The sequence below is a fragment of the Domibacillus robiginosus genome, from assembly GCF_000966195.1.
Classification (GTDB): Bacteria; Bacillota; Bacilli; order Bacillales; family Domibacillaceae; genus Domibacillus; species Domibacillus robiginosus.
In genome coordinates this window covers 1-57,671 of sequence record NZ_LAHL01000033.1, presented here as the reverse complement: position 1 = coordinate 57,671, position 57,671 = coordinate 1, and the positions used below count along the sequence as shown (strand labels likewise).

Below are 57,671 nucleotides of genomic sequence, written 5' to 3'. Positions count from 1 at the left end.
AACCCTCTTTTTGTGCGGTGACCTTCTGCATTGAGTTCTTTAGAAATAGCCTCCATGCCTTTTGTTTTCCCCATTTTAAAAATCTTTTTTACAAGCTCTGCTTCTTGCTCAACAATGCGAAAAGCAGTGCCGTCAAATGTATACCCGTAAGGAATGATACCACCCATCCATTCACCGAGGCTCGCTTTCTTCAACATGCCGAATTTAACCCGCTCGGCAAGGTTTTCCCGCTCCCATTGTGCCAGTGCAGCGACAAGGGTAATGAATAAGCGGCCAATAGCTGTTGTCGTGTCATACACCTCTGTTGCTGACTTGAACTTAACGTCATGCCGATCAAAAATTTTAAGGAGCTCGTATAGATCAAGCACCGACCGAGTCAGGCGATCAAGACGGTAAACGAGGACCACATCAAATAAACCGATTTTCAAATCTGCCAGCATCCGCTGTAGCTGGTCGCGCTTTAAGTCCTTCGCTGACCGTCCTTCATCCCGATAGACCTTTGCAATGTCCCAGTCCTGTGAAAGGGCATAGGCACGCAGCCTTTCCTCCTGGGCAGCAAGTGAGTACCCGTGTTGAGCCTGTTCTTCTGTAGAGACGCGTATATAAAGAGCAACTTTCATTCGCTTCACCTCATTATCAAGGAGTCCTTACCTCATAGTAGTATTCAATGGCTCGTGATATACAACTTCTTTGCAGGTACGTCCAGAATCTCCTGTGGATCATCAAGCTTACAAAATACGAAACGCCTATTCGGAATTCATGTTCTTTTGAGTGCCAAATAAAATCCCCTCTCATAAACGAGAAGGGAGATTTTCATGCATAACGTCCATCATTTGAACCTTCCACTGAGCAAGCTGTTCTTCGGCAAAAGAATATTCAACGTTAAAGATATAGGAAGTCAGCCGGGAGATGAAAAAATGAAACCCGTTCAAAAAGGGTTGTCCAGCCATACCTGTACGATGAGAGGCATAGTAATAAGCATTTCAACTATGAAAGGCGGTCGTGTAATGAAAAAGCCTAACCTTGAGCCGATTGACTTCACGCCGGAAAAAGCAGAGCGCGTCAAGACAGTGATTGAAGAAATTTTGTCACGATACACGGGTACAAAAATCATGATCACTAGCTACGAGCTTGCACCGCGTAAACGCAAAAACGAGTCTGCTTAACCTTTCTTTATACATTAAAGGGCAATCAAGTATTAAAAAAGCTACAACGAAATACAAAAGATAGAATTGATTTCATGAAAGATAAAGAAATCAATAAACACCGGAAGTAATCATTGAAAGATTGATCGAAAAGGAGGAAGTGACGGTCAATCAGCGCCCATTTGATATCGGAGTTTCTCCTCAAAATGAGCAGCGGCTTTACAACACCTGTACTAAGAGGCAAAGCGATTGTCCTTTGAACCTTTTTTACAGACTTTCCCGCTTGGAAAGTCTGTAAAGCGTTATATAGTGAATTTTTGACACGGCACAAACAATGATTTTAATAGTCATAAGAATCAATATATATGAAAGAGCCCAAATGTCATGACCTGTATGAGATTGATATAAAAAGAGCAAAAAAATAACGCCCGCTGATAAAAATCGGAGCGAACGTTAAGTGATGTATGTCTAGGTAGATTGTATCATATTATTAATCGATATGACTATAGCGTTTGTCGATAAATGTCGAAAAAAATTTCATTTCACATCAATTTGTACTTGATTGATGAAACATTATTTATCAGAAAGAAGTTAATTCGATTTCTAAAAAAAGAAAGTGGCTAAAAAAGTTTAAAAGAATCCCATCTATTGAATTGAATTCTCACGATAACACAAGTTTAGATAGTTTGCTCAACAGTACGTCCCAAAAATCAAACAAAAGGGGTAAAAGCTTTTTTGAGAATTGAAGAGTAGAAAAAGGTCAGTATCTCTTAGATTAGATATTTCTAACAGCAAATATGATGATACCCCAGTTAAGAATATAGCCAAATATTTATTTCTCGAAATGAATAAATTCAGAAAAAAAGAGAAATAAAGAAAATAAGAAAACCGGGGGTGAAAGCTTTGGTAAACATTGGAGATTGGAAAATAGTCAAGATTGGTAGTATGACAGTGGTTGGATATGTGAGCAACATTATTCATTACAGCTGGCACAGTGAGCGATTTGAGTTAACAAAAGTGGTTTGGATTAAGAACAATCAATACCTTTTAAAAAAACCATCGCCGGGCATTTTCACAGAAGAACAGCTGGAGCCGATCGGCGATTTTTGGGACAAGCATCAAGATAAATCAACATTAATTGACCTGGCTTTAAAAACAGGTGACAGAGAATGGTTTAAAGAACTGACAGAGGGAAAACGGCATACCGTGGAGCAGTAATTAGCCAGCAGTGGACGCCTGAGGAAGTACCTGGCTATTGTGTGGACTGAAGCTTTTCCTTTATCTCAGAAGCCATAAGAAGCGAGATCTGCCAAAACGGCGGTTAATTCAAATGGTGATCTCGGCAAAGCACAGTACATTAGATTTAAGGAAAAAGATGTGAAAAACAAGTACATTCTGGAGCATGGCCAGGATCTGATGGCAGAACGTCTGGAAATGAAAAAATGGCGGGAAATTCAATAAAACCCAGAAGCAATGCTCCCAGGCAATCAAGCTTAAACCACAGGGGGTGGGTAGCTTGATATCGCCTATTGTCCTTTAATGATGTGAAAAAAGCAGCAATGGATGTGTAATTTCTATAGAAAGCAATCAGATTTATACCTAGCTATAGCTGAAAATGTATGTATCTATAGATGGTTGTAGAACGAACAATAACAGTATGAGCAAATTTAAAAAATATACAGAAGTATATTAAAGCAAGCTTTTTAATTGAAATTGAATAATTAAATTGTCGAGTTCTTCGCTGTATTTAATCGTTTCGCTATTTCCCAGACCTTTATTCGTACCAGTGACAATCATTAAGTGACGAACATTTTTAATTCTAATAGCTAACTCATCCAGATTCAATTGATTGTTCATCGCGTCATTCCTCCTATATGATTCTATTTATTTAAAAATACAACAGAAAGAATCATATGGTGTTTGGGGAGAAATGACAATGTGTTCGACAAAACTTCTGAAAACATTACACTTTTTATTTGATAAAAAAGATAAAAGCTGAAATCAGTAAGCTATCGTGATTGCAGAAGAGTGCTTAGAAAATACGAGTTAAGTAAGTGAAAAATTCTTAGAGGAATTAATGTAAGTTTAATTAGAAAACTAATTGCTGTGGAGATTGCGACTTAGTGTATAAAAACTTCGGTCAGTGGATACCCTTTGGATAATAAAGAGCTTGTCCAAAAAGGAGATAAAACCTATGAACAAAAACATCTGTACTACATGTAGCCGACACATCGACCCATACGAAACCGTACACAACAAGGGAGTTTGCGACAGCTGCCACTACAAGAAGCGGAAAGGCTGAACAGATAGTTGAAAAGCAATTTTTCGAAAAGATTGGAAAATCGTTTCTTATAAAACGTCTACAACTAAACTGAATAAGCTTATGGGAAATCCATGGGGCATTGAATGAACGCACACGCGGCGTTTATTTGGTGCCCTTTCTTGCTGTTTCAGTAACATGTGTCGTTGCAGTCAATCTGCAATTTGATCCCTTTTTTTTGCACCGAGGAGTGAAGGGATAAAGAAGAAAGAAAAAAATTTAAAAGGGAATATGTAACGATTGCTCAGGTAGAGGAATTTTTACTTCAGGTCTTGAATCAGTTTATATCGAGGATTGTGACACTTGTTTGGGCCTAGGAAAGGCTACAAGGAATTCTTGGTTAGTAATTTTTAACTAAGAGGGGGATTCACATGAGAAAGCTTATTATGGATTTTCATTATTTAATCAATAACTATGAATCTAGAGCAGATATTTCATAAGAAAAAGCCAGTTAATAAATGACGAAGTTAAACAGCCTTCTTCAGCCACACCTGCAGCACTCATAAAGAAATATTAAAAATTTTTAATAGAGCTTTTAAATGGGGCGCTGTCACAGTTATCACAACGGCCGCTTTTGGTACCATAGATAGGTTTTTTTGTTTTATCATTCATGTTCTTCGCTTTTTGTTATACTGTATGACATATCAATTAATGAGAAAATTTGTTAAAAAAGAAGAGGAGAGAAGGAGTAATGAAGAGGGTACCTCGTATGATAGCGACGGCTGCACTTGCGGGAGTGGTATTTGCTTCAGCTGGTCCATCAGCACTGGCCGAAGAGTTGCTTTCATCTCAAAAAACAGAACAAGAGTCTACAAACATACCATTCACTGATGTAACACCAAGATATAAAGAGGCTGTGTCCTTTATGTACAGTAATGGTTTTGCTCAAGGGATAAGCAAAACGCAGTTTGGTGTCAATCAGCCAATTAAGCGAATAGATGCGGCAATGACGGTAGCAAAATACGTGAGTCTCAATCCCGGCTCCAATCAAATGCCCTTCAAAGACGTTCCTCAGCGTGCCGTACCAATGGTATCAGCTATTTATGACGCAGGGTTAATGATAGGTAAATCAGCAACACTTTTTGGATCCAATGACCCGATAAAAAGGGGAGAAGCGGCTGTTCTTCTTTATCAATTGCTGCCATCCATAACCCCATTTAAGACAGCAAATATTGCGTTTACCGATGTCTCAGAGCGATACGTCACAGCCATAGAAAAACTGGTTGCTCATGGCATTGTCCAGGGTAAAACAGCGACTCGATTCGGCACAGCGGATCATTTGACGAGAGGCGAATAGGCCATAATGCTTTATAGAATTTATAAAGCTGGTTCACCGGCTGCAAAGGAACTCCCTCCTAGTGACGAATTACCGTCTTCAAATGAGGGATTGGTGCTTAAAATGGAAAAGGAAAGCTATAGTATGTCAACCGACACAGGTGCAAGGCTTACTGTTACACAGACAGGATCTTCATCATACTACTCCCATCCTGTATTTATTTTAGAAAAGAAGCAAGGAGATGATTGGCAAACAATAAGATACAGTAATGGTGCTATCCCCCTTCCAGTCGTGTATGTAACACAGGCGAATGAAAGCATGACTTTAGGGTCTCTTAACTTTGGCAGCTCTGTAACACTCATCACGCCTGGAGAATATAGATGCGTGGTTGATTTTTTCCCACATGATGAGCCCGATAAGGACAATGTGCTATTAGCGGCATTTTTCACATTGATTGAATAACATTTTTAGTTTATAAGATTGGCTACGTATATTCCGAAAAGAAGAGAGCACTCACCAATGCTGGTGGGTGCTTTTTCTTTTGAATTTTTGTTATACAGTTGGTTTATATGACAGAATAAAAAATAACTCCGCCAATAATAGGGTTAAACAATCTTCTTTGTATCTTTTAAATATGATATTGCGCGAATTATAGCGAATAACGAAGGGGATTATCTCCTTTTGCAGAATTTTAAGAAAAGGGGGTAGTGCCAGTGGACAATATTATAAAAGAGTGTGAAGAGCTATAAAAAAATACAGGTATGCCGTTTAATAAAGCACAGCCTTTTTTTCAAGAAGGCTGGCAGGAAATTGGCAGGAAGTACAAAGTAACTGGCCCTCAGGTATTTCAATATTACCTGGACTGGAAAATAAAGAAAAATAACAAAAGACACTAGTTCTTTTTTTTATAGGCTCTGTTAAAAACTGTTATTGCTTTTTTAAAAAACATCTTTATAATTTGGTGTTATGAAATGTAACATATAATAATGGTTTATCTATTGTGAAGGAGCTCGTTTTATGTCAGAAAAAATCAAAATAAGAAATGCAACCATTGAAGATTTACCGATTATAGTGGATATTTATAATTCGACTGTACCAGGCAGGATGGTAACGGCGGATCTTGAACCTGTGTCTGTCGAGGATAAATTAGGTTGGTTTAAAGAACATAACCATCTCAACAGACCTATATGGGTTGTGGAATATGACGGAGAAATAAGCGGCTGGGTAAGCTTCTCATCATTTTATGGAAGGCCGGCCTATAATTCAACCGCCGAAATAAGTATTTATCTTGATGAAGCTTTTAGAGGTAAAGGCATTGGTAAATTTACTATACAAAAAGCTATAGAAGCGTGCCCTGAGCTGAATATTGATACTTTACTGGGATACATATTCGGGCATAACGAGCCGAGTCTTCGCCTGTTTTCTAGCTTTAATTTTGAAAAATGGGCTCATTTGCCCGAAGTGGCTGAATTAGATGGCATTAAAAGAGATCTAGTCATACTTGGGAAAAAGATTTCTTAATTGCTTAACTCACCGGTGCATCCGTTCATTGAACAGTTTTATTTAAGGGCCGGGACGTCCTTTTGAGGTGACAAACCAACACCCAGCTTCGGTGGAGCGTTAAAGCAAAGAAGTGAGAAGGTAGCTTTTCCTTTACAGATCGAGTATAGCTCGGTCTTTTTTTATTGCTTAAAAGAAGGTGAGAACATTATGAAATAAATATATACTTTATGGCAGTGAAATGTAGTAGTGCTAATAACTTGTTTTACTAAAAAGTGTATTTCCCTGCCGTTTTTAATTTTAAGAAAATAATGAATTAACCTTTTCTGTACATAAATTTCTTAAATACGGTTAAATTAGGCATGTATAAAATCAGAAAAAGCAGCTTGTAAAACAAGAAGGGCATTGCGGTGGAGGGAAAAATAAAATGTACTTTTCAATGATTATATTTATTGTTCCCTGGATTATTGGATTCGTACATCTTCACCCGAAAGATCGAAAGCTTATTCCATTGATTGCTCCTTTTACTTCAGCTATAGCATTTCTAATAAATGAGCTATGGGTTTACTTTGACTTTGGTGAAATTCATCCCTTTCATGAACAGGAAACGTTGCCGGGACTCCCTTTTAACATAGGGTTATACCCTATTGTAGGAGGTTATTTAATCTTATTTATAAGGAAAAGTACACATCCATATCTCCTTATTTTTTTATGGGCGCTGTGTATCACTTTCCTTGAAAGTATATTGGTTATGATAGAGCATGTGGTGTATCGGGAAGGCTGGAATATTTTATGGACTTTTTTGGCGTATCTGGCTGTTTTTGTGTTCATCTATTGGTTTTATCTTTATTTAAGAAAGTTGAAAGTTATAGATTAAATCATGATAATGAAGAATTTGCTGGCGGTTTTTTGAGGAAACAGAAGCAGCACGATCACTTATTGAAGCTGAACAGGGGCATCACCCGAGAGTCAGGTTGTATAGTATATACAAAAACGTCCCGGTTTCGGTCAATGTTACTTCTTTGATTCAGTAATTTCGGTTCATTCATCCGAGTAAATAATATCTTCTTGAATATCCCCTTTACACAAATGTAGTTCAATCAAAGGTTTTTCCTTTTCAAACCCTCTCACTCGGTCGCGCCACTTCCCCTCTTTTCACAATTCTTCTTACATTTTTTCGTTTATTTCGGCATAACCCAAGCACTCCTGTCCATATCATCATGTAACACCCATTAACTTCAGGGAAGAGCTGGCGGAAATGAATGAAGAAAAAAGCTGGACGTAAAAAATATCCCTGTGTATATCGTAAAAAGCAAGTAGTAATCTGTGCTGATAATCAGTGTATCACCATCAAAAGCGAAAAGGAGTGCTGCATAGTGATGAAGGATGTTGAAATTATCAAAATGTGCCGCCAGTTTGTCGCTGGTCTTGTATGGCAATATGGAGCGCGTGCCTTTCCACAGAATTGTTTGGCCAGGCTCGAAAGCATTACACGCGAGAAACTGGCTGAATTTACGGAGGATGAGAAAGAAAAGTTTAACTGGCCGCTGTTCTTTAATATAGGAATGCTGGAGATCGAAATGGAGTAGAAAGGACCCCGGTCTCGGCCGGGGTCATCCATCCTTTTTAAATGGTTTCTCGTACGAATCTTCGGCCATAATCCTCTTTCCTGGTCGCTTCCAGGCCTCACAATGCAAATGTACAATGCAGTGCATTTGTGCTACCCCCACATGATCCGTCACCTGTATTTCTTCCTGATATCATGGGTACATCATGACAACTAGTTCTTTTTTGTTTCATATAAAATCAGTTCTTTCAGCAGTCCTGCTTTTGAGTAAAGGAGCGATTTTTCATTTTCATTCCTATAAGGTGATAAAAAACAAAGGGATATCAAAAAAAAATACCTGCTTTTCATTATGTTAGCTCTTGCCATTATGACAGATGACGAGCAATGGTTTCGACAATTATCGAAACGAAAACCAGGATAAAAACATATGTTTACCGCTAGGCATAAAAATGATATATTTACAGTAAATGGCTAACGAAAAGAGGAAAAACATGATTGATCATATTGTGCTTGTTAAATTTGCAGAAACGACGACTGTCGAACAGCTTGAAGAAGTAGTAAAGCGATTCAAAGCCCTTGAGCAGCATCTTGAGGGTGTAATTGATATTCAAGCCGGCATTAATTTTTCCGAAAAAAACCAGGGCTATCAAGTGGTGCTTACAACACGGTTTGAAAACAAAGCGGCGCTTGAAGCATACGGTCCGCATCCGGAGCATCAAGCGGTCGCAGCGTTTATTCGCGAGGTCGGCCGGCTCGACAGTATCGTCGTTGATATTGAAATTTAACAACTGTCACTCCCTGAGCAATCGGGGAGTTTTTTTGTGAGCAGCCGGCAGAGATATGAGCTGAGACATGACCGCCGCTCGAAGCATTACGCAGGTGGTCATTATCCATTCTTGTTGTAATCGGGCTGATTTATAAAGAGATTTTGCCACCTCATCATGACTGATGCCAGGTGGGAGAGTTTGTTTTTTTGACAAGGGCGATGCAGCAGGGAAAATGGTAAAATAAGAACAAACCGACGTATGAAATGCGGAGAAACTGTACCGTAAAAAATGAAATTGATTTAAAGGAGAGGTGACCGTATGACGGGCTTTTATCCGAAAAAAGGACGGGTCATTTTTCATGTTGATGCAAATTCGTTTTTTGCCAGTGTAGAAATGGCAGAAAATCCGACGTTAAAAAACAAGCCGGTCATCATTGCCGGAAATCCGCAGGAGCGAAGGGGAATTGTAGTAGCGGCCAACTATTTATGTAAAAACAGGGGTGTTTATACAACGATGGCCCTTCGTGAAGCAGTAAAGCTTGTGCCAGAAGCTGTGGTGATCAAGCCAAATCACGCGTTGTATAAAACGTATTCAAAGCAAATATTTGCCTATCTTGCCGGGGTGTCGCCACTGATTGAATATGCTTCTATCGATGAAGCGTACCTTGATATTACCGCTTGTGCACATCTGGGTTCTCCATTGGAAATTGCACAAAGAATTCAGCAGGAAGTGATGGAGCAATTTTCAATACCACTTTCGATCGGGATCGCCCCTAATAAATTTTTAGCGAAAATGGCGAGCGATATGCAAAAGCCGCTGGGCATTACAGTTTTAAGAAAGCGGGACGTTGAGCATGTGCTCTGGGGCAGACCGGTTTTAGAAGCGCACGGAATTGGAGAGAAAACAGCTGAAAAACTGCTGGAGCATGGCATTAAAACAATGGGTGACCTGGCAGGATCAGATGAGAAAAAAATCCGATCTATTATGGGCATACGCGGAGTACGGATGCGGGAGCGGGTCAATGGTATAGACGACAGGCCGGTCGATCCAAAAGCCAACAGCTCCTATAAAAGTATTGGGAACTCCACTACTTTTCCCAAAAACCTTACTGAGCCGGCAGTTATTCACGCCAGGCTTCGCCAGCTTGCCCGTTCAGTGAGTGAGAGAATGAAAGCAAAAGCAGCTGTTTCAAGAACGATTCAAGTAACCATTCGATACAGCGATTTTAAAACGGTTACCCGCAGTCAGACGCTTTCCTTTGATATTCAGGAAGAAGGCGAGCTTCTATCGGCGGCGGAAACTATTTTTTTTAAGCACTGGAATGGAGAACCGGTTCGGCTTCTGGGGATTACGGCACAAAATGCGGCCGGTAAACGAATGCAGGAAACCCAGCTGGACTTGTTTTCTTTCCAGGAAGAAGCAGATAAGCTTGAACCGCTCCTGACAACAGTAGAAGCATTAAAAAAAAAGTTTGGAGATGGAATTATAAAAAAAGGGTGGACGCAATGAAAAATAAACTCAATCATTCGTACGGCGAATCTGCAGCAGCTTTGATCGAGCATTTACAAAAGCGAAAAAATGTTCTCTGGATGAATCCAAATCGGCACGACCAGGTTTCCTTATTATTCTCGCTTCAGGATGTACAAAAAGCAGAAAAGCGGCTGGAACGATTTGCGCCTTATCTTGAAAAGGCTTTTCCTGAGCTGGAAGAAAAAAAGGGGATTATTGAATCGCCGGTTACACAGATTCCGCGCATGAAAGAGTGGCTTCAAGAAGCGTCCGGCTGTCAGATCAAAGGTGAGCTGTGGCTAAAGGAAGATCACAAGCTTCCTGTATCCGGCTCCATTAAAGCGCGCGGCGGGATCTATGAAATCGTAACATATGCCGAGAAGCTGGCGCTGGAAAATGGCTTGATTACAGAAGCGGAGAATTACCTTGCTTTTAGCGGAGAGGCTTTTAAAACTCTTTTTTCTTCCTATCGGATCATTGTAGGTTCAACGGGAAATCTCGGGCTGAGCATTGGCATCGTGGGTGCTGAAATGGGGTTTCGCGTAACCGTACATATGTCATCAGATGCAAAGGAATGGAAAAAACAGCTCCTTCGTGAAAAAGGCGCTCTTGTGATAGAGCATAAAGCAGATTATGAAAAAGCGGTTGCTGAGGGAAGAGAAGAAGCTGCAAAGGACGCGCGTGCTTATTTTGTAGATGATGAACATTCGCACGAGCTGTTTTTAGGCTACGCCACAGCAGGGCTTCGGTTGAAACGGCAATTTGATAAACAAGGAATAACGGTGGATGAAAAGCAGCCTCTTTACGTTTATTTGCCATGCGGCATAGGCGGCGGGCCAGGCGGCGTAGCATTTGGCCTTCAGCTCGCTTTCGGGTCACATGTGCATTGTTTTTTTGTCGAGCCGGCTGAAAGTGCCTGTATGCTGCTTGGTCTTGCTACCGGACTGCATGATAGAATCTCCGTTCAGGACATTGGCTTAACAAATCAAACTGAAGCAGACGGTCTTGCCGTCGGCCGCCCATCCGGTTTTGTTGGAAAACTGGTGGAGCCCTTTTTAGCAGGCAGCTGTACAGTGCATGATGACCAGTTGTTTGCGATGCTAAATGGTCTTAATGAAACAGAAAACATACAGCTTGAGCCTTCTGCGCTTGCCGGTATGATAGGGCCTGTACTGCTGTCCGGACAGAAAGAGCTCGGCAAAAAGCCTATTCATCTTGTATGGGCGACTGGCGGGAGCATGGTTCCAGACGAAATCATGCACAAGTACATTCAAAAAGGCAGGGACCTATCAGCTGATTGTTTAAAAAGAAATCCATGAAAGCCTTCTGCCATTTCTTTTTAGGAAATGGCTTTTTGTTTGCCATGTCCGTAAGAAAAATTGTTTGTGTCTCTTGATGCTCTCCGGTAAACTATGGAGGGTGAAAACGAAGAGGAGACGTGTATCGTGGAAAATATGATTGAAGTAAAAGACTTGCGAAAAGAATTTAAATCGCATTCAAGTCGATCTGGCTTAAAAGGGGCGTTTCGTGATTTATTTACGCGCCAATACAAAGTAGTTCCCGCTGTAAACGACATTTCCTTTACCGTGAAACAAGGAGAAATGGTGGGCTATATTGGAGAAAACGGGGCTGGAAAATCAACGAGCATTAAAATGCTCACAGGTATTTTAACGCCAACATCCGGTATCGTCCGTGTCAATGGTATGGATCCTCATAAAGAGCGTGAGCAGTTTGTTCGTTCTATCGGTGTTGTTTTCGGACAGCGTTCACAGTTATGGTGGGATATTGCCGTTCAGGAGTCATTCCGCCTGCTGAAAAAGGTGTATAATGTGCCGGATGCTGAGTACAAGAGGCATATGAATCATGTGATCGAGTCGCTTGATATCGCTCCACTTTTAGATAAACCGGTCCGTAAGCTGTCACTCGGCCAGCGGATGCGGTGTGAGCTGGCAGCCGCTCTTTTGCATAATCCGCCGCTTTTGTTTCTGGACGAGCCAACCATTGGGCTTGATGTACTCGTAAAGCTGAAAATTCGGGAATTTTTAAAAGAAATGAATGAAAAGTATAACACGACAGTGCTGCTGACTACACATGATTTAAGTGATATTGAAGCGCTTTGTGAACGCGTTGTTATGCTCGATGAGGGAAAAATCATTTATGATGGGCAGCTGGACAGCCTTCGCTCCAACTGGGGAGAAGGCAAGCAAATTGAATTTCAGTTTGCGGATACAGAAGTGGATAAAAGGGCGCTTCAGCCGCTCCTTGCTGAATTCGATGGAGTCTGGACGCAGGGCGACCGTGAAAATGTTTGGATTGCCAATGTCTTAAATGAGGAACAGGTAATATCTGAAGTGATTGGCCGTGTTGTTGCGGCACATAAAATTACTGATTTAAAGGTACATGAGATTTCAATTGAAGACATTATCCGCAACATTTATGAAGAAGGCGTTACAAATGGGTAAATACATTGAAATGATTCGAATTCGTTTTTTAATGATGCTTGCTTATCGGACCAACTATTACAGCGGCATTCTTATTTACAGTATTAACATTGGTGCTTATTATTTTCTTTGGAATGCTATTTACGGAGAAAAGAGTTCGATCGAAGGGATGAGTGCCCTTCAGATGACATCATATGTCGCGATTGCCTGGATGGCAAGGGCGTTTTATTTTAATAACATTGACCGGGAAATCGCCCAGGAAATCAAGGAAGGAAAAGTAGCAGTCGAGCTTATTCGTCCTTATAACTATCTGCTCATGAAAACGATGCAGGGACTTGGCGAGGGAATTTTTCGCCTTTCATTTTTCTCGGTGCCGGGCATGGTGATTGTGGCGCTCATTTTCCCGATTGCGTTTTCTGCCCATCCCGCAACCTGGCTCATGTTTGCTGTTTCGCTCGTATTCAGCTTTTTGATTAACATGCAGATCAACCTGCTGACCGGTATTTTAACGTTTTTCTTCTATAACAATACCGGCCTGATCCGGGCAAAACGTGTTGTCATTGACTTGTTTTCCGGCCTGCTTTTGCCGATCAGCTTTTTTCCCGGCTGGGCTCAGCAAATCATGAATTATCTGCCGTTTCAGGGGATCAGTTATGTGCCGAGCATGATTTTTACAGAAGGCTTTACGAAGCCGGAAATCGTCCATGCTGTTCTGCTTCAAGTTGTATGGGTGCTCATCTTACTTCTCCCCATTCAAATTATTTGGCTCATTGCCAGAAAACAGCTTGTGGTACAGGGGGGATAAGAAATGAAATATGTAGCGCTCTTTTTTCAATATGCAGCTCAATACATGAAAACGCGGCTTACCTATCGGACCGATATGATTGTAGAAATTGGTTCGGACTTGATGTCTCAGGCGGTCAATTTTGTTTTTATTTTGCTTGTTTTCGGGCACACAACCATGATCAGCGGCTGGAGCCGTGATGAAATCATTTTTATTTACGGCTTTTTCCTTGTGCCCTTTGCCATATTCGGTGCTTTCTTTAATATTTGGGACTTTAATGAACGATATATTGTAAAAGGAGAAATGGACCGGATTTTAACCCGTCCCATTCATAGTCTTTTTCAAATTGTGCTTGAACGGATGGAGCTAGAATCATTATTTGGTGTTTTGACAGGAACAGCTGTCATGATATATGCGGGGAGCCGGCTTGATTTAACGTTTGCCTGGTACGACCCTTTTATGATGGTACTGCTGGTGCTTGGCGGAACACTCGTATATGCTTCGATCTTTGTCCTAATCGCCAGTATCAGCTTTTGGTCGGACAGCCCGACCAGTATTATGCCGATGATGTACAATATCGGCAATTATGGGCGTTATCCTGTAAATATTTATAACAGCATAATCCGGTTTGTTTTAACATGGATTTTGCCATTTGCTTTTGTAGGTGTGTACCCGGCCGCTTATTTTCTGGGCCGGGAAGAATGGTATACGTATGCATTTTTAACGCCGGTCATCGGTCTTGTGTTTTTTCTCCTTTCTATTTTTATGTGGAATGTAGGTGTTACAAAGTACCGGGGAGCCGGCAATTAAAAAGAAACGCCAGCCTGATGGCTGGCGTTTCTTTTTTACAACTGTGTGATAGATTTAGCCACTTTGGCGGTAGTGCTGCGTGGCAGAAGCTTGGCTGCAAAAGCACCGGCTTTGTTTTTGCTGCCTGTAATGACCACGCGTTTCTTTTTTAAAAGCCCTTCAATACCTTCCTGGGCCACCTGGGCTGCGGACATAGGCTGGCTGAACATCTTGGTTTCCTCCACGCTTGCGACCGCACCGAAATTCGTTTTTGTCGGGCCGGGACAAAGGGCGGTAACCGTAATATTTGTATCACTTAATTCTTCTGCAAGAGCTTCCGAAAAAGAAAGCACAAAGGCCTTTGTAGCAAAATAAACAGCCATGAGCGGCCCGGGCTGAAACGCGGCTGTACTTGCCACATTTAAAATTCGGCCGGAATTTTGCTCGCGCATGCCTGGCAGAAAGCAGTGGGTAAGTTCAGTTAGTGTAATCATATTCAGATGCATCATACCCGTTTGCTTTTCCAGGCTCAGCTCTTCAAAAGGACCAAACAAGCCAAACCCGGCATTGTTAATGAGTACATCAATGTGAATGCCGGACTGGTGTACTTCATCCGCTGTTTCCTTTGCAGCTCCCGGCTGGCTCAGATCCTTGACGATCAATTTCATTTCTGTATGGGGATAAATATCGGAAAAGGCCTCCAGCTTTTCCCGGCTGCGGGCAACAAGAACAAGATTATACTCTGCTTCCGCAAATATTTTAGCAAACTCCAGGCCGAGGCCACTTGATGCACCTGTGATCAAAGCGGTTTTATTCACCTCATTCAACTCCTTTTATTCAATATATTAAGAATAAGAAAAGTAAAAAGATTTTGCAAAAATAAGCCAGCCTTCTGTTTCATTTTGCTAAATAAATCAGAATTTTGTACAATAAGTAATATTGTTATAGGAAAAAAGAATGAAGAAGAGAAAAGGGAATGCTGATGAAATTACTACATCTTCCTGACGGCCTACCTGGAGAAGAGCAAAAAAAGCTGCAGCACAAATTATTTGAAGAAAATATCCAACGGACAAAGCTGTTTGCCAAAATTGTGCTGCTTTTCGAAGCCATTTTAATAATGATGAAGGTTTCTACTGCCCTGTCTGGTAGTAGAAATGCTGTTTCATTTGATTTTTATTTGATCATGTATGTATTGCTGTCGATATTAAGCATCGCTCTTTTAGTCATGATTCGTTATTATGAAAAGGAAGATCGTCATGCACGGCGGCGGATGTACTGGTACCGAAAAGGACTTATGACTGTGGTCGTTCTTTTTCTTGCCTGGGGAGGCATTGTGACACTTCAGGACCAGCGCGAGTACGGTCATGTAATGGCATTTGCCGTTAACTTTATGTGTGTATCGATTTTGTTTCATGCAACGAACCGGGTGATGCTGAAGCTTTACAGCCTGCCTGTTTTGATCGTATACGGCGGATTGCCTTTTTTTCAATCATCTGCCGACGTTTTAGTCGGACATTATATAAACTTGACCGTCTTTTTATTTTTTTGCTGGCTGACATCACGAATGCTGTATGCAAATTATTATAAGGACTTTTATCAAAATTGGCTGTTAAACAAGGTAAATCAAGATTTAGAAGAACAAATTCAAAAAAATATTGAGATTAATACACAGCTTGAGCAAACAAACGAACAGCTGCAGATGCTCATGCTGACAGATGAATTAACAGGTATAAGAAATCGGCGGGGATTCAGGAGTATGCTGGCTGCGGAACAAAACTGTTCAGACCTGGAGCGCCCGGTGGCATTTATGATGATCGATATCGACTGCTTCAAGCAATACAATGATTTTTATGGACATATGAGAGGAGACAGCGTCATACGAGCGGTGGCTCAAACGATCGATCAGCATGTTTCTCCGTATACCGGTTTTGCGGCGCGGTATGGCGGCGAAGAATTTGTTGTAGCTTTGTTTGACCAAACGGAAGAATCAGTAAAAGAGCTGGGCGAAACCATTTGTTGTAAAATTGGCGAACTGAAGATTGAACATGAAGCATCAACAGCTGTTAATTGGGTCACGATCAGTGTAGGCATTCAAACAGGATCCTTTAAAAATAATGTAGATACATTGATGGCTCTGGCAGATGATGCTTTATACGAAGCCAAAACAAACGGGCGAAACCAAGTCGCCATTCATCAAAAAAAGGTTGACATTCTGTCAGGAAACAGATAATATTAATTTTGCGATGAGCTCGTTTGCGTAAGACGATCAAGCATTCCTGTAAAGGAGCATGTTGTGGAGCATGGCTTGAACGCCGCAAATTTTCGAGAAACACCCTGTTTTCGAACAGGGTGTTTTTATATACCAAAAAATCCCCTAAAAAATTTTTAGGGGATTTTTTCATGCCGCGCTTTTTTGATACATAGGATAGACAAGCTTAATGAACTTGGCGATATACACCAATGACTTTACCTAAAACCGTCACGTTTGGCAGCAAAATAGGTTCCATCGAAGAATTTTCAGGCTGCAGGCGAATATGATCTGCTTCTTTATAAAAACGTTTAACGGTCGCTTCATCATCTTCGGTCATAGCCACAACAATGTCACCATTTTTAGCCGTTTGCTGCTGTCTGACGACTACGTAGTCGCCGTTTAAAATGCCGGCTTCACGCATGCTTTCTCCAACGATTTCCAGCATAAACACATGCTCGTCTGGCGGAGCCAGCCGTTCAGGAAGAGGGAAGTACTCCTCTACATTTTCAATAGCCGTAATCGGAACACCAGCTGTTACTTTTCCAACCACTGGAACGTTAACAGGGTGCTGCTTTGGCACCGAGCTGTCGGTATCTAAAATTTCAATAGCACGTGGTTTTGTCGGGTCCCGGCGAATATAGTTTTTTGCCTCCAGCCGGGCAAGATGACCGTGGACTGTTGAGCTTGATGCCAGCCCGACTGCTTCTCCAATTTCACGAACAGAAGGCGGATATCCTTTTTGACGCACCTCATCTTTGATGAAATCCAAAATATCCTGCTGGCGTTTTGATAACTTAGTCAATGTTTGCACCTCACTTAGGAAATATTTACGTACAGTATAACATGTGTTCTGAATTTTAACAAACGTAAGTTCGAATTATCACTTGACTGAAACAATCGTTCGCCTTACAATGAATTATATCACGAACGAGTATTCGAGGAAAGGGTGTTCTGAGTGGAAAAAGCAAAAAACTATTCATTCATGTTATTATTAGCGGTGATGATGGCATCAGCGGCATTATATTTTAGCTTTTCAGGGTCTGGTGAAACCGCTTATCAGGCAATAAAAGTGGCAAAAGGTGACTCACTTTGGAGTCTGGCAGAGGATTATGAGGACTTACATAAGATGGACCAAATCGAGTTTATAAAATGGGTGCAGGATGAAAATAATCTGATTACAACAAAAATAGTGCCAGGGGAAGAATTAACGATTCCAGTACCCCTTTCTGAAGATGAAAGCAAACTTCAACTGGCAGACGGGAAATGATAAAGATGAAAAAAGCGGTTATTTACTGCCGGGTCAGTACAGAAAAAGAAGCGCAGGAATCATCGCTTGAACGCCAGGAAGAAGAGCTTCTGGCGCTCGCGCATGTAAAAGGATTTGAGCCGGTTCGCGTCATTCGGGACCAGGCGAGCGGATATGAGTTGAACCGGCCAGGGGTGCTCGATTTGCTTGATCTTGTAAAGCAGGAACAAATAGACGCTGTACTTATTCAGGATGAAACACGAATTGGACGGGGCAATGCTAAAATCGCACTTATTCATTGTTTATGGAAAGAAGGCATATCTGTCCTCAGTATTGCTGATGATGGAGAAATGCAGCTGTCCGAATCCGATTCGATGGTGCTGCAAATCGTCAGCATGGTTGAAGAATACCAGCGCAAAATTCATAATTTAAAAATAAAACGCGGCATGAAAAGAGCGGTAGAAAAAGGATACCGCCCGGAGAAAAATTTAAAAAACAGAGGCAATGAAACCGGCCGGATTCGTAAAGAGGTGCCCATTACTGAAATTGTGCGCCTTCGTGAAAATGGTCTTACATATGAAGAAATAGCAGCAACACTCCGTGGATTTGGCTACAATATTTCCAGAGCAACCGTTCATCGCCGTTATATCGAGCATGAAGAGGGCAGGACAATTGATCAATAAGCTTTTTTCTTGTCATCACCCGTGCATTTCTGTACGATAACGGTATCTGAAGTATCAAAAAGGAGCGGGGATAAAGATGTTATCATCTGAAAAGATTGCACGTATAAATGAGTTGGCACAAAAAGCTAAAAAAACGGCGTTGACAGACGAAGAATTGCAGGAACAAACAGCGCTTCGCCAGGAATACTTGAGCGTATTTCGCACATCAATGCGGGATACTGTTGAGCATGTGCGGGTGTTTGACCCAAATGGCAATGAAGTAACACCCAAAAAAGTGCGTGACATTCAAAAACGCAGAAAAATGAATTAATAATGTAGAAAGAGACAGCTTTGGCTGTCTCTTTTTTCACATTGTTCTGTATTTTTGTTGTATATTGTGCCAAAGACATTTAATATAAAAAGGGTAAAATCCCTTTTGAAAGGATGAATCTAATGTTTGATAAAACAGACCAGCTTGCGGTTACAACGATCCGTACGCTGTCAATCGATGCAATTGAAAAAGCGAATTCCGGCCATCCGGGTTTGCCGATGGGTGCAGCGCCAATGGCGTATGCGCTTTGGACAAAAGTAATGAATCACAATCCGAAAAATCCACAATGGTTTAACCGGGACCGATTCGTACTTTCAGCAGGTCACGGTTCCATGCTGTTATATAGCTTGCTTCACCTTGCCGGCTACGACCTTTCACTTGATGAAATTAAAAATTTCCGTCAATGGGGAAGTAAAACACCAGGCCATCCAGAATACAAGCATACTGACGGCGTAGAAGCAACAACAGGTCCGCTTGGTCAGGGTATTGCAATGGCAGTAGGGATGGCAATGGCTGAACGTCACCTTGCCGCTGTATACAATAAAGATGGACATGAAGTGATTGGCCACCATACATACGCTTTGTGCGGTGACGGCGATTTAATGGAAGGGGTAGCTTCAGAAGCTGCATCACTTGCAGCACACTTGAAACTAAACCGTCTTGTTGTTCTTTACGATTCAAACGATATTTCACTTGATGGTGAATTGGACAAATCGTTCACAGAAAGTGTGGAACAACGCTTTAAAGGTTATGGCTGGAACTATCTGCGTGTAGAAGACGGCAACGACATGGATGCTGTTTTGAATGCACTCGAATCAGCAAAACAAAATGATAATGCGCCAACCATTATTGAAGTTAAAACTATTATCGGCTATGGTTCACCGAATAAATCTGGTAAATCTGCTTCTCACGGCGCCCCGCTTGGCGAAGATGAAATGAAGCTGACAAAAGAATACTACAAATGGACTTTTGACCAGGACTTCCATGTACCGGATGAAGTATACAGCCGTTTTGAAGAAGCTGCTGTAAATCGCGGTGCTAAAGCACAGGCGGAGTGGGACAATTTATTTGCCTCATACAAAGAAACTCATCCCGAGCTTGCTGAACAGCTTCAAAAGGCAATCAATGGTGAACTGCCGGATGGCTGGGAAGCATCTCTTCCAGTTTACGAAGAAGGCACATCTAACGCGACACGTAATACATCCGGTGAAGCGTTAAATGCCATTGCAAAGGCCGTTCCAACTTTTATCGGCGGTTCAGCGGATTTAGCTGGTTCGAACAAAACGATGATCAAAGATACGACAGACTTTATGCCAAACAGCTATGAGGGCCGTAACATCTGGTTTGGTGTCCGTGAATTTGCAATGGGTGCTGCCATGAACGGTATGGCACTGCATGGTGGTCTTCAAGTATTTGGCGGAACATTCTTTGTGTTCTCTGACTACCTGCGTCCGGCTATTCGTCTTGCGGCTTTGATGGGCCTTCCGGTCACATATGTCTTTACGCATGACAGCATTGCTGTTGGTGAAGATGGCCCAACGCATGAGCCGGTTGAACAGCTTTCTTCATTCCGTGGCATGCCAAACCTGTCTGTGATTCGTCCGGCGGATGGCAATGAAACAGCAGCGGCATGGAAACTGGCGCTTCAAAGCAAATCAACACCAACAGCTCTTGTGTTGACTCGCCAAAATCTTCCGGTTCTTCCGGGCTCAAAAGAGCAGGCGCATGAAGGGGTCCAAAAAGGCGCTTATACAGTTGTGAAAGCGGAAAAAACACCGGATGTTCTTCTTCTGGCAACAGGCTCTGAAGTAGGACTTGCAGTAGAAGCACAAAAAGTGCTTCAAGGTGAAGGTATTCATGCGAATGTTGTCAGCATGCCGTCATTTGACCGTTTCGAGCAGCAGGACGCAGCATACAAGGAATCCGTTATTCCAAAATCAGCGAAAAAACGTCTTGGCATTGAAGTTGGTTCTTCATTTGGCTGGCACAAATATACAGGTGATGAAGGTGACGTTTTGGCGATCGACCAATTTGGTGCTTCAGGCCCTGGAGACATTGTAATGAAAGAATACGGCTTTACGGTAGAAAACGTTGTAGCTCGTGTAAAAGCTCTTTTGGAAAAATAAATAAAAAGCCCGTCCGGAACCTCGGTTCCGGACTTTTTTTGTCACGGTTCTGCAAAAATTTACAGCCTCTAGTTGTATAATGAGCGCTGGTTTAGTACACTTTGAATAGATAACTTGAAGGAGGAACACGTTTATGTTTGGGTATGTGCTTACGGCTGTCCTGGCGCTTGCTGCCGGTGTAGCCCTCGGATTTTTCATCGCACGCCGTTACATGATGGATTACTTAAAGAAAAATCCACCGATTAACGAACAAATGCTGCGTATGATGATGATGCAAATGGGAATGAAACCATCACAAAAGAAAATCAACCAAATGATGGCACAAATGAACAAGATGGAGAAGAAGTAAAACGCTTCTTTATCAAGGGTTCGGACGGTTTTCAACCTGTCTTCAGCCATTGTTCATTTGGATGTTTTTGTTGAAAAGGTTAATCCTTCTTTGCAAAAACGAGCAAAACTCGGTTGATTTTTCATAAAAACTAAGATAACCGCCTTTTTCTGGTGAAAGATACACCAAAAGAGGCGGTTTTTTGTGTTCTTAGAAGATGCGATTAGAGAGTATGACTTTCATTGTATCGCCAAAGGCTATACGAAAAAAACAATGATAAACAAACGTCAGGAGTACAAGCAGCTGAAGGCATTTCTGGAGAAAAAGCGAGGGATACAACAACTGAACAGCATCCACACAGACGATTTGAGGGCATACATTCGTTTTAAGCAACAAGCCGGCTTACAACCGCAAAGTGTGGAAACGATGGCTAAGATGATTACAGCTTTTTTTAACTGGTGCATTAGTGAAGAGTATCTGAGTGAAAACCCTATGCGGAAAGTGGAGATACCAAAAGTACCAAAAAAGATGCTGGAAGGATTCACGGCAGAAGAGGTTTTCAGCATGATCCAGGCGTTCGATTATTCCTCTTATCAAGAAGCGAGAAATAAGGCTATTATTGCTATGCTGGCAGACTGCGGGCTTAGGGCAATTGAGATCAGAACGCTCCCTTTTAAAAATGTAGGCGAATCATCAATTTTGATTCATGGAAAGGGGAATAAAGACCGAACCGCTTTTATCAGTCCTGCTTTAAAAAAGATTTTAATCAAATACGAGCGAATGAGAAAGGATTATATAAAGAACAAGATACTCAAAGAAGACACCTATTTCCTGTCTTATCAATTACAAGGAATGGCTCACAGTTCACTCGATAAAGTTGTTAAGCTGGCTGGAAAGCGTGTAGGAATCGAAGGCAAAAGAGTTTCGCCTCATACGTATCGACATTATTTTGCCTTAAATACCTTGTTAAATGGCTGTGATATTTACTCTCTATCACGCTTACTAGGACATTCTTCACTCACGGTTACCCAAACATATCTTCAATCACTAACAGACGATAAATTAGGTGAACAGGCAAATGTGAGCAGCCCATTAATGAATATAGGAAGAACAAAGAGATAAGAGAAAATTACCGGCTGGCACATTGAATGGAAGGTGGACCTAAAAAGAAATTATAATGAAATAGCGGAATGCCGCATGATGAATTATGTTTTGTCTTCAGAGATAAATAATGACCGTTAATAGAAATCAGGAAACTACCTGGTAATATGACCATTTGTGATCACGGTAATCTGCGTAGAAAAGAGGTGTCTTAATTAAGCATCTCTTTTTTGTTTTATCAATTTGGATGCAAAAGCGACTGGTTTCTAAAATTTTTAAGAAACCAAAGTTCTTCTTAGTTTATTTGATATAATTGAAACCTAGGAAATTACATAAGAGGAGATCAAGACCAATGAAAAAGCCATTTAATGTTTTAGCGACAACACTTATTGCAGGAACAGTATTTGCATCGTCTATTTCACCAGTATTTGCAGAGGATGATGGTATTGCTGTCATTTCAGAGGAAAATATGCCGCAGCCATCACAACCAACAGAAACAAATGACTTGCGAGGAGTTACACAGTTTAAGGATGTGCCTGCTAAAACAGAACTGGCTTATGCTGTACAGTATCTTAATGATAGTGGAATCGCTAAAGGTTACGGTGAGACATTTGGAGTAAACGATCCAATTAAGCGTGTAGATTTTGCTGTAATGCTTGGGATGTATATGCCACTTTATACAAGCGATTCTCCGAAATCTGGTTTCAGAGATCTCCCGGTTCGTGCAGAATACATAGTATCGGCACTTAAATACATTGGGGTTACTAATGGCAAGACTGCTACGCTGTTTGGAGCTGAAGATAGTATCACTCGTGGGGAGGCGGCTATCATGTTATATAATGCCTTCAAGGATTATTTTGATCCGGCTGAGGATATTCCAGCCCCATTCACAGATCTATCGTCTCGTTATGAAGAGGCTGTTCGTGTATTAAATAAAGCAGGAATTATCAAAGGTATCAATAACACTAAGTTTGGTACAAACAACAGCATTACTCGTGGTCAAGTCGCCATGTTAATTCATAGAATCTATAAGCATGAGCAACGATTGAGAGCGGAAGCAAAGTCTGGATTTGTTGCGTTTGGAGACAGTAATACATCTGGCTCTTACTATGGCTTGCAGTACCCAGAATATCTTGATGAGCAGTGGGCAGATCAAGTAGCGGCTGTATATGGAGCTGGATTAAAAGAGGACGAATATAACGCAGGATTTAGCGGAAACACTACGAAGCAAGGGTTGGATCGCTTTAAGGCAGAAGTTCTTGATGTAAAACCCCATTCAGTCACAATCATGTTTGGGATGAATGATGCTTTGCTGAAGCCTAATGGTGAGCCTCAGGTAAGCAAAGAGGACTTTAGAAAGAACCTTACTTATATGATTAACCAGCTTAGAGAAAGAGATATTGAAGTAGTTTTAATGACTAATCCAGCAGTTATAGAAAAGACTTACTATGCTTCGGAGTTGAGCAAAGGAAGAGATGTTGCTTCTTCATATACGAAGCTGGGCGGCTTACGTGCCTGGATTAACAGCTATAACGATATTATCCGTAAATTAGCCAAGGAAAGATCTCTTCCACTTGTTGATACTTATAATGTCTTATTTAAAAGAGCTGGAGGCGGAACTGATCCAGTGCTAATTAAGAGTGGATTCCTTGATGATCTAACAGGTATCCACATGACTCCAAAAGCAAATGACATCATTGCAAAAGAGGTTAGAAAGATCTTAGCAGAAAGGGACGTTATATTATCAGAACGAGATGGCGTGTCTATAAAGGCGGAAAAGACATCTTATAAACTTAATGAGATTAAAGATGTCAAACTAACTATCGAGAATAAGAGTAATGTATCGTACAACTACGCTCCTGTATTTACAATTCAAAAGAAAGTAGAAACTGATTGGGTTACACTTGACCAAGATCCAGAAATCGCCCCTCCTGCCGTTATGAATAGCCTTGACGCAAATAAAACAGTAACAGAGTATGCACATTTCTCGACATTGAATCTGCCTGTTACAACAGGATCGTATCGCATCGTTCACACATTTGGGAATGAGAATGGCAAGAGCGTTAAACTTGCAGTACGTATCGATGTTACCGAATAATAGAGCAGCTTTATGCTGTTTTTTTGATTAAATTCAACTGTGGATAGGATTTCACCTCGACGCATTGAAGTGTTAGTGGAACAAGTGTCATATTGTGGAGCAGCGTTTGTTTCGGTCTCACACGGTGAAACAATCAATATTCACAAGAAGCAGGAAAGAGGTTGTAATATAATCACAGTAATCTACGGGAAAGAAGAGGGATCTTTCAAGAAGATTCCTCTTTTTTTGTATGCTCTTAGCATTATATTCACCTACGATCACAACACTCAATCATACTCTACCGCTTACTAGTCGACTTTTTTATAATGTGCTACGATCATTTTGCATTTTTAAATTGATTTTTCATGTGAACTAAGATAGTCACCTTTTTCTGTTGAAAACAAACAGGAGGAGGTGGCTTTTTGTGTTTTTAGAGGATGATTTAAAGAAGTACGACTTTCACTGTGTCGCTAAAGGATACACGAGTGAAACCACGATAAATAAGCGTCAGGAGTATAAACAACTGCTTTTATATCTTAAAACGAAACGTAGTGTTCAAAAGCTGAAAATATCCATACAGACGACTTGCGAGCATATATACGATATAAGCAACAGGGAGGTCTACAGCTACAGTCAGTTGAGTCAATGACGAAGGTGAGTATTCCCTTTTCAATTGGTTTATTGAAGAAAATTACCTAAAGACAAATAGAATGAAGAAAGTCGAATTACCTAAAGTACCGAAAAAGGTATATGAGGAGTTCAATGAGGAATAAATGTATAAATTTAGGTAAACTAGAAGGTGTTTCCTTGCGCGCGTCGAAAGTAAATAGACAGAAAAGGGGGCTTTAGTTTGAAAAAAATCGCATCAAGTTTCTTAGCTTTCATTTTAGTTTTATCAGTTCTGTCATTTGGTAATCAAGCAGAAGCAGCGGTGGTAAACAAACATTTCACTGTTAACGTCACAAAGCTGGATGTCCGTGAAAAGCCAAGTCCCAGGGCGAAGACAGTAGGTTCACTGAAAAAGGGAGCAGGTGTCTTTGTTTACAATACTGAACCGGGTGGCTGGTCGAAAATTAAATACAATGGTAAAGCCGGTTATGTAGCAACAAGCGGCTTAAGTGGACAAGGAAGTAGCGCTAAACCAGCTCCAACTAAAACGACTCCTGTGTTAATGAAAGACATTACATTTGGAATGACATATCAGCAAGTAAAAAATAGAGAAACGAGAGGGTTGTATTATGACTATTATGATCCGTTAATAACTTCTTATCTGACATACGATCCCAAAAAGTCCAAGTATAATATGACTTCTCATCTTGTTTATAAGTTTGATTACAAGAGTTTAGTGAATGTTTGGTATGATTTCAATCCAAAGAGAAATTATCACACCATCAGTCAATTACGCAGCTACTATATGAAGCTGCAAGCACAAGGAATAAAAGAATTCGGTGGAAATTATTATTATAATCACACGCAGAATGACGATTATGTGGACTTTTCAAGTAGATGGAGCTTAGATGGATACGATGTAACACTTGGTGTAACCAATAAACTTGGTTATAGTACAATCACCTTATACTATGATCCAGTAGGCTATCAATCATCTTCATCGCAAAATGATGAAGAGAAGTTTAAGCATTTAATTGAAGAAATTGAGAAATACAACAAACAATTAGATCGTCATTAAAATTCAAGGGGCCGTCCATCAGGGCGGTTTTTTTGTGCTGTGATGATATGTTTAATAAATATGATTTCCATTGCGCCGAAAAGGAATATTTAACCAGGACAATAGGAACAAAAGGCAGGAATATAAACAGGTGCTTTTATTTCTAAAAACTAAACGTGGTGTAGAGCGACTGGTAGGGGTACGCGTTTCTTTTTGTAGTATGTGAAAAATTCAAAAATATAAAAAATTACAAATCATCTAAAACAGAAACAGGTAAGAACAAACATCTTTCTTGCGAAAAGACAGAAAAATGCATTTTTCTCTGTTTCTTTTTTCGAATGGCTGTATAATGAGAAACAGACAATGAGAAAGGCAGGATACTGTGAATTACATCGTACTTGATATTGAATGGAACGCATCAAAATGGAATCCGCACCACCTGGAAGAAATTATCGAAATCTCGGCTTTGAAAGTGTCGTCCGCTACACTGGACGTGATCGATGTTTTTTCATCCCGGGTGAAGCCGGTAGAACGGTTAACATCATTTACAAAAAAATTAACAGGCATTACGCAGCAGGATGTGTCTTCCGCGCCGCGTTTTCCGCAGGTGTTACAGAAGTTTAAGACGTTTCTTGGCACGGAAGAATCATGTTTTGTGGCGTGGGGAAAAGAAGACTTTCGGTTTCTGAAAAAGGAATGTGAACGGTACAGCCTTTCTTCCCTGGACCTGTCCAGCTATATTGACATATTACCGATTCTTCAGTTTGGCCTGTACGATACCTTTAAAGGGAACACTCCCAGCCTGACCAAAACCATGGAGATATTCCAAATCGAAGCAGACGGGCAGGCACACAACAGCTTCGATGATTCGATGAATACCTTAAAGGTGTTTCGCTATCTTCATGGAAAGCTGGATGTTCATGCGACGTACAAATCAAACAAAACCCCTGAAGAACGGTTTCTGCACGAGGGCACACTGAAAGCCAGCGGAAAAAAGCAATTAATGAAATGTATTATTGCGTATATGAAGAAGCATGACGTAGACGATGTGTCATTCGATACTTTCTTTAACAGCCTCATCTGGCTGGAGCGGGCCGCTGCTCTTGATCTGAATGAACCTGTAACAGCTGTTTTTAAAGCCGAGTTTGACCTGCAAAAACAAGCGGCATCCGAGAAATATGCAGCTCAGAAAGCATTGCTGCTTGCCAAGGGCTGAAATCGCAAAGCGGTTGTCTATGTAAAAGAGATGTGCGAATAAGAAAACTGTCGCTTTGAAAAAAATCGATTAATATTAATTGAACTGACCCTTGAATAATGAACATTTGAAAAAAAGTGGACCTATTCGGGGATCAGTTCAACCTTGATCATTCGATTTTTTATTTCTGCCAAAAAGTTGAATAGGTTGCTTTATCCAAAATATTGCATTCAATTATGTTGACCTTCTTCGATTGCTTCAACAAGAATAAACAGAAAATGATAGATAAGGTTTAAAGCATCACCTAAAGACATATCTTCCTTAAATCCTTCTACACTATTCAAGGAAAATTAATATCCCACACTCCATCTCCCTGATTGAACATTAAACTGTATGTTCCAGTTCCTCCCTGGAGTTCATGGTTTAAGTAAGCCTTTAATGCATTTCCCATTTTCTTCTGGAATTTCAAACCGAACAGGGCATTATAGGCTCCAAACACATCATCGACTTCCAATGAAAGTGTTTCAACGCCGATTAATTCAAACCAGGTTGATTCGATATAAAGGAATTCGTTTCGATTGATTTTTAGGTATTCAAGGGGCTGTGATAAAAACGTAGCTGATTCTTCTGAAATCAACTCTTCGGTTTCTTTATTACTGCGCTCTATGTAAGCATCAGTAAATCGGGTGCTATTTTCTTTTTCTATAATAGTAAAATCATTTGTCAGATGATGTCTTTCTGCATATTCCTTTTCCTCTTTAAACAATTCAGCCCTATTCTCACTTAAAGCTTTTGATAGGTATGTTTCCATTTGTTCTTTTAACATCGCAATTGTCCTCCTGGTATTTTTTTGTACTTGATTCATTCAATCATAGCATACAAACGACGGATTAAATAATTGTAACCGGACAGGATTACTCCCTGCCTACTTCAAATTCTTCGTTACCTGGTCACAACATCGATTATGATGACAACAGCTACAATTTGATTGAACTCTATCGAATATTCTCCAAAAGGTATTTTTGTTCCGGAACATATTTCCTAAAATAGGTGAATATAATAAAGACAGCGGGATAAATAATCTAGAAAACCCGTAAAAATTTCTGTGAAAAGGCTTAAGTCAAAAGGGGATGGGGTATATAAAGGTATGAGAGAAAAGGAGGAGATGCGAAATGAAAAAAAGGTTATTGTCTTTATTTGTTCTTCCATTCCTACTGTTCGGTGCAAGCATCCCGGCTCTAGCCTCTGAGGACGAATTAACAGGCACTCCATACGAAATGCTCGAAAAAGAAGGTATTTCATTAAAACATTATATAGTAACGTTTAAATCCCCTAATATTGAAAAAGGTTATTACCGCGCAACTTCCAGTAACGGAGAAACGATTCGCTTCAAACCATCAGACGTTGAAATTGAGTTGAAAGTCGGAGACCGTATTCGGACATACTGGGAAGACGGCGGTTTTAATATCGCTGAATATGTAAAACCGGAAAAAGTAGTTTATACAGTTAAGCGTGTATGGTATAAGCACGGAGAAATGAATTTCGAGGGCACAAGTGCTAATGTAGGAGACATTCTTTTTACAGACGAAAATGTATTTGGAAGCGAAATTGTTCCTGGAGACAAAGTAGTGGCTGAATTTGATGAAATGTTTATCGATAACGGCTTAATTGGTGTTTATAAGAAAAAATAAAAAAACGGTCCATTCGGACGGTTTTTTTATTTTGCGTGCGCTCTTTTAGCATGTTGAATAAGCAGTTCATCGTATAAATTTAAGAGACGGTCTAATTCCTGGCTGTATTCGATCGCAAGAGGAGAGGTTAGTCCGTTTTCAAAAGCCACATTTAGTAGTTCAGTCCGCTTCGCTTCAATGGCGTCGAGCAGTATCTCTTTGTTCACGGCGGACAACCCTTTCCATTGGTATATAAAGTTTTACACTTCCTAGTATACCCAATCATTTACTTATTTTCAAAAAAATTTACCGTTTTTATTTTTTTCTGATCATTTTAACGTGGGTGCTCCGTTTCATGTCGTTTCTGTTACAATAAAAAGGAAAGGATGATCGATTCATGAGTGAGCTAAACATATTTTTAGCATTTGGCGCAGGATTTTTAAGCTTCATCTCACCGTGCTGCCTGCCGCTGTATCCTGCCTTTTTATCTTATATTACAGGTATGAGTGTGAATGAGCTGAAAAATGATAATGCCATGCTGCAAAGAAGAAGTATGCTGCACACGCTCTTTTTTTTGCTGGGCTTTTCTCTTGTTTTTGTTTTAATTGGATTTGGTTCTTCTTTTATTGGCCAGTTTTTAAAGGAATGGGATGACCTTATTCGTCAGTTGGGCGCTATTTTTATTATTTTCTTTGGACTGGTTGTGACCGGTATACTGCAGCCGGCATTTATGATGTCGGAAAAAAAGGTTACCTTTAAAAGCCGCCCTGTTGGATATGCAGGATCCGCGCTTATCGGTCTTGCTTTTGGAGCTGGCTGGACACCCTGTACGGGTCCTATTTTGCTGGCTGTTATTTACATGGCGGGAACAAACCCGGACTCTGCGATGCTTTATATGATGTCTTATGTACTTGGTTTTGCGATTCCCTTTTTTGTGCTTTCCTTTTTTATTGGGCGAACGAAATGGATCCGTTTACACAGTGCAAAGATTGTAAAAATCGGTGGTTATGTTATGATAGGAATGGGTATTATCCTGTTTTTTGATTGGATGACAAAGATCATAATGATCCTTACACCGCTATTCGGTGGATTCACTGGTTTTTAATTTGTATTAAAGGGATGATCAATATGGATTGGATGGTTGCAGCATCATCTGTAGCAGCTGTCGTGATGGGACTGGGTGCTTTGTTTATCCGGATGAAAGCCGCTAAAAAACCGACTTCGGCCCGGAAAATCATTTTGCCTCCGCTTTTTATGAGCACAGGCGCCCTAATGTTTTTATTTCCAATGTTTCGAGTAACCCCTCTTGAGCTGCTTGAAGCAGCCGCTGTAGGATGTGTTTTTTCTCTTCTGCTCATGAAAACATCAAATTTTGAAATACGCGGACAGGACATTTATTTAAAACGTTCGAAAGCATTTCCGGTTATTTTAATGACACTTCTTGTGATTCGTATTATAGGAAAGCTTGTGTTGTCTGCATCTATTGATGTAGGTCAGCTTGGCGGCATGTTTTTTATTCTGGCATTTGCGATGATTTTACCGTGGCGGCTTGTTATGTATAAAAAATATCATACTTTGAAGCAGCAGCTGCCCAGTCAGCCGATGCCCATAACGGAAAAAACAGCCTTTTAAGCAAAAGGCTGTTTTTTATTTAAATAAATGCTGGTAGGGTGAAATGTCAATGTCCATTTCATCAAGCTTTTTTCGTAAAAATTTATGATCTCTTTTCGGTGTAGCCATAATGTAGCCGCGGATAATTAAGTCAGGTGAAACGTGCCGGGCTTTTTCTTTCAGAGCCAGCTCCCCAATTTTGCCGGCAATTTTATGACGAGCCACATCACGAAACAAATCCGGAACAGGAGAAACCAATTCTTCAAGCATATTTTTTTCTTCAGATCCCCATAGCTTCCGTGTTTTATTTACATAATACTCTTCCCAGTCCATGTCAGACCGTCCGTCTTGCTTCGGCATTTTTTTCAGGAATTTACGAAACATAAAAAAACCGCCTATGGCAAACAAGCCGGTAAGAATCACTGTCCAGGCAACAATAAAGTAAGAAAACCAGCCTTCAAGCATCCCCTAACCCCCGTTATATGATTTTCTCCAGCTTTATTATATCAAACAAAACATGGCTTGTTCATTCTTTTCAAGTTCCCGATCATCTGCTATGATCGGAACATACATACGTATAGGAGGAAATCGAAATGAAATTTATTCATACGGCTGACTGGCATCTCGGCAAAATGGTACACGGGGCATCGATGATCGAGGACCAGCGTTTTATGCTTCAAGGGCTCATTCGCCTGATTGAGCAGGAACAGCCGGATGCACTTGTAATAGCAGGGGACCTGTATGACCGGTCGGTGCCGCCGGCTTCTGCCGTTAATTTGCTAAATGAAACGCTTTTCGCCATTAATGTGGAAATGAATGTGCCCATCGTAGCCATCTCTGGAAATCATGATAGTGCAGACCGGCTGGCGTTTGGCTCAACCTGGTTCCGGCAAAATCGTTTTTATCTGGCCGGGAAAATGGAGAAAAACATGTTTTGCCCGGTTATTGAAGGTGTTCATTTTCACTGCCTTCCTTATACAGAGCCTGGAGTTGTCCGGTATTTGTTTGAAGACGATTCCATACGTACGCATCATGACGCCATGAAGGTGCTTACGGGCCGCTTAAGTGAACGTATGGATAAAGATGCCGTTCATATAGCAGTCGGCCATGCATTTGTAACGGGTGGCGAAACCAGTGACTCGGAGCGGATTTTATCAGTTGGGGGAACGGGAAATGTCGGCGCTGAGCTGTTTGCTCCTTTTGAGTATACGGCGCTCGGGCATCTGCATAATCCGGCAGCTATTCATCATCCAACAGTTCAATACGCCGGTTCACTGCTTAAATATTCATTTTCAGAGGCAGCTCACACAAAAAGTGTATCGATTGTAGAAATTGATGATAAAAAGAGGCTGACTGTAACAAAAAAAGAGCTGATGCCTAAACGGGATATGAAAATTGTAACTGGTTTTTTTGATGAATTAATGGAAGCTAAAGGGTCTGAAGATTATATAAAAGTGCTGTTAAAGGACGAAGGAGCGCTCATTGATCCGATGGCCAAGTTAAAACAAAAATTTCCTTACATTCTTCATCTTGAAAAATCGACTTCTGCTCCTGCTTCCTTTGAATCGGCACCTTTAGTAAAAGAAAAACAAAATGAGCTTGATCTGTTTGGAGAATTTTATGAAGCGATGACCGGGTTTGCTTTTTCAAATGAAAAACGAGAATACATGACTTCTATATTGCAAGAAGCTAAACAGGAGGAGAAGGAAGAATGAAGCCTGTTACACTCACGATAACCGCTTTTGGTCCGTATGCAGGCCGGCAGGTGATTGATTTTTCGGCACTTGAAAGCCGAAAAATGTTTGTGATCTCCGGCAAAACGGGATCTGGAAAAACAACGATATTTGATGCAATCAGCTTTGCTATGTACGGAAAGCCAAGCGGGGATCATCGAAGCGCCTCTGAGATGCGGAGCCAATTGGCCGATCCGAAACAGCTGACCGAAGTCTCACTTTTATTTGAATTAAAGGGGCGGACATTTTTTATCCGGCGTACTCCGCAGCAGGAAAAGCCAAAAGCACGTGGCGGCGGTACGACAACGGCAGCCGCAACGGCGGAGCTGTATGAAAAAAAATCGGATGGGACCGAAGAGCTGCTGGCAGCAAATGTACGGGATACAGATGAAAAAATGAATGAGCTCATTGGTCTGGAAGCCAATCAGTTCCGGCAAATTTTAATGATTCCCCAGGGAGAATTTCAAAAGCTTTTAATGGCCGGCAGCCAGGAAAAAGAGAAAATTCTCCAAAAGCTGTTTCAAACTTCTTTTTATAAACGGGTTGAAGAGATTTTAAAAGAGAAGTCTGATGTACTGAAAAAAGAAGCAGGGCGGGCTGCGGATCAGCAAATGGCCCTTTTGAAAAGCCTGCCCGCCTACTCAAGCAGCATGGAGAAACTGCTTGAAGAAGAACCGCTTCAAAAGGCGGCTGTTTTCCAACAGCTTGAAGTGGATCTTGCGGAAATGGACAAGCAAATTGCTGCTCTGCAGGAAAAAATCCAGAGTGCGGGTATCCGCCGTGATTTTTTACTGGGAGAACGGGAGCGGGGTCTGGCACGGAACACCCAATTTGACCGTTTAGAACGAGCACATGTTGAAAAGCAGGAACTGGATGAAAAACGAGACAGCATCCATCAATGCCGACTGAAAATAGAAGGAGCAGAACGGGCAGCAAATCTTCAATCCTATGAAATGATGGAAAAGCGGGCGTATCAGGCTGCATTGACTGCCCAAAAACGAAAAAGTGAAGCTGAGGCGGCAGTGCAGAACGCACGCAGGCTGTATAAAGAATCAGCTGAACACTTGGAACGGGAAGAAAACCGCCGCCCTGAACGTGAGGAGTGGGAAGGAAAGGTCAAGCAGCTTCAGGCTATGAAGGAAGCGGTGTATGCGTATCAAGGGGCAACAGGCGACGCAGAGCAAACCAAAGAAAGGCTTGAAGCAACAAAGCAGGCCAGCCGCCGGCTGACGCAGCGCATTCATGACTTATCTGAAACTGAAAAGGGGATAGAGGAATCCCTTCATGCTTTTGGCTCTTTAAAGGAAATCTATTTAAAAGCCGGCTATGAAATTGAAAAACTCACTGCACTAGTGGAACAATTTGGAGAGCTGTCTGCTGCTCAATCTAGCTTGGATAAATTTGAAAAGGAGGAAAAAGCAGCCCGCGATCAATTTCAACAAACAGCCGAAGCAGCCGCTGAGGCAGCCGAACAGCTGAGTCGTACAAGAGAAAAATGGCACAAAAGCCAGGCGGTCATGCTCGCCCGTCAATTAAAGGATGGAGAAGCCTGCTCGGTCTGCGGCTCTCTTCATCATCCTGCCCCGGCTAAAGGGGGAGAAGCGGCTTTAACGGAACAAGCACTTGAGGAAGCAGAAAAACAAGCAAATCGCTTTCAGCAAAAAAGCCGTCTGGCAGAACAAAAATGGATAGAATCCCGTTTTGCCCGGGAGCATGTAAAAGAAACAGTGACAAAGTTGAAGGAGAAGCTTTCTTTTGATTTTGGAGTGGAAGAAGCGAAAAAGCGTTTAGTAGAAGCGGAAAAAAACCGCCGCCAGACAGAGCAGAAGCTTGTACAAAAAGAAGAGCTAGAACAGCGGCACCGTGATGTATGCAAGCAAAGGAAACAGCTGGAATCTCAACTAGAACAAACCCGGCGGCAGGAAATGGATGACCACGCTGCGTTTATTCAAGCGCAAAGTACGCTGCAGCAGCTTGAGCAGGCAGTGCCCGAGCATATGCGTAATAGTGACAGATTCTCCAGAGAGCTGGAACACACGGAGCAAACGCTGGCCATTCTGGAGCAGCGGTATGAGCAGGCAGCAAAGGATGCCCAAAAAAACTATACGGCTCTCGAGGCCGCCGCATCTGTTTTGGAGGAACGTCATCAAACACTGCAGGAGACAGAAACAGGCTATCATGAAGCACATGAAACGTTTCAAACAAAACGTCAGCAGGCCGGCTTTCTGTTAACAGAGCAATATGTCGAAGCGAAAGGGTGGCTGGATTCGCTTGCGAAAATGAAAGAAGCTGTCCAGCAATATGATCAGAAAGAGCATGATCTTTTTCGTCTTATTCATGAGCTGACAGCCGCACTGGAAGGATATGAGCGAGTAGAGATTGACAAATTAGAAGCAGAAATTCAAGCGTTAAATGAGGAAGCGGCCGCATGGACCAGTGAAGCCTCTTCTATCGCTGCCTGCGCCAAAGACTCACGACGCATTCGCCAATCGGTTGAAAGTGCAGCGGAACGAATGGCACAGGCAGAAGAAGCATATCGCCTTTCTGGCCACCTGTTTGAAGTTACACATGGCAGGAACGACTTGAAAGTCACCTTTGAACGATATGTGCTCGCATCGTTTCTGGAGGAAATTCTCGCCGCAGCCAATACAAGATTAACGGCAATGACAAATGGACGCTTTTTGCTGGAACGTTTAACCGAGCGTTCAAAAGGTAATGCACAAAGCGGCTTAGACCTTCTTGTGTTTGACCAGTATACAGGCGCCAGCCGTCATGTAAAAACCCTGTCGGGAGGAGAAAGCTTTAAAGCGGCACTTGCGCTTGCTCTTGGACTGGCAGAAATTGTGCAAAATTATGCCGGCGGCGTATCACTTGAAACGATGTTTGTGGACGAAGGGTTTGGTACACTGGATCCAGAATCACTGGATCAGGCCATCGAAACGTTAATGGATATCCAGGCGGACGGCCGTCTTGTCGGCATTATTTCTCACGTGCCGGAGCTGAAGGAACGGATTGATGCCCGCCTTGAAGTCGGTCAGTCTAATACGGGAAGCAAGGCGAAATTTGTTTTTACGAGTGAAAACTGACCAAACGTTCATAAAGTATTCAAGATTACTGTTAGAAGCGCATTGAGAATTCAAAAGGTTTCCCCTACCATAAAAGGATAAAAGGCGTTTGGAGGGAGTTATGTGAAAGTAGTTCAGTCCATTTTTATTATGGCAGCCACTGTATTTTTGTTGTCTGCCTGCGGAAACAGCGAGTTCAAAGGCGATATGGATGTAGAAGTCCAGGACTTTTCCCATACAAACCAGAATGGTGAAAAAGTCGGCTTGGCCGATTTGAAAGGAAAGGTATGGCTGGCCAATTTTATTTTCACAAACTGCACGACCGTTTGCCCGCCTATGACACGGAATATGAGTGAGGTTCAGGATCGGCTGAACGAAGAAAAGATTCAAAACTATGAAATTGTCTCATTCAGTATTGATCCGACCCGGGATACACCAGGCGCACTAAAAGAGTACATTTCTCATTATGATGTGGATGAATCTAATTGGAATCTCTTAACTGGTTATACAGAAAAAGAAATAAGTGCATTTGCCCAGGATAGTTTCCAAGCTATTGCTATGCCTGATCCCGAGTCCGACCAATTTATCCACGGAACGAGTTTTTACCTGGTCGATCAAAATGGAACAGTGGTAAAAAGCTATCCGGGAAACAAGCAGGATGGGGAAGATGTGCCGTATGATGAAATTGTGGAAGACATAAAAATCTTATCAGAAGGGTAAAACACTCCGAACGTTGATTCGGAGTTTTTTATTTAAAAAAAGTAATTGCTAAGATTTACAAAAAATTAATTATTACGCTATTGAAAATTAATCATTATCTCAGTAAAATGAACATACAGATATTATCTGAATACTTTGATTAAGGGGTGAATCAGTATGAATTATGGATTATACAAATTTGGCTCAACGAACAATGTGAAGTGTGAATGCGGATGGGAAGGACAAAGAGCAGAACTTCGCAGTGCTATGATTGTACTTGAGCAAACAAAATGTGGTTCCATTTTTGATGCGGAAGATGTATATATTTGCCCGAAATGCGGTTCAAGAAAGTATTAAGTCCTCTCAATAATTTTGACCCTCTTCGATTTCCAGCCTGGTTTGCGTTCTCCTTTATTCACAAATAGTCATGTGTTTCACCAGGTTCCGGGCAAAGAAACAGGTATCTCGCCGGGCACCTGGTAGAAAAAAGAAAACCCTGGTAATCAGGGGTTTTCTTTTTTTAACAGCCTGTTTTTTAAAGGAAAAGACCATTTTGCCGACTAAATGGTAAAACGTGTGTTAAACCACCTGATAAAAGAATATAATTCAGTATTGAATAGCCCATCATCGATGTTCATAAACAAATGGGACACCAATTAATAATGTGGTAAACCGGTACAGTTGATTTAAACACCAGACCTTTTTTGATGAACTGAACAGATTCCATCCTTGAGCCTGTCCTTTTCCTCCTTTTCACATTATCTGAATGGCAGACTCAACATATAACCGATATAAAAAAACAATTCTCGAAAGAAGAACGGAATTTTACTGTCCAATGTTTTATATACGGAACTTTGTGTGGGTGATGGATATGCGTCCATTCCAGTTTTTTTTGCCATTAACATGGCTCTTTTCATATGCAATGGATCGCTTACGATTGCAACTGTTTTAAGATTTTTCTCCATTGCGATGTCATAGGCATATGTAAGGTTTTCTTCAGTGATTTTTGATTTAGTCTCAATTAAAATATCTTCCGAACGAACATTCTTTTGAATGGCATAATCCCTCGCAACCTCTGACTCCGCAAATTTATCGCTCTTTCCTTTGCCGCCAGTAAACAATAGTTTTTCCGTATATTTATTCTCATAAAGCCAAATAGCATGATTTATCCTTTCCCGTAAAACAGGAGACGGCTCATCATCCCAAGCAGCGGCACCAAGTACCACAGCCACATCGGTCTTAACCAGTTGAATTTTGCCGCCGAAAGACCCCATATACTAAACGCCGAGTAAGCTATGAAAATAAGGAAAATAACGATTACAGTGAAGACCCATCTGAATAAGGAATTTCTGGACATATTCAATTCACCCTTTGCAACATAAGCTGTTTAATCATTGTTCTGATCTTGCAGAACCTTTCTTTTAAAGTATAAGTTATATTTTTCTTTGCTTAAAAGAAAAATAGCTGTTCGGCTCCTGCATACTGATCTTTAACATCGCCGGGTAATCTCTATTATCCGAACAAATGTTGACATAGTGAAAAGGCACATGGGAGAATTGACAGGGTGTTTCGTATTCAACAGACTGAAGTAGATCAGAAATAAATGAGGTTTTTTCCTTTGTTATAGGGAGGCTGAAGGATAAAACTTTACATAACTAACAGGCGAGCTATTGGAGTATTTTTCAGTGGAGGGGAACTCTTTGAAGTTGAGGTTAAAAAAGAACAGGAAATTTGTTTTCATTTTCATTGTTATATTTTTGATTATTGCTGGTTTACTTGATATTAAATATGAAGGATTATTCTTTCAGCTATTACCCGAGTCCGTTCAATCATATTTGTCTAATGTTTGAGGAAATTAAATCAGATTTATATATCCCTAAAGCTTAAGCATTGAGGATGGTTCGAGATGAACCAGTATGCAGTAAACCATAAAAACCGCTGAATTTATTTTTCATTCAGTGGTTTCTTTTATTTGCCTTCGCGTGTTTATTGTATGTCGTCCTTCACCGCATCCGGGAGCTTGCTCATTTCCTACACCTAATTCTCGTGCTTAAAGAGCAGGTTGTCGCCAGGATCAGATAAAACTAAGTATGGACGAGTTCTTTATAGAATCGGATGGATTTTGCGGCCTATGTAAATCCATATAAAACAGAAGAAACTCAAAAAAAAAAAAGACGTCCGCTTTCCAGGCGGACGCTAAATCAAAGCTTTTGCATAAATAGTATAACACATTTGTTTTAATGTGTGTCATAAATATAAAAAATTTATATAAAGACGAGAAAGAAGCGTAAAGCTGCTGATCAGGTGGGCGTTTGATTCATTTTTAATCTTGTTCAGTATGACGCTTGCTGGACAGGGCAGGTGTCGACGTTGAGATCATGTATAAAAAACATCATCATACATGTAACCGAACGGCTTCATCCATCAGAAAATGAACAAAATAGATCATGCATTTATCTAACGAACCGAACGGACAGACTTCCCACGGAGCATTTTCAAGTTAGTAAATTGGCAGAGCTTAACGTAGAAGGCGATGTATTGGCAAAAATGCTGTTCACATTCATGGTTATTGACCCTTTAAAAAACTGCAAGAAGGCTTTTAACGAGTTGCTCTCAAACGTTCAAGAAATTTCAACAGAATGAGGGAGCGACAGTCTTTCAAGTAAATATTTCTTCCACTTAAGGAGACAATATTATAAAAAAGGGGATAAATAATTGGGTGTTACAGAAACAATCATCAGAACATTTTTGTCCTTTCTGACTTTATCAATTTTAATGCGGATTATGGAAAGAAAAGAAATTTCGGAAATAACGTTCTTCAACTTTGCTTCTGCTATTGCAATCGGTTCTGTAGCGGGGAACCTTGCTTTCAATAAGGATTTAAGCATTTTAAATGGTATTATCTCACTAATTGGATGGAGCGTATTGACAACCCTATCGGGACGAATCATTATGAAATCGAGGAAAGCGCGAAAACTCATTGACGGAGAGCCTCTTATTATCGTCCAAAACGGCAAGATAATGGAAAAGCCCCTGCGTAAAGTTCAGCTGGATATAGATGCTCTAACGGCATTGCTGAGACAAAAAGACATTTTTTCAATCACTGAAGTGGAGTATGCCATTTTCGAAACTACAGGTAAGCTTTCTGTTATGAAGAAAGATAATAAACAATCCGTCACAAAAGGTGATATGAGTGTTATAAATCCACAAAAGCAACTTTTGCCTACAATAACGGAAGTTGTATCTGATGGGGTAATTAATACAAATAATTTGGAAAAACTCAACCTTAGTACAGAATGGCTGAATAAACAATTATCGCAAGCGGGAATCGAAACAATTTCAGACGTCTTATATGCTGAAGTTCAACCAGATCATACGCTTTATATAGACAGTAAAAAAGATAACCTATCATAAAGATCCTTTCCATCTCTTCCAGGGTCTTCTTTTCTTGTAAAGAAAAGGCGCTTCTTTTCTCCTTCTGTTTGGAATTAGCATACATTTCTTCTTGTTCGGGTAGGAGCAGCCTGCGCTCCTTATATTATTTTTTGAACAGCATCCATCTTCTAAATTGGAATATACATTCTTACAACTATTTTTCTCCATTATAGATTGACAGTAGTATTTATAAACTGGGATAAAAATATGCAGAAGCTAACTGTAAAAAGGAATTAACCGGGTTTTTGGTGCTTTATTCTTGCCAGCCAAATTACTGTAGTCTAATATTTTCTCATTTTACGAAAAATTTTTCATACGTTATTAAATAAAGCTTGTTATATCCTAATCACCTATATTGAAACATACACCGGGCAAAGAGACTGCTTTTTCCGGTTTTTTTTACAATTAAACAGGCGGCGATTATAATAAATATAGTCTATTGCACCGGAGGAACGATATGTCAAACGATAAATCACATTATTTTGCCCACGAGTATGAATCCATTGAAATGCTGGCCGACCGGATCAGCGAGGCGCTTCTTTGTCCTATTACGATTGAAGACGCCAATCATCAAATTATTGCTTACAGCCGCCACGAAGGAGAAATTGATCCGGTCCGGATTGCAACCATTATGCGTCGAAGGGTACCGGAGCATGTTATTAACAGCTTGTGGAAAAGCGGAGCGATTCCTACTCTTTTTGAAACAGAGGAGCCTGTTGTGATTCCGGCCATAGGGCAGGTTTCTCTCGGTGAGCGTGTTGCTATTTCTGTGCGAAAACAGGATAAAGTAATCGGCTTTATTTGGGCTCAGTCTGGCGCTCATTTTTCAGATGAACAAAAAGTCATTTTAAAAGAAGCTGCAAATGCAGTGAGAAACCAGCTTTTGCAGCATGAAAAAAGAAAGCGTGCGGCGGAAGAAAGCCATCAAGAATTTTTCTGGAAGCTACTAACTGGCCATTTTGCTTCTCGAAATGAAATGGAGCAGGCAAATAAATCATACGGACTTTCTCTGACGGGCAGCTTACTGGTTATTATTTTCGATTTTGGCCGGTCGATTGACCGGACTTTAGAGCGGCAAATCGACTACTTGACTGAAACTCTTCAACAGCTGACTTGTATAGCTAGAACATATGACGGAGAACAACTCGTTTTACTGAGCCGTTTTAAAGAACAAGTAGATGTAAAAACAATTAGCACATACATTGATGATTTTACAGCCAAATCGGCAGAAAGACTCGGCCTTTTGCCGTCCGGGGCAGCCGGCGCGGCTGTTGAAAATCCGCTTCAGGTACAAAACAGCTATCAAGAAGCGCTTAGGGTGTTAAAAATAAAACAAATCTTTTCAACGATTACGTTGCCCCATTGCTTTGACCAGCTTGGTATTTTTCAATCGATTGAGCAGTTTCGTTCGATCCGCCTCGGCCAGAAAAATGCTGTGGTCGAAGCGCTTGAAGCGTACGACAAGACACACAATGCCAATATGCTGGACTCTCTTTATATGTTTTTGGCTCAGGACGGCAATATAAATGAGGCAGCACGTATGATGCATGTTCATCCCAATACACTTGCCTACCGTTTAAAACGAATCACTGAAATTACCGGATTTAACAGCAAAGATATGAGCAGTAAAACACTTTTATATATTGACCTGCTGATTCGTCAGATGAATCATTCCCTTGTTTAACGAAGGGAAGACTGAACCAGGTCAGACCGAATTGAATCAGGCGTGCCAATAACAATTTTCGGGGCTTTAGACGGGTCCAGCCACTTCATTAAGACAACCAGGTGGGATTCGCTTAGCGCCAGGCAGCCGGCTGTTGGCGTTGATCCTGTCCGCCAGCGGTGAATAAAAATGGCACTGCCTGCATGTTTAACAATTGGATTTTCGTTGTAACGAATGACAATCGCATGTTTGTACAACTCATGATTTAAGCGTTCAAACGATTTCCAGCGTGCAGACGGATTGCCGCGATAATAAATCCATTTATTATAATCGGGTGATGCGGGATCATCTACCCAATAATGAAAGCGGTTTGTAACGGTGTAGCTGCTTCGGACACCTGCAGGTTTTTCGGCATAACCAAACATACGTCCAATGTCATATAAGCCAGTTGGAGTGGCTCCGTCCCCTTCTTGCTTGTGAAATGATAATCCGCTTTTTCCTGTTACCGCAGGAGAAATGCGCTTTAATTGCCAGTGGCGCCCTGTTTTTTCATACAGTCGCAGTGTAGCGTTAATCGATTTTGTACTCCCTTCAGCTACAATGATCTGTCTGCTGTTTTTAACATGAGCCAGTGCTGTCAGATAAGGATCAGATGCAGCTCTTGAAGGGCCTGGAAGGATAACAGCGGCTAGAAGTATACATAATCCAGCAGTAAACATTTTACGCAACAATATAACCTCCTTGTTTTCTATAATATGAAAGAAAAAAGCAGACGGACCATTCCGTCTGCTCTGTGCTTTTATTTTAAACCAGTATTAGCCTTGACGGCTACTTCTGCATATTTGCGTTCATCTGCTTTAGCCGAAACAATTGATCCAATGTATCCGGCAATAAAGCCGGCTGGCACAGATATGATTGCTGGGTTTGTTAAAGGAAATAGTGCTGTTCCTGTTAGAATAGCCGTTCCTTCAGGACTCCAAATATTCGGGCTTAAGGCAACGAGTACAAGAGCGGTTACAAGACCTGTAACCATAGCACTCAGAGCACCGGTTGTATTGAATCTCTTCCAATAAATCGTGTAAATAATGACTGGCAGGTTTGCGCTTGCGGCAATACAAAAAGCAAGTGAAACAAGAAATGCTACGTTCATCGTCTGAGCACCGAGTGCTAAAATAATAGAAAATACGGAAACGCCTACTGAAGCAAAACGTGCGGCATTCATTTGTTGTTTTTCTGTTACATTCCCTTTTTTAATAATCTGTCCGTAAATATCGTGGGCAAAAGCAGAAGCACCGGACAGTACCAGGCCGGCTACAACAGCTAAAATCGTAGCAAATGCTACCGCGGAAACAAATGACATTAACAGGTCGCCGCCCAGTGCCTGAGCAAGAAGCGGGGCAGCCATATTGCCGGCTGCATTGGCAGCTATAATTTTTTCTGATCCAACAAATGCAGCAGCGCCAAAACCGAGAAAAATAGTTAAAATATAAAAGATTCCAACAATCCAGGTAGCGTAAACAACTGAGCTGCGTGCTGTTTTAGCATCTTTTACCGTGAAAAAGCGCATTAAAATATGCGGCAGGCCAGCTGTCCCGAATACAAGAGCAATCATCATTGACATCGTATCCAGTCCGTTGGTATATTTTACACCCGGGTTAAGATAAGCTTCACCAGCAGGTGTTATAGACTTCATATCGGTAAACATTTTCATGATGTTAAAATCAAACTTTAGTAAAACAAGAAACGAAATAATAATCGTTCCAACCATTAAAAGAACCGCTTTAATAATTTGTACCCAGCTGGTAGCGGCCATTCCGCCCCATAAAACGTATGTGGTCATCATAACCCCAACAAGCAGAACGGCTATCCAGTAATCGATGCCAAGCAAAAGCTGGATTAGTGCACCTGCTCCAACAAGCTGGGCAATCATGTAAAAAAGAACAATAGTCAGAGTAGAAATAGCAGCAGCTCCGCGAATTTTCTGCTGGTTAAACCTGGCTGTGATCATATCAGCGAGTGTGTATTTTCCCAGGTTGCGAAGCGGTTCGGCTACAATATACAAAACAACAAGGTATGCAACGAGGTAGCCGATGCTGTAAAAAAAGCCATCAAATCCGAATAGAGCAATGGCACCGGCAATACCGAGAAACGAAGCGGCGGACAAGTAATCACCTGCAATCGCAATACCATTTTGCCAGCCGGTCAGCCCGCCGCCGGCAGTGTAAAATTCACTGGCTGAATTAGTCCGCTTGGACGCCAAATATGTGACATAAAGTGTTAAGCCGACGATCGCCACGAAGAAAAAAAGACCGAGTATGCTCATGAACGGTCACTTCCTTTTGTCTTGTTATGAAGGTTTAAAATTTGGTCGGCGTCCGCATCGAATCGATTGGCTTTTTTGACGTATATCATACAAAGTGTCCAGGTCATAATAAATTGTGCCAATGCAAGGACCCATACCCACGAGATATCACCAATTGCTGGTTTGTTTAATACGTTTGAAAATGAAGTTAACAGAGGCAGTGAAAAATAAAAAAGTAAGAAAAAAATGGTGACTGGCAGTAAAAACTTGTTTTTCTTGCGGATCAATGATTGAAACTCAGGACTGGCTGCAATCTTTTCATAGTCATAATCAGATTTACGCTTTAAAACACGTTCTACTTTCTGTTCCATAAAAGCCCTCCCCTAGGCCGTTTTCAATTCTGTAATCGCTTACAAAACAGAATTGTATCTTTATTCTAAAAAAATGGCAGTAAATTAGCAACTATAAAAGTAAAAAAAGCAATTCTTTTTTCCAGGAAGAACGGGCTGAACATAAAAAGTTTTTCATTTTCTTTCCATTCTTTTTTCGTGTACAATCAGAAAAAAGAAGTAAATGGAGCGGATTAACATGACAGATTTAAAGCCGGTCGGCAAAGCGGTATCGAATGTTACGGGTCCGAAGCTGCGCATGATTCATGCTGTTTTGCATTCCATGCAGGCAAAGGAATTGTTAGCATTAAAAGCGAAAAGCCGTTTTTCAAAGGAAGAAACAGTTCCTTATTTTGGAGCCATCGCAGCTGAAATAAAAAAAAGAAATGACGTTCCGGATGAGGTACTGCAGCTTGATGTGTTTCTTGCGATAGCCAAGCTGTTGAAGCTGCCGGCCGCGCGCTTAAATGAAAAGGAAAAGGTTATTGCACGCGGTGCAGAAATCGAGCATAAGTGGTTTGAAAAAAGGGCTAAAAAGAATAAAGGCCTGGAAGCGCAATTTGAAGCTTCGTTTCTTTCCAGTAAGCTTGAATTTATGCTTCATTATGAGTATGTTCAGTTGTATGAGCGGTTTTTGAAAAATGAAAAAGCCGAAGAGGGGAAGGACTCTTTGGAAGTCCATATCCGCCGCTATTGGGATGGACTGCCAGACTTTAAAAAGGTGCAGATCTTTGAACATTTACATATACATCGCAGTGCTTCTTTTGAAGAAATAAAGCAGGAGGTCGGTACTGGTTCTCTTTTATTCCAAATGGGCATTCGCTCAGGTTTATCTATGTATGGCGATATTCTTTCCCCTATTCAAAAGGAGGTGCCGCCGGGCTTTCCGAAAGAAATGTGGATCCTTCATCCTGATGCTTTGTTTACAACAGAAGCAGCGCTTAAAACATTGTTTTCAGGAAGCTGGCTGCTGCCTGCGGCGATGCTGATTTTGTATACATCCGATGAAAACGCTCAAATAAATGATGAATTGGTTTTATCAACAGAATGGATCACGAGAGAATCGGCTTATTTGCTGCTGTTCAGACAAATTAATGAATTAAAGCTTGAGCAACAAAAAGAAGAAAAGTATATTCTTCATATTCAGCAGGAGCTTGCCCTGGCCGAGAGTTCAGAAAAAAGAGCAGAAGCTGTTTATCAAAATTTGCGTGAGCGTTTGATTATGCTGCTGAAAACGGATGCAGCCCGTCCTTTTCTCGGAGAAGTAAGTGTCTCTAACACGCGGCTAAGAGAAAAGCTAATACGAGTGACAGAGAGAATGGATGCGAACAGGGAGAAAAAAGGCGTTTTGTCCGCTGCTGGCGCCTGGCTTTCCAATACGTATTGGCAGTCGGAAAAAAATACACTTGAGAAAAAATTACAAGGGTCCTACGAAAAAATGGCAGACGAAGTAATGGAAAAGTATCCATACTACGAAGCTGATTTGATTGCTGAGCTGACGACTGCACGAGCCACAGCAAACGGATGGCAGTTTGAAAGCAATCGTCTCCGAAAAGCCGAAGCAGAAGCTTCCAAATCATTGGCAGATCTAAAAAACGAAGAATTGAAGCTTCGGGAAAAAGCAGCCGAAGCCGCGGCTAACACACCGGGTCTTAAACAACTTGATGCAGGAGAAACATTTCCAAAAAGCCCTATCACTTGATAGGACTTTTTTATTTTGGTACGGTTATAGACGTGACTGAATTAATTAGACCATTATTTTTATTCATTATGCAAAAGAAATGCATAATCCGGAAGGGGAAATGTATGAGAAAAGTATCTTCTGTTTTTTGGTGGACAGCGGCTTTAGTTTTAGCTGCTACTGTATTTGGAGCAGCCGCTCCTGAATCCTTTGGTGCCATGACGGGCAATGTAAAAAGCTTCATAACGTCCGCTTTTGGCTGGTATTATTTAATTACCGTTTCTGTTATAGTCCTGTTTTGCCTCGTTCTTGTGTTTAGTCCAGTAGGCCAGATCCGCTTAGGGAAACCAGGTGAAAAACCAGAATATTCAACTGGAACATGGTTTGCTATGCTGTTTAGCGCTGGAATGGGAATTGGTCTTGTTTTTTGGGGAGCAGCTGAGCCAATCAGCCATTATGCAATCTCAAGTCCTCTTTCAGAACCTGGAACGAACAGTGCACTGCGCGAATCAATGAGATATACTTTTTTTCACTGGGGTCTTCATGCATGGGCGATTTACGCCGTCGTAGCTTTAGCACTTGCTTACTCCCAATTTCGAAAAGGTGAACCAGGCTTGATCAGCCGGACACTGAAACCGGTACTCGGAAAGTATGCAGAAGGATGGATTGGAACCGTTATTGATGTTATTGCTGTTTTTGCCACAGTAGTGGGAGTGGCCACAACGCTTGGCTTCGGAGCAGCACAAATTAACGGTGGTCTTTCGTATTTGTTCGGGGTACCTGTTTCATTTACGGTACAGCTTATCATTATTGTAATTGTAACGGTTTTGTTTATGTTTTCCGCTATGTCGGGACTTGGAAAGGGAATCAAAATTTTAAGTAATGCAAATATGGTGTTAGCCATTTTGCTTCTCGTTTTAATGCTGATTCTTGGCCCGGCAATGTTTATTTTAAATATGTTTACAGATACAATTGGCTCCTATCTGCAAAATATTTTGCGAATGAGCTTTCAAATTGCGCCGCTTAATGAGCAGCACAATGAATGGATCAATGGCTGGACTATCTTTTACTGGGCCTGGTGGATTTCCTGGGCGCCGTTTGTCGGCGTTTTTATTGCCCGTGTTTCACGAGGAAGAACAGTTCGTGAATTTTTAATTGGCGTGCTGTTTATGCCATCTTTGCTCAGCTTTTTCTGGTTTGCTGTCTTTGGTGCTTCCGCTATGAATTTGCAAATGGAAGGGATTGCTGACTTTACGCACTATGCAACTGAGGAAGTGTTGTTCGCTGTGTTTCATGAGCTTCCATGGTCTCAAATAATATCCATTGTTGCTATTTTACTTGTAACAACATTTTTTATTACATCGGCGGACTCTGCAACATTCGTATTGGGTATGCAGACAACGCACGGCTCGTTAACACCGCCGAACAGTGTGAAAATTCTTTGGGGCATCTTTCAATCACTCATCGCGGTCGTGCTTTTGTACAGTGGAGGACTGCAGGCTCTTCAAGATGCAGCCATTTCGGTAGCCTTTCCGTTTTCCATTATCATTATTTTAATGATGGTTGCACTTTATAAGGAATTAGCTGCAGAGCGACAAAAAATGAGGAAAACAGACGGACGTTCTCCGCGTATGTAAATAAAAACAAATCTCTCTTCTACTCAGAAGAGAGATTTGTTTTTACTTGAAGTTTTGTTCGGTCTTTTCTATGATGGGTTAAGCAAGAGCATTTAAGGAGTTTAACAATCATGGCGAAAAAAAGAAGAAGATTGAAAAAACGGGCATATGGCTGTTTGGCCATTCCATTTTTGCTGGCTGCTTTTCTATTAATGGCCGTTTTTTCAATAACAGACAAAGCACCAAAATTTCTGCAGTCCAAGTCGATTCCAGAAGAGTACGTGCCCATTTACAAAGCGGCAGCCGAAGAGTATGGAATTCCGTGGGAGCTTCTTGCTGCTCACCATCGTGTAGAAACGAAATTTTCGACGATGGATCCGATGGTTTCTCCAGTAGGCGCAGAAGGTCCTATGCAGTTTATGCCATGTACATTTGTAGGGTGGGAGCATCCGACCTGCAGTGGTCTTGGAAAAGGCAATATTCCAGAAGAGGAAAAAACAGACCCGGCTGTTATTGCGAAATACGGTGGTTATGGTGTAGACGCGAATGGAGATGGAAGAGCAGATCCTTTCAACGTAGAAGATGCGATCTACAGTGCGGCCCATTATTTAAGTGAAAATGGCGCTGCGGACGGTGACATGAAACGAGCGATCTTCGCTTATAATCAAAGTGATCAGTATGTATCTGACATTTTATACTATGTAGGTGAATACACAAAAAGAGAAGAGTAAAAGCTGCCGGAGGACCGGCGGCTTTTTACTTTTCTCTTTTTTATTACTACAATAGCTAATGCTTTGTAAAAGCCCTGTGCCTCAGAGCCTGAGGGAGCATTGTAGTGACCATTCCTTCATTCACCTATACATTAGTATCATTCCAGGTAAGGACCAAATTTTCGCCTCTATAGAGCTCTCTGTACGTCAGGAGAAGGGGTGAGATAGTTGTCGCTTGCAGCATCTTCAAATTATGGGATGGTCAGCGGCTGGAAGGATGACAGAGAAGCGTGTGCCATTACCTGGTTCACTATCAATGGTTATCCTGCCGCCCATCGATTTTACGACGCTATATACAACCATTGTTCCAAGTCCAGTACCGATATCTTTCGTTGTAAAAAAGGGGCTTCCCAGACGTTCAAGCTGCTCCTTATTCATACCGATCCCTGTATCTTCTATCGTAACCATCGCATCATTACCAAACCGATCCAGTCTTATTTTTAGTTTTCCGCCTTGAGGCATTGCTTCAATTCCGTTTTTTAAGATATTGATCAAGAACTGATGAACCTTTTCTTTTTCACCAGCAATATAAATATTTTCTTCCAAGTGTATTTCTATTTCTACATTATTCATAGAAGCATAAGGTTCAATAAAGTTTTTAAGGCTTATCAACTGTTTGCGAAGGTCTAGAATCTCTATATTTTCTAATGAAGGTTTAGCAAAAGTAAGATAATCCGTGATCGTAGCTTCGGCTTTTTCCAATCCCTCCAAGGCTGTATTAATATAGAAATTCTTGTCTTTGTCTGAAAGATCAGGTTCACGCAGCATTTGAAGAAATCCTTTCGTAACAGTTAAAGGATTACGTACTTCATGTGAAATGCTGGCAGCAATCGTGCTGACAGTTTTTAGCTTTTCAAGTTTTGCTATCTCATTAGAAAGGATTTTGTTTCTCTTTGCTTTTTCATTAACGAGTACGAAAAATAAGACGCCTATCGTTTGAAGTATAACTACAATCACAATGAATATAAGGTAATCTAAAGTAAAAACAGCCGGTGATAAGAGCGGGACCGCTACTGACGTAATGAATGCACTGACTACAGAAGTACCCGCAGCAATTATTAGCTTTCCTTTTAGATGTGTCATCTTTCTAAAAAAAGGAATAACAAGAAACAATAAAATAAATATGGAAGAGTACAGAAGGAAAGCTATATGAAAATTAGGCAATTCTAAATAGAAGCGGCAGCCCAGCAAAATCCCTGTTAAAATGAAAGCAACTTTACGACCACCATATAATGCTCCTACAATCAAAGGAACCTGTCGAAAATCTATAAGATTTCCTTTGAAGACGGTAATAGGAAAGTTCATACACAGAATAGTAAAAACGCCGCAAACAAGTATAATGACAAGTGTGCTTGTAAACTTGCTGGTTTCTTTTTCAAGGAATTTAAAATAAATAGAGAAACAAAAATAAACTAAAAAAACATTTAGCAAGTAGGTATCAGAATTTTCGAAAAGAATGTTCAACGTAATAACCTCAGTTTTTCAATAGTTCCTGTAATAAGCCTTTTTAAAAGGACTAATACTACAATAATAAAAACGGGTGAAAAATACTATATAATAACAAAAATAATACACAGGTAAAGCATATTTTTTATATTGTTTTTCATTACTTCCAAATTGTCATGGTGCCGTCCGGGTTTTCCTTCTTTATTTTTCTTTTGTCGAAATTTGATGAACAGTTTTTATAGGATTTTATTGCTTTCTCTTGCAATATATAGAGAGAAAGGAACTGGTAAAATGATTGAAGAACGAGCAAAATCGCAAAAATACCTCCAACAGATAGAAGAATTCAGGGAATTGAATAATATATTTCCTCAAATTGCGGCCGTGTCTACCCTGCTTAGCGAAAGGAACATTATAACAGAAGAAGAGTTTTATGAGGAAATAATCAAGTTTATAAAAGAAAAAAGAGAAACATTTGCATCCAGATAACGGATGCTATTTTTTTATATTCATATACATAAAACGGTTAACGTCAGGATGAATTGCCAAATGACTGTGTATTGTATGAAGCCGTGAGTATAGAACCGGATACTGACCCAGATGCTCTGGTAGAGAAAGTGTTTGGTTTGGATACAAAAGACGATCAACGGAATTGACTACGATGCAGCACTGCTCAAAATCGATCAGCTGCTCGAAAAAAATAGACTGTCAGAAAGCCGAAAGCCGCCGCAAAAGTAAAGGGCTTTAATGAATGGAAAGGCACAGAGGACAGCGGGGTTCATAGAAGCGTGTTCATGCTTCTTGAATCTGTAGAAGAAGCATGTTCATCAAACATGGGATACAAGCCCGAGAATAAATCGTTTAACACATAACAAAAAAGCTGGGTATGAACCAGGCTTAAAAGTATAAACAATTTTGTTCTTTTTGCTTTCGTATCATTTGCTTTTTATTTCACTTCTTACTTTCTTCAGGCTTTTCCCGAATGTAAGAGCGCCTATTAAACCACCCATACCTATACTGATCCATATCATCTTTTCAGCAGCTGACTCACTGTTGAGGATACTTGTAATCATTCCTAAAAGCACTAAAACAGCTAAAGTGACTTTAAAAAACATGTTTTCCTCATTTCCTCTTGGATAATAAAGATATAGCGTATCGTGTACAGCATAGCCGTTGAATAAATACGTTAAACATAAGGATATAAAAATCAGCAAGAAACATAAAAAGCAACAAGCATCATGACAGGAAAACTTAGTTATATTTGCGGTTCATTCTCGATATTTTCGCCATCATTTTTAACATAAAATGTTACTGAATATTGGTAGAATTTATCCAAATATATCTATATAGTCAATTCTATAAGGAGATGAAGATATGATTGGTATGAATATTCGTGCTTTGCGTAAAAAGTACAAACTGAGCCAGGAAATATTGGCTGAAAGAGTAAACGTGTCTCGTCAGACGGTAGCGAAATGGGAAAACGGAGAGGCGTTGCCTGATATAAATAAATGTAAAGTTTTGGCTGATATCTTTCACGTAACGTTGGATCAATTATCCGGAAATATGAGTATGGAAGATGTACAAGGGCTTGGGCCCAGAGGCAAGCAGTTTTTTGGTGTTGTAAAGGTAGGGGAAAGGGGACAGATTGTCATCCCAAAACAGGCACGAGAAATGTATCAGATTCATGCAGGTGAAAAACTTGTTGTGCTGGGGGAGGATGCTACGAAAGGGCTTGCTGTCTTAAAAAGTGAAAGTTTTTTAGAATTTGCAGATATGATACGTAAAGCCGAATTGGCTGAAGAGGAACCAGAATGAGTACATTTGTATTTTTTTCGATCCCCGCGTATGGTCATACCAATCCAACACTCCCCGTGATATCCGAGTTAGTAAACAGAGGCCATGAAGTCTGGTACTATTCATTTTTAGAATTTCAGGAGAAGATAGAAAAAGCTGGTGCCAAATTTGTTTCCTGTGATGAGTTCTTACCCCTGATATCAGATAAAGAATTGAATCGCAAGGTTGGAAAAGACTTTGCATCATTGATTGAAATGGTTGCGGAAACGACAATTGCTTTGGATGAAAAGGTATGTACAGAATTAAGAGAATTTCAGCCGGATTGTATTGTATCAGATTCCTTATGCTTTTGGGGGAAATTATTTGCCAGAAAATTAGAAACCCCTTATATCTGTTCGACAACAACCTTTGCCTTTAATCAGCATACGGCAAGGCTGATGAAACCGAGTGTGAAAGAATTTTTTCGAATAATCATTGGTATGCCACGAATCAATAAAAAAATTCAGCTGCTAAGAGATTATGGATATCAAGTAGAGAGCTTTGTGTCGATTATTCAAAATGATAATGAAACGAATACCATTGTGTATACAACAAAAGAATTTCAGCCTTTAGCAGAAACTTTTTCTGACAGATATGCTTTTATTGGCCCTTCCATCCGGCACTCTCCTAAAAGGCCGATTGATAAAAAAAACAAAAAAGTCATCTACATTTCACTCGGAACGGTACTCAATCAGAATAAGCACTTTTACCAAAATTGCATCCGGGCATTTGCAGACAGTCCATACAAAGTTGTAATGTCAATTGGTGAAAAAACAAAGGCAGCTTCTCTTGGCTGTATACCAGACAATTTTACGGTAAAAAGCTATGTGGATCAGGTTTCCATTTTACGGGAGGCGGATGTATTTATTACACATTGTGGAATGAATAGTGTGAATGAAAGCTTATATTGTGGAGTTCCGATGGTTTTATATCCGCTGCACAGCGAGGAAAGGGTTGTAGCTGACCGAGTAGTCGAGCTTAAAGCAGGAATCAAACTACAAAGAAATAAGCCGAAAAATCTTCAAAAAGCAGTGGTTGAATTACTGGCAGATCCCATTTATCTTGAAAATGCACAGAAACTTTCAGAGAACTTTCGAAATGCGGGAGGAGCCGCAGAAGCGGCTGATGCGATTTTGGAGAAAGTGAAGGGTAAATCCTCATGATCTAACAGGCGCTTTAATGGAAGAGAGGGACTGTCTATCAGCAGTCCTTTTTCCGTTTTTAAGTGCCAAAACTTAAAAGCATCGATCCCATTTTGCGGTGTAGTAATGACAGAATATAGGATAGTGTCATAATAAAATTAGGTAAGAAGTGTACTCGGTAAAAAGTCCCAGCTATGTAATTAAACCGGGACCTAATAATATGATTATTTATTCTGCTCTGCAGGATGGTTTTCAGGGGCGAGTTCATCATCTTGGGCTTCGTTATCAATACCGTTATGCTGATCTTTTCCGTTATTTCATTCATTAGCATCTTGGTTATTTTCGCTGTTTTCATCGTTTGGATCTATCTCTATCTGGTCATCCTCGTTAGTACCCGTATCGTTATTCTGATCCATTTCCTCATTTATATCACTATGGTTATTTTCTTGTTTTTCTTCCTGTCCAACGTTACCACTATTGTCCTGGCCGCTCCCATTTCCACAGCCAGCTAACCCGATTGTTAATATAGCAGCAATTCCGCTAAGAAATAAATGCTTTTTCAAAATAGTGCTCATGATACATTCTCCTTTACATGCATAGCGTGACGAGTGATTTTATAAAATAAAAGCTCAAACCACAGCTATTGTCGAAGCTCCATAGTTAGTAACCACTCCTGGATTTTTTGGTCGGGCTGCACGTTTATTCGCTTATATTAATCATTAGTAAAGATTTTAAAAACGGCAGCATTTTTGGGTCGGCTGACTGCTGTCAGAAACCTTGATTGTTCATTGTTTCCAGAAGAGGCAGTGCCATGTTTTGTCCCGCCTTCCCACTCATTATGCTCTGTGCAGCTGGGGCTAAACTTAATAAGGGTTGTAAGAAGAGTTAAAAAAAACCTGCTACAGCTAATGGTAAGACGGATTTAAACATACTACTTCGATTAGTTACAGATATCCTCTCCTCAGGTTTCATTAAAAAAGCATTTTTAGTATGTGAATAAAAATTCTCATTATTCGCGGTATTATTTTTTGCATAAGCTGGATATTTGAAAAAACATAAATGGAAGGAAAAGAAAAAAGAGCCCGCTTGAGGGCTCTTTTGTTTTGAGCGTTTGTCCTAAAATGAAAGCTTTTCCTTCGTCTCCCTCTAATTAGCTGGAAGAGAATAAGGAAGACCAGCTAATTAGGTAACAAGCAAATACTCATAAAATGCTGATATATTAACGTTTTAGAAATATGAAAGTTATTTTGAATCCCCATTTTCTTTTTTGTTATAGTAGTCAACGGCAAACTGCGCGCCTTCTCCTACCATTTTATTATCAGGAATATCATCAGGATGCGGATTGCCTGCTTTTTGGACAGGAAAAGAACCACCCGGTGACTGGGACTCACCATTTAATTTTTGTTTCGCCTGAGAAACCCAGCTGTCGAATTTTGAGCGATTCTCTTCTTTAGAAAGCCACCATGCTGCTGCACCTGCACCTGCTAAGAAGTAGCCCAATCCACCGTTTTTTTGCGCTTTTCTACTAGATCTATACATAAAAAATCCTCCTTCTTGCATCCACTTTACTTGTAACTAGTTTACCCTAAGCAGGGCGGTTTCAAACTTAAACAGATTAAAAGGAGCTAGTTTAAAAAAAGCAGAACCGGGTACGTAGGATATGTTAAAGCGATTAGTCAATTGGGAGAGGAAGTGACAACATGAAACATCGTTTTCATTCTTCTCAGTGGGTATGGCAGGATCTTGACTTGGAAAATGAGAAGCAGGCGGAAGAGTTCGTTCGGAAACATCATACTTGCAAGCGATGGATTGAAGCGATAAAAGGGAATGATACGAATTCTATTGGAATGTATACCGGTACTCCGGGTGGAGAAGCTATGTGGGGATCACTTGTTTATGTACAAAATGCGAACCACAAAAACAACAAAGAAATTTTCCATTTTTATTTAACAAAAAAAGAAATGATTACAGCGGATTTGAATTTATCCAGACTTGATTATGTAAATGAAGAAACGATGAAAGAAAAAATGCAGCATGCAGAAACCTCTATTGAAGGCTTTCTCATATTAATCGGGGAAATTTTGACGCACTTTCTCTTAGAAATTGACAAATTTGAAATAAAGCTTCGAGATTTGCTCTGGGAAATGAAAGAGAAAAACAACGTAAAAACCCTGAATCGAACGGCTGAAACAGATCATCAGCTTTTGGTGTGGAAAAACCTGGTGATCCCGATGAATGAGATCCGGATGGTAGTAGAAGAGGTTTTTGGCGATGAGGCGATGGAGGGCGTTCGATTCAAGCAAACAAAAAGGCGTATTAACCGTGCTCGGTCACTTATACGTGATTACGAAGAAGAAATAGAGGCGTTAATTTCACTAGAGGATGTTGTATCAAATCATCGAGGAAACGAAATCATGAAGACTCTCACCGTAATCACTACTTTATTTACTCCTGTAACGGCACTTGGTGCCATTTGGGGAATGAACTTTACACATATGCCGGAGCTTGAATGGAAATTTGGTTATTTGTTTGCAGGGTCATTAATTGTTCTCAGCACATTGGCTTTATATGTTTTTTTGAAAAAACGCGGCTGGATGGGGGACCTTTTAAAAGTACGCGGTAAAAAATCATTTTTTGACTGATTTGTTTTTCTTATCGACTGCGATAAATTTCTTGTTATTTACTTATGTTGATGAATGTACTAAGATAAAAGAGGTGGAAGATTAGAAAAACAAAAAAATATTTTCCAATCGTTTTTAGTACATATTTAACTATTTAAGAGGGGGAACGAAAATGGCGACTACTGATCTTTTTAACGCCCGTGCAAGCTTTGACTTAAACGGTAAGCGCTATAATTACTATCGTTTAGCAGCACTTGAGGAAGCAGGTACTGCAAATGTATCACGCCTTCCATATTCTATTAAAGTATTACTTGAATCTGTTCTTCGTCAATTTGACGGTTATGTAATTAAAAAAGAGCATGTTGAAAACCTGGCAAAATGGGGTGCTGATGCCGATGCAGATGCAGAAGTTCCATTTAAGCCTTCCCGTGTTATCCTGCAGGACTTTACAGGTGTACCGGTTGTTGTTGACCTTGCGTCCCTTCGTAAAGCAATGGCTGACATCGGCGGCGATCCACAGGTGATTAATCCTGAGATTCCAGTTGACCTTGTTATCGACCACTCCGTTCAAGTAGATGCTTACGGCACACAAGAAGCACTTGAGCGCAATATGGAGCTTGAATTTGATCGTAACGCAGAGCGTTATGAGTTTTTAAGCTGGGCTCAAAAAGCATTTGATAACTACCGTGCGGTTCCGCCGGCAACTGGTATTGTCCACCAGGTAAACCTTGAGTACCTCGCAAGCGTTGTTCATGCGGTAGAAGGAGAAAACGGTGAATTTGAAACATACCCTGATTCATTGGTTGGAACAGACTCGCATACAACGATGATCAACGGTATCGGTGTACTTGGCTGGGGCGTTGGAGGAATTGAAGCAGAAGCAGGCATGCTTGGCCAGCCATCTTACTTCCCAATTCCTGAAGTTGTGGGTGTGAAACTAACAGGTGAACTTCCAGACGGCGCTACAGCGACAGACCTTGCACTAAAAGTAACACAAGTGCTTCGTCAAACAGGCGTAGTTGGTAAGTTCGTTGAGTTCTTCGGTGCAGGTGTATCAACACTTCCGCTTGCAGATCGTGCAACGATTGCAAACATGGCGCCAGAATACGGTGCAACATGCGGATTCTTCCCGGTTGATTCAGAAGCGCTTGATTACATGCGTTTAACTGGACGTGATGAAGCGCACATTCAAGTCGTTGAGCAGTATTTGAAAGAAAACGGCATGTTCTTTACGCCAGACAGCGAAGATCCTGTTTACACACAAGTAGTGGAACTAGACCTGGCTGAGATCGAGCCGAACTTGTCTGGACCAAAACGTCCGCAGGATTTAATTCCGCTTTCTCAAATGCAAAAATCATTCCAGGAAGCTGTAAGCGCGCCGCAGGGCAACCATGGTTTTGGCTTAACAAAAGAAGAGCTTGACCGTACAGCAACTGTTACATTTGCAGATGGCACAACAGCAGAAATGAAAACAGGTGCGATCGGTATTGCAGCGATCACGTCTTGTACAAATACATCAAACCCATATGTTCTTCTTGCAGCAGGTCTTGTTGCGAAAAAAGCAGTGGAGCTTGGCCTTGAAGTGCCAAAGTATGTGAAAACGTCATTGGCACCAGGTTCAAAAGTAGTAACAGGCTACCTGCGTGATTCCGGCCTTCTTCCATACATGGAGAAAATCGGCTTTAACGTTGTTGGCTATGGCTGCACAACATGTATCGGAAACTCTGGTCCAATGAAAGAAGAAATTGAAAAAGCGATTATCGATTCTGATCTTCTTGTTACGTCTGTTCTTTCAGGAAACCGTAACTTTGAAGGACGTATTCACCCGCTTGTAAAAGGAAACTACCTTGCGTCTCCGCCGCTTGTTGTGGCTTATGCGCTTGCCGGTAACGTAAACATCGATCTACAAAAAGATCCGATTGGCAAAGGCAAAGACGGGCAAGATGTGTTCTTTAAAGACATTTGGCCGGGTACAGCAGAAGTAAAAGAAGCGGTACAACGCACTGTAACACCTGAATTGTTCCGCAAAGAATACGATCAAGTATTTAACAGCAATGCAAAATGGAATCAAATTCAAACGAATGCTGATGCTCTTTACAGCTGGGATACTGAATCCACATACATTGCGAATCCAACATTCTTTGAAAATCTTTCACCAAATCCAGAGCCAATTCAGGCACTTTCTGGCCTTCGTGTGATGGGTAAATTCGGTGACTCGGTTACAACGGATCACATTTCTCCAGCGGGTGCGATCGGTAAAGATACACCAGCAGGTAAATACTTGCGTGAAAAAGGCGTAGAGCCTCGCAACTTCAACTCTTACGGTTCACGCCGTGGAAACCACGAAGTTATGATGCGCGGTACATTTGCAAACATCCGTATTCGTAACCAGATCGCACCAGGCACTGAAGGCGGTTATACAACATTCTGGCCGACTGGTGAAGTAATGCCGATTTATGATGCATGCATGAAGTATCAGGAGCAGGGAACAGGGCTTGTCGTATTGGCAGGTAAAGATTACGGCATGGGCTCTTCGCGTGACTGGGCAGCAAAAGGGACGAACCTTCTTGGTGTAAAAACAGTTATCGCAGAAAGCTATGAGCGTATTCACCGTTCTAACCTAGTAATGATGGGTGTGCTTCCACTTCAATTTAAAAAAGGTGAGAGCGCAGAGACACTTGGATTAACAGGAGAAGAAACATTTGAAGTAGCAATTACAGACAGTGTAAAACCACGTGAAATTGTTACAGTCACAGCGACAAATAATGAAGGTAAGAAAACAGAATTTGAAGCGCTTGTTCGTTTTGATTCTGAAGTTGACGTTGATTACTACCGTCACGGTGGTATTTTGCAAATGGTCCTTCGCGGCAAGCTGCAAAGTGTTAACGCAGAAAAATAATAAAAAAAACGGCTTTTC

Annotated in this window: 55 protein-coding genes and 1 pseudogene (1 of these 56 running past the window's edge); 40 read left to right on the top strand and 16 right to left on the bottom strand. The window is 40.9% G+C overall.

What is annotated here, in order from left to right; all coding sequences use genetic code 11:
* A protein-coding gene (locus tag VP97_RS15440; protein ID WP_050182806.1) for a recombinase family protein crosses the window boundary here: on the bottom strand, positions 1–620 show its beginning. 850 nt of this gene lie to the left of the window's left edge; 620 of the gene's 1,470 nt are visible here — the first part of the coding sequence; it begins with the start codon at positions 618–620; its stop codon lies off the left edge, out of view.
* 297 nt (positions 621–917) lie between these two features.
* Between VP97_RS15440 and VP97_RS15435 the strand changes: the two genes are divergently transcribed.
* On the top strand, positions 918–1,166 hold the full coding sequence (locus VP97_RS15435; RefSeq protein WP_156153518.1) for a hypothetical protein: 249 nt from the start codon (positions 918–920) through the stop codon (positions 1,164–1,166).
* Positions 1,167–2,048: 882 nt separating this feature from the next.
* The gene (locus VP97_RS15430; protein ID WP_050182804.1) at positions 2,049–2,363 is read left to right on the top strand and encodes an IDEAL domain-containing protein; all 315 of its coding nucleotides are present in this window, start codon (positions 2,049–2,051) and stop codon (positions 2,361–2,363) included.
* A gap of 471 nt (positions 2,364–2,834) precedes the next feature.
* Here VP97_RS15430 and VP97_RS23370 read toward each other — a convergent pair whose 3' ends face one another.
* A complete protein-coding gene (locus tag VP97_RS23370) occupies positions 2,835–3,002 on the bottom strand; it encodes a Spo0E family sporulation regulatory protein-aspartic acid phosphatase (RefSeq protein WP_082220385.1) in 168 nt (55 codons plus the stop codon).
* Between the two features lie 976 nt (positions 3,003–3,978).
* Positions 3,979–4,077 (bottom strand): DUF8096 family protein, encoded by a 99-nt coding sequence (locus VP97_RS25015; protein ID WP_483782897.1) that lies wholly within the window; start codon positions 4,075–4,077, stop codon positions 3,979–3,981.
* Positions 4,078–4,156: 79 nt separating this feature from the next.
* Between VP97_RS25015 and VP97_RS15425 the strand changes: the two genes are divergently transcribed.
* The 11 genes from VP97_RS15425 to VP97_RS15375 all read left to right on the top strand — a co-directional run bounded on the left by VP97_RS15425 (position 4,157) and on the right by VP97_RS15375 (position 14,119).
* Positions 4,157–4,762: an S-layer homology domain-containing protein gene (locus VP97_RS15425; protein WP_050182803.1), complete on the top strand. Its 606-nt coding sequence runs from the start codon at positions 4,157–4,159 to the stop codon at positions 4,760–4,762.
* A 6-nt stretch (positions 4,763–4,768) separates the two neighbouring features.
* Positions 4,769–5,203, top strand: a complete 435-nt coding sequence (locus VP97_RS15420) for an immunoglobulin-like domain-containing protein (RefSeq protein ID WP_050182802.1) — start codon at positions 4,769–4,771, stop codon at positions 5,201–5,203.
* A 555-nt stretch (positions 5,204–5,758) separates the two neighbouring features.
* Positions 5,759–6,262, top strand: coding sequence for a GNAT family N-acetyltransferase (locus tag VP97_RS15415; protein WP_050182801.1), 504 nt, complete (start codon positions 5,759–5,761; stop codon positions 6,260–6,262).
* Positions 6,263–6,668: 406 nt separating this feature from the next.
* Positions 6,669–7,118 carry a CBO0543 family protein gene (locus tag VP97_RS15410; RefSeq protein ID WP_050182800.1) on the top strand — a complete coding sequence of 150 codons (450 nt, stop codon included), beginning with the start codon at positions 6,669–6,671 and terminating at the stop codon, positions 7,116–7,118.
* A gap of 499 nt (positions 7,119–7,617) precedes the next feature.
* On the top strand, positions 7,618–7,830 hold the full coding sequence (locus VP97_RS15405; protein WP_156153517.1) for a hypothetical protein: 213 nt from the start codon (positions 7,618–7,620) through the stop codon (positions 7,828–7,830).
* Positions 7,831–8,299: 469 nt separating this feature from the next.
* Positions 8,300–8,593 (top strand): Dabb family protein, encoded by a 294-nt coding sequence (locus VP97_RS15400; RefSeq protein WP_050182798.1) that lies wholly within the window; start codon positions 8,300–8,302, stop codon positions 8,591–8,593.
* 300 nt (positions 8,594–8,893) lie between these two features.
* Positions 8,894–10,084 carry a DNA polymerase IV gene (locus tag VP97_RS15395; protein WP_050182797.1) on the top strand — a complete coding sequence of 397 codons (1,191 nt, stop codon included), beginning with the start codon at positions 8,894–8,896 and terminating at the stop codon, positions 10,082–10,084.
* Complete coding sequence (locus VP97_RS15390) at positions 10,081–11,403, top strand: D-serine ammonia-lyase (RefSeq protein ID WP_050182796.1); 1,323 nt, start codon at positions 10,081–10,083, stop codon at positions 11,401–11,403. The genes VP97_RS15395 and VP97_RS15390 overlap by 4 nt, the downstream gene beginning before the upstream one ends.
* A 126-nt stretch (positions 11,404–11,529) precedes the next feature.
* On the top strand, positions 11,530–12,546 hold the full coding sequence (locus tag VP97_RS15385; RefSeq protein WP_050182795.1) for an ABC transporter ATP-binding protein: 1,017 nt from the start codon (positions 11,530–11,532) through the stop codon (positions 12,544–12,546).
* Complete coding sequence (locus VP97_RS15380; RefSeq protein ID WP_050182794.1) at positions 12,539–13,330, top strand: ABC transporter permease; 792 nt, start codon at positions 12,539–12,541, stop codon at positions 13,328–13,330. The genes VP97_RS15385 and VP97_RS15380 overlap by 8 nt, the downstream gene beginning before the upstream one ends.
* Positions 13,331–13,333: 3 nt before the next feature.
* Positions 13,334–14,119, top strand: a complete 786-nt coding sequence (locus tag VP97_RS15375) for an ABC transporter permease (RefSeq protein WP_050182793.1) — start codon at positions 13,334–13,336, stop codon at positions 14,117–14,119.
* A gap of 35 nt (positions 14,120–14,154) precedes the next feature.
* On the opposite strand, the gene VP97_RS15370 is transcribed toward VP97_RS15375, so the two are convergent.
* Positions 14,155–14,916, bottom strand: coding sequence for an SDR family NAD(P)-dependent oxidoreductase (locus tag VP97_RS15370; RefSeq protein ID WP_050182792.1), 762 nt, complete (start codon positions 14,914–14,916; stop codon positions 14,155–14,157).
* A gap of 158 nt (positions 14,917–15,074) precedes the next feature.
* Here VP97_RS15370 and VP97_RS15365 point away from each other — a divergent pair, with 158 nt between their 5' ends.
* A complete protein-coding gene (locus tag VP97_RS15365) occupies positions 15,075–16,328 on the top strand; it encodes a GGDEF domain-containing protein (protein ID WP_050182791.1) in 1,254 nt (417 codons plus the stop codon).
* A gap of 205 nt (positions 16,329–16,533) precedes the next feature.
* Here VP97_RS15365 and lexA read toward each other — a convergent pair whose 3' ends face one another.
* Positions 16,534–17,151, bottom strand: a complete 618-nt coding sequence (gene lexA, locus VP97_RS15360) for a transcriptional repressor LexA (protein WP_050182790.1) — start codon at positions 17,149–17,151, stop codon at positions 16,534–16,536.
* Positions 17,152–17,304: 153 nt separating this feature from the next.
* On the opposite strand from lexA, the gene yneA reads away from it, so the two are divergent.
* The 9 genes from yneA to VP97_RS15310 all read left to right on the top strand — a co-directional run bounded on the left by yneA (position 17,305) and on the right by VP97_RS15310 (position 27,102).
* Positions 17,305–17,616 carry a cell division suppressor protein YneA gene (yneA, locus tag VP97_RS15355; RefSeq protein ID WP_050182789.1) on the top strand — a complete coding sequence of 104 codons (312 nt, stop codon included), beginning with the start codon at positions 17,305–17,307 and terminating at the stop codon, positions 17,614–17,616.
* 5 nt (positions 17,617–17,621) lie between these two features.
* Positions 17,622–18,278, top strand: a complete 657-nt coding sequence (locus VP97_RS15350; RefSeq protein WP_050182833.1) for a YneB family resolvase-like protein — start codon at positions 17,622–17,624, stop codon at positions 18,276–18,278.
* Between the two features lie 76 nt (positions 18,279–18,354).
* Positions 18,355–18,588, top strand: coding sequence for a DUF896 domain-containing protein (locus VP97_RS15345; RefSeq protein ID WP_050182788.1), 234 nt, complete (start codon positions 18,355–18,357; stop codon positions 18,586–18,588).
* A gap of 122 nt (positions 18,589–18,710) precedes the next feature.
* Complete coding sequence (gene tkt, locus VP97_RS15340) at positions 18,711–20,714, top strand: transketolase (RefSeq protein WP_050182787.1); 2,004 nt, start codon at positions 18,711–18,713, stop codon at positions 20,712–20,714.
* Between the two features lie 133 nt (positions 20,715–20,847).
* Positions 20,848–21,063 carry a YneF family protein gene (locus VP97_RS15335; protein WP_050182786.1) on the top strand — a complete coding sequence of 72 codons (216 nt, stop codon included), beginning with the start codon at positions 20,848–20,850 and terminating at the stop codon, positions 21,061–21,063.
* A gap of 183 nt (positions 21,064–21,246) precedes the next feature.
* Complete coding sequence (locus tag VP97_RS15330; protein WP_050182785.1) at positions 21,247–22,164, top strand: tyrosine-type recombinase/integrase; 918 nt, start codon at positions 21,247–21,249, stop codon at positions 22,162–22,164.
* A 331-nt stretch (positions 22,165–22,495) separates the two neighbouring features.
* Positions 22,496–24,241, top strand: coding sequence for a GDSL-type esterase/lipase family protein (locus VP97_RS15325; protein WP_050182784.1), 1,746 nt, complete (start codon positions 22,496–22,498; stop codon positions 24,239–24,241).
* 829 nt (positions 24,242–25,070) lie between these two features.
* Positions 25,071–25,907: an SH3 domain-containing protein gene (locus tag VP97_RS15315; RefSeq protein ID WP_050182782.1), complete on the top strand. Its 837-nt coding sequence runs from the start codon at positions 25,071–25,073 to the stop codon at positions 25,905–25,907.
* A gap of 361 nt (positions 25,908–26,268) precedes the next feature.
* A complete protein-coding gene (locus VP97_RS15310; RefSeq protein ID WP_050182781.1) occupies positions 26,269–27,102 on the top strand; it encodes a 3'-5' exonuclease in 834 nt (277 codons plus the stop codon).
* A 319-nt stretch (positions 27,103–27,421) separates the two neighbouring features.
* Here the strand turns inward: VP97_RS15310 and VP97_RS15305 are convergent, their stop codons facing one another.
* The gene (locus VP97_RS15305; RefSeq protein WP_342667327.1) at positions 27,422–27,907 is read right to left on the bottom strand and encodes a branched-chain amino acid aminotransferase; all 486 of its coding nucleotides are present in this window, start codon (positions 27,905–27,907) and stop codon (positions 27,422–27,424) included.
* A gap of 346 nt (positions 27,908–28,253) precedes the next feature.
* Here VP97_RS15305 and VP97_RS15300 point away from each other — a divergent pair, with 346 nt between their 5' ends.
* A complete protein-coding gene (locus tag VP97_RS15300) occupies positions 28,254–28,772 on the top strand; it encodes a hypothetical protein (RefSeq protein WP_050182780.1) in 519 nt (172 codons plus the stop codon).
* A gap of 26 nt (positions 28,773–28,798) precedes the next feature.
* Here the strand turns inward: VP97_RS15300 and VP97_RS15295 are convergent, their stop codons facing one another.
* Positions 28,799–28,978 carry an aspartyl-phosphate phosphatase Spo0E family protein gene (locus tag VP97_RS15295; RefSeq protein ID WP_050182779.1) on the bottom strand — a complete coding sequence of 60 codons (180 nt, stop codon included), beginning with the start codon at positions 28,976–28,978 and terminating at the stop codon, positions 28,799–28,801.
* A gap of 170 nt (positions 28,979–29,148) precedes the next feature.
* Between VP97_RS15295 and VP97_RS15290 the strand changes: the two genes are divergently transcribed.
* Both VP97_RS15290 and VP97_RS15285 read left to right on the top strand, forming a co-directional pair.
* A complete protein-coding gene (locus VP97_RS15290) occupies positions 29,149–29,856 on the top strand; it encodes a cytochrome c biogenesis CcdA family protein (RefSeq protein ID WP_050182778.1) in 708 nt (235 codons plus the stop codon).
* 32 nt (positions 29,857–29,888) lie between these two features.
* Positions 29,889–30,383: a CcdC family protein gene (locus VP97_RS15285; protein WP_425388479.1), complete on the top strand. Its 495-nt coding sequence runs from the start codon at positions 29,889–29,891 to the stop codon at positions 30,381–30,383.
* 15 nt (positions 30,384–30,398) lie between these two features.
* Here the strand turns inward: VP97_RS15285 and VP97_RS15280 are convergent, their stop codons facing one another.
* Positions 30,399–30,827, bottom strand: coding sequence for a DUF2621 domain-containing protein (locus VP97_RS15280; protein ID WP_050182776.1), 429 nt, complete (start codon positions 30,825–30,827; stop codon positions 30,399–30,401).
* 128 nt (positions 30,828–30,955) lie between these two features.
* On the opposite strand from VP97_RS15280, the gene VP97_RS15275 reads away from it, so the two are divergent.
* The 4 genes from VP97_RS15275 (at position 30,956) to VP97_RS15260 (ending at position 36,216) form a co-directional block, all read left to right on the top strand.
* A complete protein-coding gene (locus tag VP97_RS15275; RefSeq protein ID WP_050182775.1) occupies positions 30,956–32,077 on the top strand; it encodes an exonuclease SbcCD subunit D in 1,122 nt (373 codons plus the stop codon).
* Complete coding sequence (locus VP97_RS15270; RefSeq protein ID WP_050182774.1) at positions 32,074–35,181, top strand: AAA family ATPase; 3,108 nt, start codon at positions 32,074–32,076, stop codon at positions 35,179–35,181. Before VP97_RS15275 ends, VP97_RS15270 begins: the two co-directional genes overlap by 4 nt.
* Positions 35,182–35,310: 129 nt before the next feature.
* Positions 35,311–35,880, top strand: a complete 570-nt coding sequence (locus VP97_RS15265; protein WP_050182830.1) for an SCO family protein — start codon at positions 35,311–35,313, stop codon at positions 35,878–35,880.
* A 156-nt stretch (positions 35,881–36,036) separates the two neighbouring features.
* Positions 36,037–36,216 (top strand): hypothetical protein, encoded by a 180-nt coding sequence (locus tag VP97_RS15260; protein ID WP_050182773.1) that lies wholly within the window; start codon positions 36,037–36,039, stop codon positions 36,214–36,216.
* A gap of 401 nt (positions 36,217–36,617) precedes the next feature.
* Here VP97_RS15260 and VP97_RS15255 read toward each other — a convergent pair.
* Positions 36,618–37,222: pseudogene (locus VP97_RS15255) on the bottom strand (YdcF family protein).
* A 1,352-nt stretch (positions 37,223–38,574) separates the two neighbouring features.
* Between VP97_RS15255 and VP97_RS15240 the strand changes: the two are divergent.
* Both VP97_RS15240 and VP97_RS15235 read left to right on the top strand, forming a co-directional pair.
* Positions 38,575–39,273 carry a DUF421 domain-containing protein gene (locus VP97_RS15240; RefSeq protein ID WP_050182770.1) on the top strand — a complete coding sequence of 233 codons (699 nt, stop codon included), beginning with the start codon at positions 38,575–38,577 and terminating at the stop codon, positions 39,271–39,273.
* Between the two features lie 478 nt (positions 39,274–39,751).
* On the top strand, positions 39,752–40,978 hold the full coding sequence (locus VP97_RS15235) for a PucR family transcriptional regulator (protein WP_050182769.1): 1,227 nt from the start codon (positions 39,752–39,754) through the stop codon (positions 40,976–40,978).
* Here the strand turns inward: VP97_RS15235 and VP97_RS15230 are convergent.
* From VP97_RS15230 to VP97_RS15220, 3 genes are all read right to left on the bottom strand, one after another.
* Positions 40,975–41,676, bottom strand: a complete 702-nt coding sequence (locus tag VP97_RS15230; RefSeq protein ID WP_082220389.1) for a L,D-transpeptidase family protein — start codon at positions 41,674–41,676, stop codon at positions 40,975–40,977. The genes VP97_RS15235 and VP97_RS15230 overlap by 4 nt on opposite strands.
* An 80-nt stretch (positions 41,677–41,756) precedes the next feature.
* Positions 41,757–43,280 carry a solute symporter family protein gene (locus VP97_RS15225; protein ID WP_050182768.1) on the bottom strand — a complete coding sequence of 508 codons (1,524 nt, stop codon included), beginning with the start codon at positions 43,278–43,280 and terminating at the stop codon, positions 41,757–41,759.
* Positions 43,277–43,630 carry a DUF485 domain-containing protein gene (locus VP97_RS15220; protein WP_050182767.1) on the bottom strand — a complete coding sequence of 118 codons (354 nt, stop codon included), beginning with the start codon at positions 43,628–43,630 and terminating at the stop codon, positions 43,277–43,279. Before VP97_RS15220 ends, VP97_RS15225 begins: the two co-directional genes overlap by 4 nt.
* Positions 43,631–43,847: 217 nt before the next feature.
* Here VP97_RS15220 and VP97_RS15215 point away from each other — a divergent pair, with 217 nt between their 5' ends.
* The 3 genes from VP97_RS15215 to VP97_RS15205 all read left to right on the top strand — a co-directional run bounded on the left by VP97_RS15215 (position 43,848) and on the right by VP97_RS15205 (position 47,676).
* Positions 43,848–45,350, top strand: a complete 1,503-nt coding sequence (locus VP97_RS15215) for a hypothetical protein (protein WP_050182766.1) — start codon at positions 43,848–43,850, stop codon at positions 45,348–45,350.
* Positions 45,351–45,454: 104 nt separating this feature from the next.
* On the top strand, positions 45,455–46,966 hold the full coding sequence (locus VP97_RS15210; protein WP_050182765.1) for a glycine betaine uptake BCCT transporter: 1,512 nt from the start codon (positions 45,455–45,457) through the stop codon (positions 46,964–46,966).
* 110 nt (positions 46,967–47,076) lie between these two features.
* A complete protein-coding gene (locus VP97_RS15205; protein WP_050182764.1) occupies positions 47,077–47,676 on the top strand; it encodes a lytic transglycosylase domain-containing protein in 600 nt (199 codons plus the stop codon).
* Positions 47,677–47,901: 225 nt separating this feature from the next.
* Here the strand turns inward: VP97_RS15205 and VP97_RS15200 are convergent, their stop codons facing one another.
* Entirely contained in the window at positions 47,902–49,179 is a 1,278-nt protein-coding gene (locus VP97_RS15200; RefSeq protein ID WP_050182763.1) for an ATP-binding protein, read from the bottom strand.
* A 273-nt stretch (positions 49,180–49,452) separates the two neighbouring features.
* Between VP97_RS15200 and VP97_RS15195 the strand changes: the two genes are divergently transcribed.
* Positions 49,453–49,647 carry a hypothetical protein gene (locus VP97_RS15195; protein ID WP_050182762.1) on the top strand — a complete coding sequence of 65 codons (195 nt, stop codon included), beginning with the start codon at positions 49,453–49,455 and terminating at the stop codon, positions 49,645–49,647.
* A gap of 446 nt (positions 49,648–50,093) precedes the next feature.
* Here VP97_RS15195 and VP97_RS15190 read toward each other — a convergent pair whose 3' ends face one another.
* On the bottom strand, positions 50,094–50,273 hold the full coding sequence (locus tag VP97_RS15190; RefSeq protein WP_050182761.1) for a hypothetical protein: 180 nt from the start codon (positions 50,271–50,273) through the stop codon (positions 50,094–50,096).
* A 259-nt stretch (positions 50,274–50,532) separates the two neighbouring features.
* Between VP97_RS15190 and VP97_RS15185 the strand changes: the two genes are divergently transcribed.
* The gene (locus VP97_RS15185) at positions 50,533–50,973 is read left to right on the top strand and encodes a helix-turn-helix transcriptional regulator (protein WP_050182760.1); all 441 of its coding nucleotides are present in this window, start codon (positions 50,533–50,535) and stop codon (positions 50,971–50,973) included.
* A complete protein-coding gene (locus tag VP97_RS15180) occupies positions 50,970–52,154 on the top strand; it encodes a macrolide family glycosyltransferase (protein WP_050182759.1) in 1,185 nt (394 codons plus the stop codon). Before VP97_RS15185 ends, VP97_RS15180 begins: the two co-directional genes overlap by 4 nt.
* 296 nt (positions 52,155–52,450) lie before the next feature.
* Here the strand turns inward: VP97_RS15180 and VP97_RS15175 are convergent, their stop codons facing one another.
* Together VP97_RS15175 and VP97_RS15170 are read right to left on the bottom strand one after the other, a co-directional pair.
* On the bottom strand, positions 52,451–52,708 hold the full coding sequence (locus tag VP97_RS15175) for a hypothetical protein (RefSeq protein WP_050182758.1): 258 nt from the start codon (positions 52,706–52,708) through the stop codon (positions 52,451–52,453).
* 667 nt (positions 52,709–53,375) lie between these two features.
* Positions 53,376–53,672, bottom strand: coding sequence for a hypothetical protein (locus VP97_RS15170; RefSeq protein ID WP_050182757.1), 297 nt, complete (start codon positions 53,670–53,672; stop codon positions 53,376–53,378).
* Between the two features lie 161 nt (positions 53,673–53,833).
* Here VP97_RS15170 and VP97_RS15165 point away from each other — a divergent pair, with 161 nt between their 5' ends.
* The gene (locus tag VP97_RS15165) at positions 53,834–54,775 is read left to right on the top strand and encodes a magnesium transporter CorA family protein (protein ID WP_050182756.1); all 942 of its coding nucleotides are present in this window, start codon (positions 53,834–53,836) and stop codon (positions 54,773–54,775) included.
* A gap of 151 nt (positions 54,776–54,926) precedes the next feature.
* Positions 54,927–57,653 (top strand): aconitate hydratase AcnA, encoded by a 2,727-nt coding sequence (gene acnA, locus VP97_RS15160; protein WP_050182755.1) that lies wholly within the window; start codon positions 54,927–54,929, stop codon positions 57,651–57,653.
* The last annotated feature ends 18 nt before the right edge of the window (positions 57,654–57,671 follow it).

Excerpts from the sequence above, each read along its gene's own strand:
- VP97_RS15260 (WP_050182773.1), top strand. The coding sequence starts at position 36,037 with ATGAATTATGGATTATACAAATTTGGCTCAACGAACAATGTGAAGTGT.
- acnA (WP_050182755.1), top strand. The coding sequence starts at position 54,927 with ATGGCGACTACTGATCTTTTTAACGCCCGTGCAAGCTTTGACTTAAAC.
- VP97_RS15290 (WP_050182778.1), top strand. The coding sequence starts at position 29,149 with ATGAGTGAGCTAAACATATTTTTAGCATTTGGCGCAGGATTTTTAAGC.
- VP97_RS15300 (WP_050182780.1), top strand. The coding sequence starts at position 28,254 with ATGAAAAAAAGGTTATTGTCTTTATTTGTTCTTCCATTCCTACTGTTC.
- VP97_RS15270 (WP_050182774.1), top strand. The coding sequence starts at position 32,074 with ATGAAGCCTGTTACACTCACGATAACCGCTTTTGGTCCGTATGCAGGC.
- VP97_RS15225 (WP_050182768.1), bottom strand. The coding sequence starts at position 43,280 with ATGAGCATACTCGGTCTTTTTTTCTTCGTGGCGATCGTCGGCTTAACA.
- VP97_RS15435 (WP_156153518.1), top strand. The coding sequence starts at position 918 with ATGAAACCCGTTCAAAAAGGGTTGTCCAGCCATACCTGTACGATGAGA.
- VP97_RS15185 (WP_050182760.1), top strand. The coding sequence starts at position 50,533 with ATGATTGGTATGAATATTCGTGCTTTGCGTAAAAAGTACAAACTGAGC.
- VP97_RS15285 (WP_425388479.1), top strand. The coding sequence starts at position 29,889 with ATGGTTGCAGCATCATCTGTAGCAGCTGTCGTGATGGGACTGGGTGCT.
- VP97_RS15210 (WP_050182765.1), top strand. The coding sequence starts at position 45,455 with ATGAGAAAAGTATCTTCTGTTTTTTGGTGGACAGCGGCTTTAGTTTTA.
- VP97_RS15165 (WP_050182756.1), top strand. The coding sequence starts at position 53,834 with ATGAAACATCGTTTTCATTCTTCTCAGTGGGTATGGCAGGATCTTGAC.
- VP97_RS15275 (WP_050182775.1), top strand. The coding sequence starts at position 30,956 with ATGAAATTTATTCATACGGCTGACTGGCATCTCGGCAAAATGGTACAC.
- VP97_RS15400 (WP_050182798.1), top strand. The coding sequence starts at position 8,300 with ATGATTGATCATATTGTGCTTGTTAAATTTGCAGAAACGACGACTGTC.
- VP97_RS15265 (WP_050182830.1), top strand. The coding sequence starts at position 35,311 with ATGGCAGCCACTGTATTTTTGTTGTCTGCCTGCGGAAACAGCGAGTTC.
- VP97_RS15390 (WP_050182796.1), top strand. The coding sequence starts at position 10,081 with ATGAAAAATAAACTCAATCATTCGTACGGCGAATCTGCAGCAGCTTTG.
- VP97_RS15380 (WP_050182794.1), top strand. The coding sequence starts at position 12,539 with ATGGGTAAATACATTGAAATGATTCGAATTCGTTTTTTAATGATGCTT.
- VP97_RS15415 (WP_050182801.1), top strand. The coding sequence starts at position 5,759 with ATGTCAGAAAAAATCAAAATAAGAAATGCAACCATTGAAGATTTACCG.
- VP97_RS25015 (WP_483782897.1), bottom strand. The coding sequence starts at position 4,077 with ATGAATGATAAAACAAAAAAACCTATCTATGGTACCAAAAGCGGCCGT.
- VP97_RS15375 (WP_050182793.1), top strand. The coding sequence starts at position 13,334 with ATGAAATATGTAGCGCTCTTTTTTCAATATGCAGCTCAATACATGAAA.
- VP97_RS15220 (WP_050182767.1), bottom strand. The coding sequence starts at position 43,630 with ATGGAACAGAAAGTAGAACGTGTTTTAAAGCGTAAATCTGATTATGAC.
- VP97_RS15410 (WP_050182800.1), top strand. The coding sequence starts at position 6,669 with ATGTACTTTTCAATGATTATATTTATTGTTCCCTGGATTATTGGATTC.
- VP97_RS15350 (WP_050182833.1), top strand. The coding sequence starts at position 17,622 with ATGAAAAAAGCGGTTATTTACTGCCGGGTCAGTACAGAAAAAGAAGCG.
- VP97_RS15180 (WP_050182759.1), top strand. The coding sequence starts at position 50,970 with ATGAGTACATTTGTATTTTTTTCGATCCCCGCGTATGGTCATACCAAT.
- VP97_RS15280 (WP_050182776.1), bottom strand. The coding sequence starts at position 30,827 with ATGCTTGAAGGCTGGTTTTCTTACTTTATTGTTGCCTGGACAGTGATT.
- VP97_RS15190 (WP_050182761.1), bottom strand. The coding sequence starts at position 50,273 with ATGTTTTTTAAAGTCACTTTAGCTGTTTTAGTGCTTTTAGGAATGATT.
- VP97_RS15205 (WP_050182764.1), top strand. The coding sequence starts at position 47,077 with ATGGCGAAAAAAAGAAGAAGATTGAAAAAACGGGCATATGGCTGTTTG.
- VP97_RS15420 (WP_050182802.1), top strand. The coding sequence starts at position 4,769 with ATGCTTTATAGAATTTATAAAGCTGGTTCACCGGCTGCAAAGGAACTC.
- VP97_RS15215 (WP_050182766.1), top strand. The coding sequence starts at position 43,848 with ATGACAGATTTAAAGCCGGTCGGCAAAGCGGTATCGAATGTTACGGGT.
- VP97_RS15395 (WP_050182797.1), top strand. The coding sequence starts at position 8,894 with ATGACGGGCTTTTATCCGAAAAAAGGACGGGTCATTTTTCATGTTGAT.
- VP97_RS15335 (WP_050182786.1), top strand. The coding sequence starts at position 20,848 with ATGTTTGGGTATGTGCTTACGGCTGTCCTGGCGCTTGCTGCCGGTGTA.
- VP97_RS15365 (WP_050182791.1), top strand. The coding sequence starts at position 15,075 with ATGCTGATGAAATTACTACATCTTCCTGACGGCCTACCTGGAGAAGAG.
- VP97_RS15195 (WP_050182762.1), top strand. The coding sequence starts at position 49,453 with ATGATTGAAGAACGAGCAAAATCGCAAAAATACCTCCAACAGATAGAA.
- VP97_RS15305 (WP_342667327.1), bottom strand. The coding sequence starts at position 27,907 with ATGTTAAAAGAACAAATGGAAACATACCTATCAAAAGCTTTAAGTGAG.
- VP97_RS15345 (WP_050182788.1), top strand. The coding sequence starts at position 18,355 with ATGTTATCATCTGAAAAGATTGCACGTATAAATGAGTTGGCACAAAAA.
- tkt (WP_050182787.1), top strand. The coding sequence starts at position 18,711 with ATGTTTGATAAAACAGACCAGCTTGCGGTTACAACGATCCGTACGCTG.
- VP97_RS15230 (WP_082220389.1), bottom strand. The coding sequence starts at position 41,676 with ATGTTTACTGCTGGATTATGTATACTTCTAGCCGCTGTTATCCTTCCA.
- VP97_RS15235 (WP_050182769.1), top strand. The coding sequence starts at position 39,752 with ATGTCAAACGATAAATCACATTATTTTGCCCACGAGTATGAATCCATT.
- VP97_RS15170 (WP_050182757.1), bottom strand. The coding sequence starts at position 53,672 with ATGTATAGATCTAGTAGAAAAGCGCAAAAAAACGGTGGATTGGGCTAC.
- VP97_RS23370 (WP_082220385.1), bottom strand. The coding sequence starts at position 3,002 with ATGAACAATCAATTGAATCTGGATGAGTTAGCTATTAGAATTAAAAAT.
- VP97_RS15325 (WP_050182784.1), top strand. The coding sequence starts at position 22,496 with ATGAAAAAGCCATTTAATGTTTTAGCGACAACACTTATTGCAGGAACA.
- VP97_RS15425 (WP_050182803.1), top strand. The coding sequence starts at position 4,157 with ATGAAGAGGGTACCTCGTATGATAGCGACGGCTGCACTTGCGGGAGTG.
- VP97_RS15175 (WP_050182758.1), bottom strand. The coding sequence starts at position 52,708 with ATGAGCACTATTTTGAAAAAGCATTTATTTCTTAGCGGAATTGCTGCT.